We start from the raw sequence: 51,828 nt of genomic DNA on the forward strand, positions 1-51,828 counted from the left end.
TCCCGAATGCCCTGTGCGCCTTGCCGCGCAATGCGCTTGCGCCACGTGCTGACCGTCTGCACCGATACACCGAGCTCTCGCGCAATCACGGTATTCGAGTGTCCCTCATGTGCCCACAACGCAATCCGAGCCCGCATCACATCCCGCTGCGGGGCCGTCTTCTGTGCGATCAGCGACAGGAGTTTCTTTTTTTCTTTCTTCGTCAGCTTCACTGACGTTGCATGACGGCCTCGGCTCATCCCGACATGATAACCAAGGCGTTTAATTATTCAACGTATTTAAGGGATGTCATACTAGCACGCTTGCGCTGATGGCTCGGCGGGCTCGGCGGCGCGCTGCATGAGTTCGATAACAGGCTGCCAGTAAGCGGTTGAGTCGAATGACGCAAGCGGGACCGCCGTATCGAAGGTGAAGGTCAATGCTTTTTCATCGTCCGTCAGTGGATCGGCGCTTGCAAGTTGCAGCGTGAGCGTCGACACATCGGCGTCGGATGCATCACGTGGGCCCCGATTGCGCGCCTCGATGCGTTCGATGAGCACGGACGGCTCGGCGTGAAAGTCGAGAATTAGAACAGGAACGCGAAGGCGCTCCGCAAGCGCGACAAACGCGCTGCGGTGGATGCACATGATGAATGTCGCGTCGACGATCGCGCTGTTCCCGTGCCGAAGCACATCGGATGCGAGTCGAAGCAGATGGTCGTATATCGCATCGCGCGCCATGTGCGTGTAGTGCTCGACGCCAAGGCGGTCATTCGATGCACGCAGTGAGATCAACCGCTTGCGTTCGATGTCGCTCGACAGATGCACGGCGCTGCTCAGTTCAGCCAACGCGCGGCTCGCGACCGATTTGCCCGAGCCCGAATAGCCGTGACAGAGCAACAAGACAGGACCAGGCCGCCGTATTTCCGCGCAGGCGACCTCGATGTAGCGCTGCGTATCGAGCGCGGCATTGGCGGCTCTGCGGGCAGATGCATTCCTGCCCTTCAGGTGCGCGACCCATGCGCGCACCAGCGCGCGATATACGACGTACAACGGCATCGGCGCAAGCGCGGAATAGTCGCCGGATACTTCGAGCCAGCCATTCAGCAGCCGGTTTGCCAGACGCGCTCCGGCACGCGCGCGCAGATCCATGACGAGAAACGCGACGTCATTTGCGACGTCGATCCAGCGCAGCGCATCGTCGAAATCGATGCAATCGAACATCGCGATCCGACTGTGCCAGCGCACCACGTTATCGAGGTGCAGATCGCCATGACAACCGCGCACGAAGCCATCTACGCGGCGTCGATCGAGAGCGGACGCGTGCTTGTCGAGTTGTTGCGCGCACCATGCGGCGATCTCATGTAGCGCCGGATGACTGACGTTTGCCAGCAGCGATGCGTTGACGGCTTCCACCTGCGCGCGAAGCAGCGCAGCGCTGCCATATCGGGACACAGGCACGTTGCGCGGCGCATGCCGATGATAGTCGGCGAGCCGTTGAGCCGCGTCGTCGATATCGCGCGGCGTGAGCGCTGAGTGCTTTGCCAGAGTCGAAAAGAGTGTGGCCTCGTCGAAGCGGCGCATCTTCACCGCATGTTCGATTGCGGCACCGCTTGCGCCGAATTGCAAGCGTCCAGCGTGGCGCGCGATGGGCAGCACGCCCAGATACAGGGCGCGCGCGAGTGGCCTGTTCAGCCGCACCTGCGCTTCACAGCAGCGCCGTCGCGTCTCGGCCGCCGTGAAGTCCGCGAAGCCGGGAGCGACGGGCTTGATGATCTTGTACGCGAAGCGCCCTGCGAGATACACAACGGAGATATGCGTTTCGATCCTGACGATCCTGCCCGCCGGATGACGATACATGCGAGGCCTTTGCATCGCGGCATCGAGCCCGCGCACGCTGCGCTGCGCGGCCCGGATACGGTTTGCCGCGTGTTGCGCACCGCGATGCGCGGCATCAGCACGGCGGTGGCGGGATATAGGCTCCTTGCGCCCTCGTCGGCGCGTCATGCCTGTCTCCGGTTAGCGGGTCTTGTCTCGCGTCGCCTGTGCGGGATTGCGGACACGGCGTTTTCGATATCGCGCCAGAAGTCGCGCAGGCCGGGATGCACGACGTCGCGCCAGCGCTCGCCCGTAAAGAGGTCGTAGTGGTTGCAGTGCGCAACGGTGATCTTCCCGCCTGCCTGCGCTCGCGACGTGTTGCACAGTTCGTGCGCGCAATGGGTTTGGCCTTGGCCCGTGATGTCGTCGTCGTCGCCTTCTACCGTGCATAGGGGCGTATCGCGAAGTGCGTCCGTCATCACGTGCCGTCCCGCGACCGACCATGTCCGGCGCGGCATCAGATGTTCATGAAACACGACGCGAATAATGTCGAGGAAATAGCATTCCGCCATATCGAGCACGGCGGCGTACTCGTTCAGCGAACGCAGCGCTTGCAGCGCGCCGGGCATGTCGCCTGCGAGCCAGCTCGCCCAGTAGCGGCCTTCGAGGCGTAGATGCCGTTCCGGGTGCGCGGCGTTGATGGCCGCCTGCTGGACGAAGCCCGGATACACGTGCCGTCCGGCTCCGCGATATGGCGCGGGCACGGCGTCGATCGCGTTGGTGCGAAACCAGTCGAGCGTGTGCGAACGGGCGAAGCGGTCGATGAGCGTCGGATGCAGACGCGTATCGATCGGCCCTCCCAGCAGCGCGACGCTGGCGAATGGCGCGTCCTGCGAACTCGCGAGCAAGGCGGCCGCCGCGAGCGCCGGCACGGTCGCCTGGCAGACGGCCATCACGTGTACGGGCGTTCCGTGCGCGCGAGCGGTGCGCATGAAGCGTTCGAGCGCGAGCACGTAATCGTCGAGCGGCAGAGGGCCGGCTTCGGGGGGCACGTCGCGGGCGTCGGCCCAGTCGGTGATATAGACGTCGCGGTGTTCGAGCAACGTTTCGATCGTTTCCCGCATCATCACCGCGTGATGGCCGGCAAGCGGCGAGCACAGCATGACGGGCCATTTTCCGGCCGGCTCCGGCGCGATGCGGTTGCGCGTGAATTTGCGCAGCGTGCCGACGGGCAGCGTGTCGACGACGGATTCATCGATGGGAATCCGGCATCCGTTGCCCGTGACGGCATCGATCGCGAACGGCGGCGCCTGCTCGAACGCACACGTGGATCTGAGCAGCCAGTGTCGGAACGCACTCGCCGCTTCGCCGGGCACGACCCAGGGCGCTTGCGCAGCAGGCGGACACGCGGATTCTTCCGGCAGCCTTTCGGCCATCGCCCGGGTCAGGCGTCGTTGTGCGTCGATGAGGGCATACCACATGATCGGCTCTGTGCGTCCGTCGATAGCGCAGGTAGCGTTGCATACGGCGAAAGCCTGAGCATACATCGCGTGCGGCGTCCGGACGAGCGCGATGCCGCGACTGTTGCGCGCGCGCTTGCGTGCCCATAAGCGGCGCGCGCTGTCATGAGCGTGCGCGCGGCGCATGGACAGATGGCGTGTCGGGCTCGCCGAGCAGACGGCCGAGGATGCGCGGCGTCACATCGTCGACCATCGGGAACCGGGGCAAAGCCAGCAACGTCGAAGACTTTTCGACGCGACGAGCGTTCAGCGTGAACCCGGCGACATAGCCGAGCTCGCTCGCAATACGCATGACGTCGACGTCGCAAATGCCGAATGGCCAGGCGAGCATGTCGGTATGCGTGCCGAGTTCGGCTTCGATCTGTTCGCGCGAATCTTGCAGTCGTGCTGTCGCGAAACGCTCGAACGCAGCAGACGATTGGCGGCTGCGTTCGACGGCGAAGCCCGGATGCCAGCCGGTGTGCGACTGCACATCGAACAGAGCCGTCGCGCGCATCGCACGCAATTGCTCCCAGGTCAACGCACACGACGCCTTCGAGATCGCGGACGGATAGACGAACAGCGTGACGGGCAACTGCTCACGCTGTGCAATCGGCAACAGCTGTTCATAGACGGATTGCTCGGCATCGTCGACGGTCAGCGCAACGGCTTTCGGCGGTAACGGCGCGCGCGGCTCGCGCAGCCACGCGACGATCTGGCGTAGCGGCACGATCTCGTAGCCGCGCTCTCGCAGGAAGCGCAGATGCGCGCGGAACGTGGCGACGCGAACGGCCGTCGAATCGTCGTCCGTGTCGGAAAAGCGGTGGTAGACAAGAATCGCGACAAGCGAGACGGCGTCGTGCGAACCCGGCGCCGCGAAGGGCATCGGAGCGGCGAGCAGTGTCGCAATCGCCAGCAGGCATGCGAGCAGCAACAGCCAGGCGGCGTCGGAATGCGCTGCTGCGCCGCATGAAAGCGACCACCGAAGGGGACCGGCTGTGCTCGCGCAAACTGCCGCGTCGGGCCGTTGCGCCGCGATCGGCAACTGCCGTGCATCCGGCTGAAATGCGAACTTACTGCGTGACATGGCAGACCTCCGCGTGGTTCGACGGATGGCGCTCATTTCGCGCAACCGTAGTGGACTGTGTCTGGTCATTTAAGCGTGGGCGCTGGACGTCGGCTTGATCTGAGTCAACGGGGCCGGGACGGGTGCAGCGGGCAGGCGAAGCGCCAGTGCGGATCGCAAGTCGTTGATCGACATCAAGCGCCGAGCCGCGCCATCGACGATGCTGAGACTGTCATGCGTTTGCAGAAATGGAGACCGCAATGAAACAGGATGAAGCACTGCGGCGGGAGATCGAACAATCGTTGCATTCGGATGCGGCGATCGATGCGGGACAAATCCGCGTGCACGTTCACGGCGGCGTGGTGACGCTCACGGGAACGGTGCCCAATGCGTTGCAGAAACAGATTGTCGAACAGACGCTGCGCGGTATCGTGGACTGTCGCGCGCTCGTCATCGAACTGTCGCTGCCGCCCGCAAGCGGCCATGTCAGATCCGATGAGATGCTCGCCGCGCGCATCGTCGCGACGCTGTCGAAAGTGATGCATCTGTCCGCCGACCGCGTGCGCGTCGAGACCGAGCGCGGTTGCGTGACGCTCACGGGCTGGGTCGATACGGAAAAGCAGCGGCACGCGATCGACATGCTGGTCGGACGGATGGAAGGCGTCGTCGGCGTGAGCAACCGGCTCGCCGTTTGCGAGCCGCCCGCCGCCGATGTCGCCGTGCGGATCGCGCAGACGCTCAGCGAGCGTCTGCAGCGGGAAATCGAAAGCATATCCGTCGATACGCACGACGGCGTCGTGACGCTCTCCGGCACCGTCGGTTCGCTCGACGAGAAGCGCGCAGCGTGCCTCGCGGCGTCGCAGGTGCAGGGCGTGCGGCGGGTCGTCGACCAGCTGGGCGTGGCGTGAGTGAGTTGCCCGGCGCGGCGGTGTTGTGATCGCGGCCGCTCGCGGTTCACAGTTGGCAGTTGGCAGCGGTGGCGCCTCGCGGGTCGTGGCGAGGCGCATGCATCAGTCCAGCAAGCCGCCGATGAACGGCGTGCCGGTTCGCTGCTGACCAACGCAGGTCGAGGCGCACGTGGCATCGATCCGGCGCCGCAAGCCCGGCGCTGATGTCACAACGTCGGCGCCTGTAGTCGCGCAATTTGCCGACATGCCCTTCCCCTTGTTCCCGAGAGCTCACGATGCCCATCCAGCGTCCTTCGCGCGATGTCCGCAAACCTGCTCGCTGGTCCGATCTGGCGAGTGTCGCGCTCACGGTGTTCGTCGCGCTGCTCATTGCGGTGCAGGTCCTCACGATGCAACGCGTGACCACGGAAGTTGCCTACAGCGATTTCCAGCAACTCGTTGCCGCGAGGCAGGTGGACGACCTCGAAGTGACGCCGACGCGGATCAGCGGCACGCTCAAGATGCCGGGCGCGGCCTCGTTGTTGCCCGCATCGGACGCGGCCGCCGTGAAGGCAAGTGGCGAGCCCTGGCGGTTCACGACGGTTCGCGTCGCCGATGACGGGCCCGCGCAGAGACTTTCCGCCGCGGGTATACGCTACACGGGCGGCGCCGACAGCGCATGGCCGGGCGTGCTGCTTTCGTGGGCCGTTCCGCTGGTGGCGCTGTTCTTCGTGTGGAACCTGTTGTGGCGGCGCTCGGGCGGCGTGCAGGAATACACGAAGATCGGCCGCGGTCATTCGCGCATCCTCGTGCAGGACGAAACGGGCATCACCTTCGACGACATCGCCGGCATCGACGAAGCCAAAGCCGAACTCCGGCAGATCGTCGCCTTTCTGCGCGATGCCGAACGTTATCGCAGGCTCGGCGGCAAGATACCAAAGGGCGTGCTGATCGTCGGCGCGCCCGGCACCGGGAAGACGCTGCTCGCGAAAGCCGTTGCCGGCGAGGCGGGCGTGCCGTTCTATTCCGTCAGCGGCGCGGCGTTCGTCGAGATGTTCGTCGGCGTCGGCGCGGCCCGCGTGCGCGATCTGTTCGAACAGGCGCAGGCGGAAGCGCCGTGCATCGTCTTCATCGACGAACTCGATGCGCTCGGCAAGGTGCGCGGCGCGGGTCTGACGTCGGGCAACGACGAGCGCGAGCAGACGCTCAATCAGCTGCTCATCGAGATGGATGGTTTCAGATCGAACTCCGGCGTCATCATCATGGCTGCGACGAACCGGCCGGAGACGCTCGATCCGGCGCTGTTGCGTCCCGGCCGCTTCGACCGGCATATCTCGATCGACCGGCCCGATCTGAACGGCAGGCGTCAGATTCTCGCCGTGCACACACGTACCGTGAAGCTGGCAGCCGGCGTCGATCTGAATGAACTGGCGTCGCGCACGCCGGGATTCGTCGGCGCGGACCTCGCCAACGTCGTCAACGAGGCCGCGTTGCACGCTGCCGAAGCGGACAAGCAGGCTGTCGACATGGCGGACTTCGACGAGGCGATCGACCGCGCGATGGCGGGCATGGAACGCAAGAGCCGCGTGATGAACGCGCAGGAAAAGATCACGATCGCGTATCACGAGGCGGGGCATGCGCTTGTCGCGAACAGCCGCGAGCACTGCGACCCGGTGAAGAAAGTGTCGATCATTCCGCGCGGCGTGGCGGCGCTCGGCTACACGCAGCAGGTGCCCACCGAGGACCGCTACGTGCTGCGTCAGAGCGAACTGCTCGACAGGCTCGACGTGCTGCTCGGCGGGCGGGTCGCGGAGGAGCTCATGTTCGGCGACGTATCGACGGGCGCGGAGAACGATCTCGAACGCGCGACCGCGATGGCCCGCCACATGGTGACGCGATATGGGATGAGCGAGCGCACGGGGCTCGCGACGGTCGGCGAATCCGCCGATCGGATCGTCTTGCCGGGATTCGAACGCTGGCGCGGCGCTTCCTGCAGCGACGACACCGCGCGGCTCGTCGACGAGGAAATTCGCCGGATGCTCGACGATGCGCACGCGCGCGTCGGGGCGACGCTCTCCAGCCAGCGCGCCGCGCTGGAGCGGATCGCGAAGCTGCTGCTCGAGCGCGAAGTGCTCGATCATGCGCTGTTGCAGGCGGCGATCGACGGCGCTGCGTTGTCCGCTCAGGCCAGGCCTGCGGGACCGGCCGTCGAGACGGAGGCGCAGGCCGCGCAGGTTCCGCTTCCCGCTCTGCAAGAGAGCCACGACGAAGACAACGAAGCCGGACGCGACAAGGAATCCTGTTCGGGTTGAAGCCGCGCGAACGTCAGATGCGCAATACAGCGCGCGCTTGAGCTCGGGCCAGTCGAATCACTTCAGTCGACGGGACCGCGATCCAGCTTGCCCGACCAGTAGGCGATCAGTCCGACCGCGCCCGCCATGCCGCCCAGATGCGCAAAATGCGCGACACCCGAGGCTTCGCGCGAGACGCCGAGCACCAGTTCGAGCATGGCGTAGCCAGTGGCAAAGAGCCATGCGGGCATCGGAATGGGCGGGAACAACAGCACGACACGGCGCCTCGGGAACATCATCGCGTAGGCGATGAGCACGCCGAATACGCCGGCCGACGCGCCGATAGTCGGATAGACGTCGCCCGTCATCGACAGCGTGGTCAGCATTTGCACGATGCCTCCGCACGCGACGCTGGTCACATAAAGCGCGAGCATTTTCCGGCCGCCGAGCACGCGCTCCACCTCGTTGCCGAACATGAACAGGCCCAGCATGTTGAACGCGAGATGCGTCACGCTGGCGTGCAGCGCGCTATACGTCAGCAGTTGCCAGGCATGAAAAGCGGGCACGCCGCTGCCCGCCGCGCGCAGTGGCCATAGCGCGAAGACGTCGATCAGCGAGTTCGGATTGAGCGCCTCCACGGCGAACGCGAGCACGTTCAGTGCGATCAGCAGAAGAGTCATGAATGGCGGCGACCGTGGCGGGCAAGGAGAAGGCGCATTTTGGCTACACATTCAGGTTACTGCCCGCAAGTCGCTGCCCGTTGATCTGCATCAGCCCTGCAGGGTCGCTGCAGACGGAAGCTTGAATCAGATCGGATCGGCCGGCTCTGTATTCATGCAGCCGGAACCGCACATTCAGTCGCGTCTGTTTTCAGGAGAAAACCATGCGAGCCATCGACGTGATGACCCCATCTGTGATTTGCGCACAACCTGACATGACTGTTCAGGAAGCGGCGAAGCTTCTCGTGGAGAACAGGATAAGCGGCATGCCCGTCGTCGACGAAAGCGGCGCTCTCGTTGGCATCGTCAGCGAGGGGGACCTGTTGCGGCGTGTCGAAACATCGACGCAGACGAGAAACCCCCGGTGGCTGGAATTCCTTTCGTCCACGCGCGAGCTGGCGACGATCTTCGTGAAAGAGCATGGGCGCCTCGTGGGCGACGTCATGACGCCCGAGGTGATGACCGTCGATGAGCAGACATCGCTGATCGATATCGCCGACATGATCGAAAGGCGCAGCATCAAGCGCGTGCCGGTTATGCGCGACGGCAAGCTGGTCGGCATCGTGAGCCGCTCCAATCTGATCCGTGCGCTCGCAAGCGTGCCGCCGCCGGTCCACGACGATGCGCCCGTCAGCGATAGAGAAATCGCCGAGGCGATCGTCGCCGCTTTGCACGGCAAGCGGTGGGCGTTGCCGAAGGAGAATGTGATCGTCGTCGATGGCGTCGCGCATCTGTGGGGAATGATCCAGTCCGACGAAGAAGAGAAAGCGTTGTGCATTGCCGCCAGCGAAGTGAAGGGCGTGAAGCACGTGCAGGCGCATCTCGCGTTTCCCACTGTCATGCCGCTGATGTGAGCGTTGATGTAGGCGCTCATATAGATGCTCATGCGAGCGCTTGCCGGCGATGAGAAATCGAAACGACGCATGCATCGAGAGCGTGCTTCGCATCGAACGCATCGAGCCGGCTGAGATGTAAAGGAAATAGTGATGACCGACATGCTCACCGTTACGTTGAATCCCGCCGTCGATATTTCGACGTCCGTCAATCGCATCGTCGATACGCGCAAGCTCCGATGCGAAGCGGCGCAACGCGATCCGGGCGGCGGAGGGATCAATGTCGCGCGTGTCCTGCACCGTCTGGGCGCGCGATGTGCCGCGCTCTTTCTCGCGGGCGGCGATCACGGCCGGACGCTGTGCAGCCTGCTCGCGGCCGAAGGGCTGGATACGCGCTGGGTGGAGATCGCCGGCGAGACACGCGAGAATTTCTCGGTCGTCGAATCGTCGAGCGGATTGGAATACCGCTTCGTTCTCCCAGGACCGTACGTGATGGCGGACGAATGGGATGCCTGTCTGCGCAGCCTTGCCGCCAATCTGAGGGACGCCCGTTTTCTCGTGCTGAGCGGCAGCCTGCCGCGCGGCGTGCCCGTCGATGCGTACGCTCAGCTTGCGCGCGCGTCCGTCGCCGTGAGGCCGAACATCCGTGTGGCCGTCGATGCGTCGGGGCCTGCGCTTGCCGCTGTGCTGGACAGTGGACTCGTCGATATCGTCAAGCCGAGTCTCAACGAACTGCGCGAATTGACGGGCTCGCCGCTGCCGGATGCCGGCAGCCAGGCCGACGCGGCACGGGCGTTGATCGCGGACGGCAAGGCACGGATGGTCGCGCTGACGCTTGCGGAAAATGGCGCGCTGCTGGTGACGTCCGACGAGACCTACTGCATGCCCGCGCTGAAAACCGAGGTGCGAAGCGCGATCGGCGCAGGCGACAGCTTTCTCGCCGGGATGCTCTGGGCGCTGGACCAGGGCGCGGTCCCTCGCGAAGCGCTCGGTTACGGGACAGCCGCAGCGGCCGCAACGATGAAGCAACCGGGGACGCGGCTTTGCGATGCACGCGACGTGGCCCGCGCGTATGTCACGGGGGAATCGCCAGTCGCCGCGCAAGCCGCCCGATCCGGGCACACGGTTCCTGGCGACACGAAGCGCGCCGTGTTTTCACAACGACACGGCTAGGATTTGCGGACCCACATCTCGCCTTGCTTGTCGTAGGATCGTTTGACGGCCGCCCACGCGATCCGGTGAGCCGCCTCTTCGCGACGCGGATCGGCCGCATGCGCTTCGAACGCGTGATTGAACGCGGCGCGATAGATATCCTGGGCGTGAGAGGGCAGGTGATCCCGGACGGACGCCGGAAGATCCTCGTTTGTTTGATAGGGCATTGCATCTCCCGTTGGACAGGCCGTGAACATGGGGCACGCCTGGACAGAAACCCACGATGCCTTGACGCTTCGAGTCTCTGCAAAACGCGGCAAGTATTTCGCTTTCCGCTCCGATCCCGCTTCCGCTTCCGTCCGAACGGGTCACTCCGGAAGTGGCCCGCTTTTCAAATGCATTTGACAACAGACGGCTAGCTAATTATCTGTCGGTGCATTAGCGCGTGTAGTCTGGGTCGCAAACTTCATTCCGCGCGGGCGGCTCGCGCGCGCGTCAACGTCGGCGGTTGACTTTGCTGTTCGCGTCTTTCCGGAGTGCCATGCACAAGACTTCGATCTTTCGCATCAGACTGCTCCTGCTCTTGCTGGTGACGTTTGCCGTACTGTCGAACGTGGCCGTCGGACAGACACCACGGACACCACCACAGACCACGCCGGCCAACGTCACCGTCGGGGTGGTCGAAGAAGGCTGGCCCCCGATTGTGATCCTGAACAACGGTCAGTTGTCCGGCGCCGCATTCGATTTCCTGAAGGCCGTTCTGGACCCGTCGACGCAGGTGCGGGTTCAGATCTTTCCGGACTTCGAATCACTGAACGCGGCCGTATGCGCGGGCTCTGTGGATATCGTGCTCGGCCTCCAGGGGCCGGGCCGACCGAGGCCCTGCCTGGTGCTTTCCGATGCCTATTTCGATTCCGATGTGCTGGTGGTCGGGCGCGCGTCGGATGCCGCGGCGGGCAGCATGCTTCCGCGCCTCGCCGGCAAACGCATCGCCACGGAAGCCGGCTCTTACATCGAGCGGGTATCGCACGACCGCTACCCGGAGTCCGTCTTCGTGCACGTGCCCAATCCGCGCGCCGGCCTGAGCGCGGTGCTGCACAACGATGCCGATGTCTATATCACGCTGGCGCCCGTTGTCGAATACGCACTGTCGCAGCCCGAGTTCGCCGGGCTGGCGGAAATCAATCGCTACCGGGAAACTGAAAGCGGCGTCCATTTCGGCTTTCCCCGCGCACGGCAAATGCTGCGCGACACGCTCAACGAGCGGCTGAACGCGCTGCCTGCCGATGCCCGCCAACGCATCGTGAGCCGCTGGATGAGCACGGGGCCGATCCAGCGGCAGATCGCGGGACCGTTCTTTCTGACCGATGACGAGCGCGCCTATCTGCGCTCGCTGCCCCCGCTGCGCGTAGCGGTCGATACGGGACTGGCGCCCTACGCGTATGTGGACGAAGGTGGCGAACCGCACGGCATGGCGCTCGACTATCTTCGCTATCTGGCGGACAAGCTGGGGATCACCTTCGTGCGCCAGCGCCTGCCTAACTTCGCCGCCACGGTGAATGCGCTGCAATCCGGCAAGCTGGATCTCATCGCCGTTGCCGTGCCAGGCGATTCCGCGCTGCATGGCATCGCCGTGTCGCGTCCGTATGCGACGTATCCCGTCGTCGTCGTGGGCGCGCGGGATACACCAGCCATCGGCCAGATGCGCGAGCTCGACAACAAGCGCGTGGCCGTCACCGAGGGCGGCGGTTTGCGCTCGCTCGTGATATCGGCTGCCCCGCAGGCGCGCATCATTGCCGTTCCGGATATCGAAACCGGCATGGATGCCGTCGCCCAGGGAACGGCCGATGTCTACGTGGACGATCTGGCGGCCGCCGACTACATGCTGCAGCGGATGCATGGCGGCAATCTTCGCGTCATCGGCTCGGACGGCCCTCCGCTACGGACGGGCATTGCGATGACGCCGGCGCTGGCCGCCCGGCTCATGCCGCTCGTCAACCGCGCGCTGGCTTCGATGCCGGACACCGAGCGGCTGGCGATCCAGAACCGCTATTTCACCGCGAACTACGTGCTCGGTCCGTCCTGGCGAGACATCGCCACGAAGATCGCGCCCTTCGCGATCGCGATGCTCGCGGTCATCGCCGTGTTGTGGCGCTCGCGGCGGCTGCTGCGCAAAGAGGCGCAGGTGCGCCGCGAAGCGGAACTTCGGCTGATCGACGTGACGAGCCAGTTGCCGGCGACGGCCTTCCAGTTTCGACGCGCGAAGAATCGCGATCCCGGTTACACGTGGCTAAGTGGAAATTCCGTCGAGCTGTTCGGCAAGACCAGCGCCGAACTGCAAGTCGGCGCGAGCATGTTGTCGTCCATCCATCCCGACGACCGGGACGCGCTTTTAGAAGATCTTCGGAATGCCAGCCAGACCTTGACGGCCGTCAGCCGCGAGGTCCGCGTGCAGCGCCACGACGCGTTCAGGTGGACGCGGCTGCACGCGGTGCCGCAGAGAGCCGACAACGGAGATCTCGTCTGGAACGGTTATTGGAGCAATGCGGAGCAGGAGCACGAATACGCGGCCGCGCTTGCCGCAGCCCGCGATGCGGCCGAGCAGGCGTCTCGCGCGAAGAGCGACTTTCTCGCGACGATGAGCCACGAAATACGCACGCCGATGAGTGCCGTCCTGGGCCTGATCGAACTGCTGGCTCACAGCGACCTTCGCCCCGATCAGACCGACAAGGTAAAGCTGATCTCGCAGGCCGCCGAATCGTTGCTGCAGATACTGAACGATATTCTCGACTACTCGAAGATCGAAGCGGGCAAGATCGTTCTCGAGCGTGCGCCCGTCGATATCCGCGAACTCTGCACGAGCAGCCTCGGCCTGCTTTTCTGGCGCGCGCAGGAAAAAGGCCTGCGGCTCGGGTTGTGCATCGACGCGGCCGTGGCGCCCGTGGTATGGAGCGACGGCGTGCGGCTACGGCAGATTCTCTTCAACCTGCTCAGCAACGCGATCAAGTTCACCACGGAGGGCAGCGTCAAGCTCGACATCGAACTGGCGGACGAAGTGGATGGCGTGCAAACCGTCGTGTGGCGCGTCACCGATACGGGCATCGGCGTCAGCGCCGAGCAGCAGGCGCAGTTGTTCCAGCCATTCGTGCAAGCCGAAGCCTCGACCACGCGGCGCTTCGGCGGCACGGGCCTCGGGCTGTCGATCTGCCGGCGCGTCGTGGATATGCTCGGCGGCACGATCGGCATGGAAGGCGAGATCGGCCGTGGCACGCGGGTGGAGTTTCGTGTGCCGCTGGAAGTCTGTCGGCGGGAGTTTCAGTGCTGTCCGCTCGGGAGCGTGACGATTGGCCTGCGTATCCGTGACGCCTATGTGTTGCGCAGTCTGGCGCAAGCCGTGCGTACGCTCGGAGGCGTCGCGGTGACGCTGGACCCGAACGAGTCCCCCGGCACTGCCGGCACGTTGCCAGCGCAGTGTCAGCTGATCATCGACGACTATCTGACGGCGGCAGAACGGCGTTCGGATGAACTTCTTGCGCACGATCGACGCGAGCCTGCCGTTCACGAGCAGATGGCGGACGTGCCCGTCATTCCCACGACGGCCGCGCCCAAGTCCAGCGGGTATCTGCGGGTGGGAGACGTCTTTTATCTGGGCGTTTATCCCGTCACGTTGCAGGGTGTTTCCGCCGTATGCAACGCCGCACTGCACGGCGATGCGGAACTCGGCCTGGAGTCGCCCGCATTGGCGTTCACGCCGGTCGTGCCGCGCAGCCGCGACGACGCGTTGCGCCAGCACGTTCTGATTCTGGTTGCCGAAGACAACCCGATCAACCGTCATCTGATCCGGCAGCAGCTCGAACTGCTCGGCTGCACGTGCGATGCCGTCGAAGACGGCGCGCAAGCGCTGGGGGCTTTGGAGTCGGCGGACTACGCGTTGTTGATCACGGACTGCCACATGCCGCAGATGGACGGCTACACGCTCGCGACACGCATACGTGCCCGGGAAGACGGCGCGCGCCGGATGCCGATCGTCGGACTGACGGCGAGCGTCGGGCGTGAAGAGCGCGGCGAATGCGTTGCCGCCGGGATGGACGACTGCCTTTACAAGCCAGCAAAGCTCAGTGATCTGGTCGCATGCATCGCCCGGTTTGCGCCGCAGTGCCTGCCGGGTCCCGAAGCATCGGCGAGCCAGGAAGCGGATGCGCCGAATGCCGGTATGTGCGAAGCCGATGCAGGCCCAGATTCCCGAGCGGCCGCCGCCGGGATGGGCTCAGGTCCCGTAGCCGTCGCGACCGAGGCAAGGGCGCTGCCGGATCTCGACTGGTCCGCCATCAACCAGAGCTTCGGCAGCAGCGGGCGCGACGAGGCGCTGATCGCGGTCATCGCCCAGACGATGGTCTCGGACGCGGACGAACTGCAACGTCTGCTGGACGAACCCGACACCGGGCCGGCCACGCTGCGGCAGTGGATTCATCGCGTCGACGGCGGCGCGTCGGTGCTCCGGTACGAACCGCTGAAGCACGCGCTGCAGACGTTCCGCGCCAGCGTCCTGACCGGTGATCCGGCGCAGTACATCGCGGCAGGCGAACGGATGCTGCGCGAGTTGCGCGAGATTGCCCGTCATCTCGCGCGTCAGTGAAAAGGCACCGGGGCACCGGGGAATCCTACGTTGCGCGCGCGACGGCGTAAGTGGCGGCCTGCACGCGCGAGCTGAGCTTCAGCTTGCGCAGAATGTGCTGCACGTGAATCTTGACGGTCGTTTCCGCGATGTTCATCGCGCGCGCGATTTCCTTGTTCGTCCGGCCTTGCGCGACTTGCGCGAGAATTTGCTCTTCGCGCGGCGACAGATTGTGGATCGGGTCTTCTTCGGACGATGCTTTTTCGTCCTTGCCTTGCAACGATTGAAACGCGGTGACGAGCTTGCTGGTCATCTCCGGGCTGACGGTCGATTCGCCTGCCATCGTTCTCACGATCGCGGTGGCCATCACGTCGCTGTCGACGGTCTTCAGCAGATAGCCGCGCGCGCCGCCGCGCAGCGCCGCGGCCAGATCGCTTTCGTCTTCGCTCACGGTCAGCATCAGCACGCGCGCTTGCGGCGCCGCTTCGAGAAGCCCCGGCAGCGCATCCACGCCGTTGACGCCCGGCAGGTGATTGTCGAGCAGGATGATGTCCGGTTGGGTTTCGGCGGCGCGTCGATAGGCCTCGCCGGCATCGCCCGCCTCGGCGACCACTTCGAAGCGCGAGTCGGCGCGCAACAGCGCGGTGACGCCGCGCCGGAACAGCGTGTGATCGTCGACCACGAGCACGCGGATCAATGTCGGGTCTGTCATGCTGCCAGCCTCCTGCGTTCGGGCAAGGTGAGTACGATGCGCGTTCCCGATCCGGGCATCGAGTCGATTGATACGGCCGCGCCAATGCGCTCGGCCCGCTCGTGCATGATCCGCAAGCCGATATGCCGATCGTCTTGCACAGTGCCGCTGACGAAGCCGCATCCGTTGTCGCGGACCGTCACGCGCCATGGCGATTCCTGCTGCACGTTGAGCCACACCTCGGTTGCGTGAGCGTGCTTGCGGATGTTCGACAGCGCTTCCTGAACGACGTGCAGCACCTGCACCTGAACGTCGGCCGGCAGCGGCACGCCGTGTCCTTCGACGGACAGATGCGTCGCGAGCCCCGTCTGGTGCTCGAATTTTTGCAACGTCGTGCGCAGCGCGGGAATGATGTCTTCGCCGCTCGTGCGCGTGCGGAAATTCAGCAACAGCTCGCGCACGTCGGACAGGCTCTCGTGAATGCCTGCATCGAGTTCACATACCGTCCGCTCGACACGCGGCTCGTCCGCATGTTTGATCGCGCCGCGCAAGAGGCCGATCTGGATCTTCATGAAGGCGAGGCTTTGTGCGATTGAGTCGTGCATTTCGCGCGCTAGCAGATTGCGCTCCGCTGCGACGGCCGCTTCGCGTTCCAGCGCACCCGCGCGCAGGCCTTCGAGCGCGACGGCAAGATGACTTCCCATCGTTTCGATCAGCACGCGGTCCTCGTCCGTCAGCGTCGCGCGGGCGTTGAAGAACAGATCCAGTTCGGCGACCATCCGGTCCTGCAATTTGACGGGCACACCGATCACGGTGCTGAAACCGGCTTTCGAGCAGTGCCCAAGCGAACCCGGATGACCGGGGTGAATCGGGATCACGCGCGTGCTCGCTTGCGCGTGCAGTTGGCCGCAATGGCAGCCGCCCGTCGGAATGCACTTTTCGCTTTCGGAAATCTCGGTCGGCAGGCCGTCGGATGCCACGAGCAGGTAGCGCTGATTGGCTTCGTCGGTCCATCGCACGGCGGTCGCATCGGCTTTCACTGCCAGCCGCACCAGTCTCGCGAAGCCGCTTGCAAGTTCGTCGAACGTCGCCGCGTGCGCGGCAAACGCGCTTGCCTCGTAGAGCGTGCTGAGCCGGGCATTTTGCGCGGCGAGGCGTTCGGTCTTTTCCTCGACTTTCACCTCCAGGTTCTGATAAAGCTCCTGGAGCGTTTCGGCCATCCGGTTGAAGCCTTCGGACAGCGTGCCGAATTCGTCGTTCGAGTCGACTTTGACACGCGCCGTCAGATCGCCTTCCCGCACGCGCGCGAGTCCCGTCTTGAGCCGTTCGAGCGGATTGAACACGAAGATATAGGCCGAATAAAGCAGCGTGACCGCGCTCGCAATCGTCAAGCCGATCATGAAAACCTGCAGCATGTTCAGGATCGCGGTCAGATAGGACAGACGCCCCTCGATGGCCGACACGAGCCGATCGATATGCTTGACGAACTCCTCGGCCTCGGCGGCCGCCTGTGCCGAGTCGGGTGCGGGGGAAGCGGTCCAGTGGCCGCGCACCACGGTCCATGCGCGCTGCACGTCCGCGAACGCCGCCGTCGAGCGTGCGTCGTGCGGCACGAACAGTGGCCGCGCCGGATCGCCGTTGCGCAACAGCGCGACGCTTTGTTCGAACTGATCGGCCTGTGCCTTGATGCGCGCGGGATCGCTGCGCGCGAGCGTTTGCGCGAGCCGCCAGGTCTGCATGCGCATGCGGCCCGCTTCGTTGACGGCGGCCGCGCCGCCTTCGAGCTGCCAGCTTGCCCACAGGGTGTAGCCGATCGAAACGGATGCCGCAAGCAGCAGCAAACCGCCGATGATGCCTAGCTTCGCCGCGAGAGTCTGGAATTTTTTCATTGACGTCGGTGGGTTGCCCGGAACCGTCGGCCGGGAATTTGGCTGACGGTCGACACCCAGAGCCTTCTTCCGACAATGTGCCGTCGCCTGGTCGAGAGAAGTCTGATCCAGATCAAGCGTTTGCTGTTGTGTCGTCAGGCTGGTTGCGCTTTCGACATCCGGCGGCAAAGCGATTGCGTGTGACCTGGCGCGTCGAGCGCGCGTGAACTGGGACGGGAGATCACTACGCGTGGGCGAACAGTCCGAGCGGGCGATGCGTGACGGCAACCGACACGATCAGCAGATACAGCGCGAGCGCGCATCCGAAGCTCACGCATTGGACGAACCACGTGCGGCCGTGTTTCAGCGCAAACGATCCAGCCACGATATAGGCGACCAGCAGAAGCAGCTTGGTGCCAAGCCATGCGTCCCGTACGGGATTCAGATGCAGCATGAGCCACAACGTGATGCCAGCTGCCAGCAGTGACGTGTCGATCACGTAGCTGAGACGGCGCCAGCCGGGACGCGTGGGCCAGGCTCGCCCGGTCAGCACAGACGCGCCGCGCGTCGCGAACAGCAGACCGCTGCTGGCCACGAACGACACATGAGCGAGCTTCACATACGGATAGAGTTCGATCAGCGGCATGGCATGGGCAAGGGCTTCGATAGAGCAGGGTTACTGGACGAGCGGCGTTGCGGCCGCTTCGATATCGACGCCGATGATATCCGCGTGCGCGGCCTCGAGGCTGACATACTGACGCACCGCCGTCGAAAACGCCAACTGTCGCAGCGTCTGCGCGACGGCTGCGCGCACCGTCTCGAAGTCTTGCAGCGCGCCGGGCTTGCGCGCGAGGACTTCCACCACATGCAGGCCAAAGCGGCTATGCACGAGCCGTGGCAACACGCCTATTTCCGTCTGGCCGAAAAGTTGTGCGGCAAATTCGGGCGCGCATTCGTCGGCGGCAAGCCACCCCAGGTCGCCGCCCGCAGCGCCGCTCGGGCAATTCGACAACTCGGCAGCCGCGCGGGCGATACGGTCATCTTTGTCGGCGTCGCTGCATCGCACGTCGAGCAGACACGCTTCCGCCCGCTGACGAAGCGCGTTGACGTCCACGCCCTGCGTCACGGCGAACAGCACATGCCGGGCGTGCACGCGTTCGCCTACCGCGTAGCGGGCCGGGTGGGCGTCGTAGTAGCGGCGGCACGCGTCGTCGGCTGGTTCCGGCACGTGCAGCACGCGTTCGAGCAGCGCGTCGATCGCGGCCGTCGCTGCGGGACTCGTTGCGCCGTCCGCGGATGTGGGGTCGTCCGCGTCGAGCAGTCCTCGCGCGATGGCCGCCTGCCGCAATAGCTCGGTGCAGGCGCGTTGGCGCAGCGTTCCGGCGTCGAGCATTTCATCCGGACGATGAAGCGCCACGCCATTGACCGTTGCGACGTCCTTCAAATCGTTCTGCATGTTCGACTCCCTGAGTTCAGAGCTTGCGGGCCGACTGACCATGCGAGCGCAGGTTCAGCCGGCGCGAGCGTACGAGCTGGTAAGGCCGGAATACATAGGCCACCGATGCGAAGCCGCTCCACACGTGCACGAGCCGGCTGAACGGGAACAGCAGGAAGATCGTCATGCCGAGCACGATGTGCAGCTTGAACGGCCACTCCACGCTGAGCAGGCCGCTCGCATCCGGGCGGAACGTCACGATCCGCTGGGCCCAGTCAGCGAGTACGAGCATCGTGTGCGCGTCCGCGCGGTCGGCGAACGAGAAGGGCAGCGTGATCAGGCCGAGGCACAGTTGCAGCCACAGGATCACGAGAATCGCGATATCCGTGCGGCGGCTCGTGAGACGGATGCGCGGATCGAACAGGCGCCGGTGAAGGAGCAGCGTCAGCCCGACGAAGCAGATGAGTCCCGCCGTTCCGCCCGACATGATCGCGAGCAACTGTTTGTGCTGCGCGCTGATGAAAGGCTCGTAGAGCGCATGCGGCGTCAGCAGGCCGACCGTGTGTCCGAACAGCAGGAACAGGATGCCGATGTGAAACAGGTTGCTGCCCCAGCGAAGCTGCCCGGCCCGCAAGAGCTGGGACGAATCGCTCTTCCATGTGTACTGGTCGCGGTCGAAGCGGATAAGACTGCCCAACAGGAACACGGCGAGGCACAGGTACGGATAGACGCCGAAGAAGAAGTTGTGCACGGTGTTCATGCCGATGCTCCTTGCTCAGGTTGCGCGGGTTGCGTATGAAGTTGCGCATGAGGTTGCATGCGAGATTGCGTTTGGAGAGGCGAGCGCGCGTCTTTGACGATGCGCACGGGCTGTGGCTCGCCGGGGCGTCGCTGGCCTTGCGACGAGCAGCCGTCGAAGGCAGCGGGCTCGCTCCATGTTTCGTCGAGGCCCGGCTCTCGCGGTAGTTCGACGGCGTGCGCCGGTTCTCCCGCCAGGTCGAGCAGCGCGGCCAGCACGCTCGCATACGCGCTTTGCCGACGGGTCAATGCGCTGTAGATGTTGCGCAGGATATGCGCGACTTCGCCGAGCAGGCCTTTCGCGGATTCGGACGGCTGCGTCGATGCGTATTCGAGCAGCACGGTCAGATGATCGGGCAGTTCATCCGACGCGAGATAAAGCCCCGCTTGCTCGTAGGTCTGGATCAGATCGATCATCGCCGGGCCGCGCTCGCGCGAATCGCCATGCACGTGCTCGAACAGATGCAGCGCGGTGCCGCGGCCGCGATCGAAGAGATCGACATAAGCGGCCTCGGTGTCGAAGCCGTCGTCGCGCAGCAGCGTGTTGATAAGCTCGTCGATTTCGGCAAGCCGTTGCTCGCAGAGCGTGTCTTGCCCATGCAGCGCTTCGCGCATCTCGGGCAGGGCCGCTCGCAACGCCGCATCCGGATAGTCGAGCAGATGCGCGAGCACGCGCAGTGTCGTCTTGAGCGAAGGCTGATCGGTACAGATAGTGGACATTACTCAGACCTCCACGCGGATCGGAATCGTGCGCTTTTTCTCGCTGCCGAACAGGCTCGTTTCCGTGACGCCCTCCGAACAGCCGTTGCCGAAGCTGAACCCGCAGCCGCCGCGCACATTGAACGCGTTCTCCGCATATTCGCGGTGCGACGTCGGAATGACGAAGCGGTCTTCGTAGTTCGCGATGGCCATCACGCGATACATCTCGTCGACTTCCGCGACGCTCAGTCCGACCTGCTGAAGCACCGCATGGTTTTCGCGTCCATCGACGTGGCGGCCCCGCTGCCACGCGCGCATGGCCAGCATGCGTTCGAGCGCGCGCACGACGGGCGCCGTGTCGCCGGCTGTGAGGAGGTTCGCCAGGTATCGGACGGGAACGCGCAACTGGCTCACGTCCGGGATTTCGCCGTTCGCGCTCACGTGCCCGGCGTTCGCGGCGGCCGTGATGGGCGAGAGGGGCGGCACATACCAGACCATCGGCAGCGTGCGGTATTCCGGGTGCAACGGCAGCGCGACCTGCCACTCGACGGCCATCTTGTAGACAGGGCTCGCGCGAGCCGCGTCGAGCCAGTTCTGCGGCACGCCGTCCTTGAGCGCCTGCGCGATCACGGCGGGATCGTGCGGATCGAGAAAGACGTCGAGCTGGGCCTGGTACAGATCCTTGTCGTGCTCGACGCTTGCCGCCTGTTCGATGCGATCGGCGTCATACAGCAGCACGCCCAGATAGCGGATGCGCCCCACGCAGGTTTCCGAGCACACAGTCGGCTGGCCGGCCTCGATGCGCGGATAGCAGAAGATGCATTTCTCCGCCTTGCCGCTCTTCCAGTTGTAGTAGATCTTCTTGTACGGACAGCCGCTCACGCACATGCGCCAGCCCCGGCACTTGTCCTGATCGATCAGCACGATGCCGTCTTCTTCACGCTTGTAAATCGAGCCCGACGGGCACGACGCGACGCACGCCGGGTTCAGGCAGTGCTCGCACAGGCGCGGCAGATACATCATGAAGGTGTTTTCGAACTGGCCGTAGATATCCTTCTGGATATCGTCGAAATTGCGGTCCTTGCTGCGCTTGCTGAATTCGCCGCCCAGAATCTCTTCCCAGTTGGGCCCCCAGATGATCTTCTCCATGCGCTGCCCGGTGATCAGACTACGCGGCCGCGCAGTCGGCGCCGCCTTCATTTCGGGCGCGCGATGCAGATGGTCGTAGTCGAACGTGAAGGGCTCGTAGTAGTCGTCGATCTGCGGCAGATTCGGGTTCGCGAAGATCTTCATCAGCAGCTTCCACTTCGCGCCCTGACGCGGCGCGATCGAACCGTCCGCGCGGCGCTCCCAGCCGCCATTCCACTTGTCCTGGTTTTCCCATTCCTTCGGGTAGCCGATACCCGGTTTCGTTTCGACGTTGTTGAACCATGCATACTCGACGCCCGGCCGGCTGGTCCATACGTTCTTGCAGGTCACGCTGCAGGTATGGCATCCGATGCACTTGTCGAGATTCAGCACCATGCCGATCTGTGCGCGTACTTTCATCATTGACTCCTTTGTGCCACTTTGTGCCGGCTGCGGGTCAGGGGTTTTCGCCGTGGGTCTGGTATGCCCGCGCGAGCTCGTCATCGCGCGGGGTATCCAGCCAGTCGACGTTCTTCATCTTGCGCACCACGACGAACTCGTCGCGGTTCGTGCCGATCGTGCCGTAGTAGTTGAAGCCGTAGCTGAGTTGCGCGTAGCCGCCGATCATGTGCGTGGGCTTCAGGACGATGCGCGTGACGGAGTTGTGGATGCCGCCCCGTACGCCCGTGATCTCCGAGCCCGGCGTGTTGATGATCTTTTCCTGCGCGTGATACATCAGCACCATGCCGGGATTCACGCGCTGGCTGACCACGGCGCGCGCCGCTATCGCGCCGTTGATGTTGAACAGCTCGACCCAGTCGTTGTCCTCGATGCCTGCGCGCCGCGCGTCGTCCTCGCTCAGCCAGACGACGGGGCCGCCGCGATTCAGCGTGAGCATCAGCAGGTTGTCGCTGTACGTGCTGTGAATGCCCCATTTCTGGTGCGGCGTGATGAAGTTCAGCACGACCTCGGGATGACCATTCGGCTTGATCTCATGGATACCCGATGTGGCCTTCAGGTCCACGGGTGGGCGATAGCTCGAAAAGCTTTCGCCGAACGCGATCATCCACGGATGATCCTGATAGAACTGCTGCCGGCCCGTGAGCGTGCGCCACGGAATCAGTTCATGCACGTTCGTATAGCCCGCGTTGTAGCTGACCGTCTCGCTTTCGATGCCGCTCCACGTCGGCGAGCTGATGATCTTGCGCGGTTGCGCCTGCACGTCGCGATAGCGGATCTTTTCGTCTTCGCGATAGAGCGCGAGGTGACGGTGATCGCGGCCGGTGGCCTTCGAGAGCGCTTCCCACGCCTTCACGGCAACGTGTCCGTTCGTTTCGGGCGCGAGTTGCAGGATCACTTCGCACGCGTCGATGTCGGACACGATGCGCGGCATGCCCTTCGTCGAGCCTTCCGTTTCCGTGATGCCGTTGAGCTGGCCGAGCTGCGTGACTTCCGTTTCCGTCTTCCACGCGATGCCCTTGCCGCCGTTGCCCGCCTTGTTCATCAACGGGCCGAGCGCGGTGAAGCGCTTGTACAGGTTCGGATAGTCGCGCTCGACCACGGCGACCTGCGGCGCGGTCTTGCCCGGAACCAGCTCGCATTCACCCTTGTGCCACTCCTTCACGCCGAACGGTTGCGCGAGCTCGGCGGGCGAGTCGTGCATCAGCGGCGTGAGCACCACGTCCTGCTCGACGCCGAGATGGCCAACGCACACTTCGCTGAAAGCCTTCGCAAATCCCTTGTAGATCTCCCAGTCGGAGCGCGACTGCCAGACGGGGTCGACGGCGGCCGAAAGCGGGTGGATGAACGGATGCATGTCGCTGGTATTGAGGTCGTTCTTCTCGTACCAGCTTGCGGTAGGCAGCACGATGTCCGAGTACAGGCATGTCGTGCTCATGCGGAAGTCGAGCGTCACCAGCAAGTCGAGCTTGCCTTCAGGCGCTTGTCCGTGCCACTTCACTTCGGTGGGGCGCGCGTCGTCGTCGCCGAGATCCTTGCCCTGCACGCCGTTTTCCGTGCCGAGCAGATGCTTGCAGAAATATTCGTGACCCTTGCCCGACGAGCCCAGCAGATTTGAGCGCCACACGAACATGTTGCGCGGCCAGTTCTCGCGCGCATCCGGGTCTTCGCAGCTCATCTGCAGGCTGCCGTCGCGCAGTCCGTTCGCCACATAGTCCTTTGCTTCCATGCCGGCAGCGGCGGCGTCCCTGGCGAGATGCAGCGGGTTGGTCCGCAGTTGCGGCGCGCTCGGTAGCCATCCCATGCGTTCCGCGCGCACGTTGTAGTCGATCATGCTGCCGCCGTAGACCTGCCGGTCCGCGAGCGGCGAGACGATTTCCTCCATGTCGAGCTTCTCGTAGCGCCACTGGTCCGTGTGAGCATAGAAGAAGCTCGTGCCGTTCATCTGGCGCGGCGGGCGTGCCCAGTCGAGCGCGAAGGCGAGCGTCGTCCAGCCCGTCTGCGGACGCAGCTTTTCCTGGCCGACGTAATGCGCCCAGCCGCCGCCGCTCTTGCCGATGCAGCCGCACATCATCAGCAGGTTGATCACGCCGCGGTAGTTCATGTCGGCGTGATACCAGTGATTCATTGCCGCGCCGATGATCACCATCGAGCGGCCTTGCGTCTTGTCCGCATTGCTTGCGAACTCGCGCGCGACGGTGATGATCTGGTCGCGCGGCACGCCTGTAATCGACTCGGCCCATGCGGGCGTATAGGCGGCGTTGTCGTCGTAGCCGGCCGCGCCGCTGCCGAGGCCGCGGTCGATGCCGTACTGCGCGGCCTGGAGGTCGAACACGGTCGCCACCAGCGCGTCGCGGCGTTCGCCTTCCTTGCCGAGCGGCAGGCGCACGGCGGGCACGCGGACGTGATTGATCTGCCCGTTCAGCGGATTGGCCGTGAAGTGCGGCGACTCGACACCGCCGAAGTAGGGCAGCGCGACATCGACGATCTCATGCGCCTGCTCGCCGTCTTCGAGCACGGAGAGCTTGAGCTTGACCTGAGCGTCGTGGCGCGCTTCCTTGTCTTCGAGATTCCACTTGCCCTTGTCGTCGCCGTCCTGCGTCCTCCAGCGAAAGCCGATCGAGCCGTTCGGCAATACTGCGCGTCCGTTCGTGTCGAACGCGATCGTCTTCCATTCGGGGTTGTTGCTCTGCCCGAGCGCGCCGTTGAAATCGCTTGCGCGCAGGTAGCGGTCCGGCACGAGTGTCGTGCGCCCGTCGGGCAGCGTGTGCTCCTTGAGCATCACCAGCATCGGCAGGTCGGTGTAGCGCCGCGCGTAATCGTCGAAATAGGCGCTGCGTGTCTTGAAGTAGAACTCGTTCAGCACCACGTGGCCGAATGCCATCGCGAGCGCCGCGTCCGTGCCCTGCCGCGGATGCAGCCACAGGTCGGACAGCTTCGCGACTTCGCTGTAGTCCGGCGTCACGGCGACCGTCTTCGTGCCCTTGTAGCGGACCTCGGTGAAGAAGTGAGCGTCGGGCGTGCGCGTCTGCGGAACGTTGCTGCCCCACGCGATGATGTATGAGGAGTTGTACCAGTCCGCCGACTCGGGCACATCTGTCTGCTCGCCCCAGACTTGCGGGCTGGCGGGCGGCAGGTCGCAATACCAGTCGTAGAAGCTCATGCACACGCCGCCGATCAGGCTCAGGTAGCGGCTTCCCGCTGCGTAGCTGACCATCGACATCGCCGGAATCGGCGAGAAGCCGATCACGCGATCGGGACCATGCTGCTTGATCGTGTAGACGTTGGCCGCAGCGATCAGCTTATTGACTTCGTCCCACGTGCTGCGCACGAAGCCGCCCATGCCGCGCAGCTTCTGATAATCGCGTCGGGCGTCGGTGTTCTCGACGATCGACGCCCATGCGTCGACGGGATCGCGATGCACGCTGAGCGCCTCGCGCCAGCGCTTGAGGAGCCGGCCGCGCACCATCGGGTATTTGATGCGGTTCGCGCTGTACAGGTACCACGAATACGATGCGCCGCGCGCACAGCCGCGCGGTTCGTGGTTCGGCATGTCCCAACGCGTGCGCGGATAGTCGGTCTGCTGCGTTTCCCACGTGACGATGCCGCCCTTCACGTAGATCTTCCACGAGCAGGAGCCCGTGCAGTTCACGCCGTGCGTGCTGCGCACGATCTTGTCGTGCGACCAGCGGTTCCGGTACGCGTCTTCCCAGGTACGGTCTTCACCTGTGGTCAGACCGTGGCTGTCCGCGAAGCGCTCCTTGGGCAGCGCGAAGTGGCTCAGTCGGTCGAGAAAGTGGCTCATATGATTGCGCTCCGGGGTTCAACAGGGCATCGGCGCGTTGCGGCGGGCGTAGTGCCACCAGGTCAGCGCGATGCAGATCAGGTAAAAGGCGATGAAGGTGTACAGCGCGGCCTGCGGGCCGCCCGTGAGGGCGATCGAGCTGCCGTAGCTCTTCGGGATGAAGAAGCCGCCATAGGCCGCGATCGCTGCCGCGAAGCCGAGCGTGGCAGCCGCTTCCGTATTGCCTTCCTTCGTGGCGCGCTGCACCGCGTCGCGATCGTTGGCGTCGACTTCCTTCAGCTTCGAGGACAGGAAGATCACCGGGATCATGCGGAAGGTCGAGCCGTTGCCGATGCCCGTCGTCAGGAAGAGCACGAGAAAGCTCAAGAAGAAGCCCGAGAACGCGCCGCCCGACGGACCCGACGGCAGGAACCAGAGGACGCCGCCCACCGCGCACGCCATCACGACGAAGTTCCACAGCGTCACGCGCGCGCCGCCGAGCTTGTCCGCGAGCCAGCCGCCGAACGGCCGGACGACGGCGCCGACGAGCGGCCCGAGCCACGCATACGCGAGAGGATTCACGCCCGGGAACTGGCTCTTGATCAGCAGCGGAAATCCCGCCGCGTAGCCGATGAACGAGCCGAACGTGCCGAGATAGAGAACACACATCAGCCAGTTGTGCTTGCGCCGGAAAATGACGGCCTGCTCGGCGAACGACGCCTTGGCTTCCGCGAGATCGTTCATGCCGAACCACGCGGCCACTGACGCAAGCGCGATCCACGGGACCCAGATGAACGCGGCGTTCTGCGTCCAGACGTGCGAGATGTGACCGTCCTTGACGATGCTTTGCGGATCGCCGGCGAACACGCCGAAAATTCCTGCCGTCACGACGAGGGGACTGAGGAACTGCACCACCGACACGCCCAGGTTGCCGAGCCCGGCATTGACGCCGAGCGCCGAGCCCTTGCGCTCACGCGGGAAGAAGAAGCTGATGTTGGCCATGCTCGAGCTGAAGTTGCCGCCGCCGAAGCCGCACAGCAACGCGAGCGAGAGCATGGTCGGATAGCTCGTCGACGTGTCCTGCACCGCGATGCCGATGCCGATTGCAGGGATCAGCAGCGACGCCGTCGAAATCGCCGTCCAGCGTCGACCGCCGACGAGCGGCACCATGAACGAATAGAAAATGCGCAGCGTCGCGCCGCTGAGCGCGGGCGCGGCGGCGAGCCAGAAGAGCTGGTTGGTCGAATACCGGAATCCGAGCGTCGGCAGGCTCACGGCCACGACGCTCCACACCTGCCAGATCGCAAACGCGAGGAAAAGGGCAGGCACCGAAATCCACAGGTTCAGCTTGGCGACGGCTTCGCCCTCGCGTTCCCAGAACGCTTTGTCCTCGGGTGTCCAGATTTCGATCACGCGGCCGCGCCGCGTCGATAACGGTCTTGAACTCATCGTGCTTCTCCTTTGATACGTCCCGGCGCGCGTTGGCAGCACCACGGGACGGCATGCAAGTCCTTGAGCACGATTGTGTTCGTCCGGCATCGGGATGAATATCCGCCGGATGGTTAGTCGGAGCGATCCGTTGGAACTAGGAGAAACGGCCCGGACATAGTTCTTTCGAACTATGTCGATCGCGCAGTGGCCGAAGGTTGAGATGGATCAATGCGATGGACGGGACTTTCGTAGCCAGCGTCAGGGCGGTATCAACAGGCATTTGCTGGGCCGATTATCGACAGCACCGAATGGCGAATGCGCAAATACGGCGCGTCAATCGGTTGAATATCGCGGCCGGATTTAATCGAAGCCAAATACTGATACCCGCCATCGCAAAAATTCGAAATCCTTCTATAGGACTGAGCGTTCAAAAGCCTTGAAATAACGATCAGCCAGTCGTCACCGCAATACGGCTGGTGAATATGCTCCGATTTCGGCCTTGCCGCCCCGTGTGGGGCGGCATTTTTTTGTTTCGTGACTTTGATCATCACCAGCGGGCCGGAGCGTGGGGCGAGGCAGATGAGCGTTTGCAATGCAAAGCAGTAGAAATCGATCACCCGTATCGCGCGAAATCGACATTCTTCTATATCTCGATGAATACGGGTTTTTTACAGTCTGAATAACGCGCGGACACCAGCAAACGGACGCATTCGTCGCGCGGCGCAGCGAGCTAATGCATTCCTCGCGACCTTTATGCCCATCGGCACTCAGCTACTTTTCTTCGACCAGGTTCAATGTATGTTCGCTTCCAGGCAGTTCAGCCCAACATTGCGAAAGTGGTGTGAAGGAGTGGGTGACGCTTCGATATTTCTGCTACCGGCATTTTTCTTGCTGTCGCTTGCGCTGCTCGGCGCTCTCAGTCTGCACGGCAGGGCGACTCACGCGATGGTGTCGACTGCGCTCGCGTTTTCCGCGTCGATGGTCATCGTGACAGGGATGCTGCTGGCCGCGAGCGAGCAGCTTCGGCGATCGCAGCTCTCCAATCTGCTGCACATGCCGTTACGCGGGCTGGAGTCGTCCATCCAGCACGCCGCGCACGCGTCCGTCGGAGAAGCTCAGGGATGCCAGGGAGCGTCGCCGGATTGCGCGCTGTGCGCAATGGGCGGCGGCGGCTTGCGCCTTGCCTGCGAGCACCGCGCCTGCTGCGGTGGCGAGACGGCATGCAAGGCGTCGTTATCGTCAAGGCAGAAGGACTTTATTCACATTTCTGTTCACAATGAACAGCGCACGTTCGACTCGCGGATTTCTCAATAAAACCAGGCATGTCTTACAATGTAAAGGGCCGTATACCCAACCCGCGGAGATTGTGATGAACCATGCTGTTCGTCTGTTCGATCTGTCGAGGCAAATACCAACGGCTCTTCATTCGGTGCGCTCATGAGCGGCACGACGCGTAACGTCCGAGTCGTGCTGGCAGACGACCACCCGATCGTCCTTTTGGCCATTTCCGACACGTTCGCCGACATACCGGGCTACACAGTAGCGGCAAAGGCCCACTCGGGCGCGGAACTCGTTCGCCTGCTCGAAAAAGAACCCGCCGATCTCATCATCACCGATCTCGTGATGCAGGGTGACGAGCAGGTCGAACTCGACGGGCTGCGTCTCATCAGCATGCTGCGGCGTGCGCATCCGGAGATTCCACTCGTCGTCTTTACGATGGTCACGAGCGGCGGCATGTTTCACGAGCTCTGCAAGATGGGCGTTGCCGCGATCGTGAGCAAGGAAGAGCCGACCTCCGAACTTGCGCAGATCTGCATGCGGGCTTTGGTCAGCAAGGAAACGGTCATTTCGCCGAAGATCCAGCAGCGTCTCGCGCGCGAAGGCGCGCGGACGAAAGACCTCGGCCGCGAGCAGAAGCTCTCGCCGCGTGAACTCGAAGTGGTGCGCCTCTTCGCGCAAGGTCTCTCCGTGACGGAGATCGCGCGCACATTGAGCCGCTCGGTGCCGACCGTCGCGACGCAGAAGCGCTCGGCCATGCGCAAGCTGCACGTCGAGAACCACGCTGAGCTCGTCAAATACGCAACCGAGATGGGACTTGCCTGATGGAGCGTCTCTTTGCTTCAGGGCAGGATTCGCCCCTCGAGATGCTGCGGATGCTCGAGCGCAATCTCAAGCGCGAGCGTCGCATCTTTTCCATCGCCGTCGGACTGGCTGCCCTGATTGATGTTCATCGTGTTGCCGTTGGGCTGCGAGATCGTCGCCTGGCCGGCCGTGACCTGGCCGCCCGTCGGCAGGGCCTGCGCGTGGGCGACGTCGGGTTGCGTGACCAGCAGGGCGAGGGCGACTGCCGTCATCGTCGAGATGACACCGAGTTCTGCGCCGCCGGTTGCGGCTGTACTTTCGCCGGGCTGCTTGCCCTGGCTCATCACGTTTTCGGCAACTGCGACCAGCATGCCGAGACGCTTGCTGAAGACTCGGCGAAACCGATTCTTGTTCATGTGTGGAAGACTTCCTTGTAAATGAATGTACCGCCCCGACCTGGACGAGCGCGGACCGCATGAGGCGCTGGCAGATGTGTGACTGATGGGCGGCTCACACCTGTTACAAGCCCTTGATGATCAGGAATCCGATGCCTTGTGAGGCATGTGAGCAGCCCTGTACTTTTGGCAATCCACAGCGTCGCGACTTCGGAAAAGTTCTATTTCGAAGTGGCTGCGCAAGACAGAGCCGCTCTTACGAATCCCTGGCACGGATGGTAGAGAGAGGGCCAGGCGGGCTATATAGAAGAAGTTCGAATTTGCATGCGCGGCGAAAGATGGCGTGTCGCTGGCCGCGGAGAAGGGGGCAAGGCAGGCGCCGCAAAGGATGCCGCCGCCTCATGTTGCGTTCTGTCATCGTCGCGGCAGAGAGCGGCCCTGCGTGCGACGTGTCAGTTCAGAAAAGGCGAGTGCCCCAACCCGAATGGCTGAGGCGCCGTGGAAAGAAGATCGAAGAGAGGGACTATCGACCGCCGGATCACGCGAATTCGAGCATCTGATCCGTGCTCAATCTGTCCAGCCACAGGCCGTGTCCAGCGGCAAAGCGATACATTTCGGACTCGCCGGAAAAGCCTAGCCGCTTGCATGCCGCCGCGCGTTGCGTGCTAATGGTATTGGGGCGACGGCGGAGCAGGCGAGCCGTCTCGCAGACGGTCAACCCGCACAGCATCAGTCCCGCGACCTCCATCTGCCGCCGTGTGAGTCCGGCGAAGCGCCGCAGTTGAGGTAACGCGTCGAACTGTTCCAACGCGGCGTGCGTGATCGGAGAAAAATAACGCTGTCCCGACGCAATGCGCCGCACGGCGGCCACGACCTCGGACATCTCTTCACGCTTGCTGACGATGCCCGCAATTCCGCGCTTGACCAGACTTCCGACCAGGAATGGATCTTCAAACTCGCTATACACGAGCACAGGTAGCTCCGGGTGCTCGCTCGAAATGGACGCAAGAAAACGCCATCCACTGAGCGCGCGTTCGTCAGGCATCGAGTAGTCCGTTATCAACACGTCGCAAGCGGAATTATTCAACAACGCCATCAATTGCGAGGAATTGCTCACTTCGCCGATCACGTTAACGTCGGCATTTTCCAGCGCTTTGCGAAGTCCGTATAGTACGAGCGGATGATCGTCAGCGATCGCAACTCTGATGCATTTATCTTTCACATTCATCCTTCGAAAAGCCAATTGATGCTGCTTTTCCAATTCGGTGGCTTGTCAGCAATATCGGCCGCCGTCTCCGTCTGTTGATATCGCAATGGCTTGCGTGCGGCAACGGAGATGCCATCCCGATCATATCGAGGCCGACAATCCGGTTTAGATCGTCCATTGTTCCAACGTCGGATTTTCTACGCTGTCGGCAACAGAAGTTGATTGAGATACTGCCTTTCATGATCTGTTTCAAACAATAACCGACTTCGAATGAGCCGACATATAGAAAGGCGTCGAAAGTAAATGGCAAGTGTATGTTATTCGATATCCTGATGAGCTGGCATCGTTAGCTTCCGATCGGGCGCAACTATTGTCTGCGCGACAGAAAGTCCATCAACGCCTGTTGGGGGAGCGCTCGCGAAATGGCAAAGCCTTGCACGAAGTCGCAACCCGCCGTACTCACTCGTTCGATGTCGGCAGCCGTTTCAACACCCTCTGCCGTAATGTGCAACCCAAGGCGCTTGCCGAGCAGTACACAAGCGTCCAGCGCTGCGCGAGTTCTCGTGTCGTTTTCCGCATGTTGCACGAAAGCGCGGTCGATCTTCAGTTCGGTGAAATGGCACTGCATGAGGCGAAGCAATGAACTGTGCCCGATGCCGAAGTCATCGATCGCGATTCCAAAGCCGTAGGTTCTCAATTCTTCAGTCGCGTCAGGCAGCGCGGCATTGTCGTCGGCTGAGCCCGTTTCGACGATTTCAAGCACGATGTGCTCTGGCGCCGCGCCGCTTTCGCGCACCATCCGCAGCAGATGCTCGCGTGCAGTGCGCTCTCCCAACATGCTGGCCGGAACGTTGATCGAAACGATAAGCGGATAACCTGTTGCTGCCCAGTCGCGTTGCGCGGCAAGCGCTTGCGACAGAATCGAATACGTCAGCTTCTGGAGTGCAGTGGGCGTAGCGCCTTCCAGTAATCCCGCTGCGGACGAAGCGCCGTGAACCGGGTCCATCACGCGCGCAAGTGCCTCCACGCCGGTAATTTTGCCCGTCGCAAGCTCGAACTTCGGTTGATACCACGCCGATATGGACGGCAAGTCGTTCTCTGTCAGCGACTCATTGGCGTGTGCGTGCGGGTCGGTCCGATAGGGTTCGCGGAATACTTCGGCTTGCCCGTGCATTACATCCCTCGTACGGCTTCCAGCGACTGTCCGTGCTGTCGCGCGGAAGGTGCCTGCTCCCGCAAGCGCGACCGGGCTTTGATTGACTGAAGCATCGTTTCGGCAGATTCGCCGAACAGTTGCGGAAGCGCTTCAGCCAGCAAACCCTTCTGCGACCAGATCTTGAAGCGGCGATGACATGTGCGAAAGTCGGGCGTGCGTGTCGGCAGTGCTGACCAGGGCGCGCCATTCGAGATGACCCACAGCACGCATTCGAACACGTCCCGATTGCGATAGCCGGGGCGGCCACGCGTTTCCACCTTCGGCTCGCGCTCAAAGATCTGACTCACGCGGGTCCACTGCTCGTCTGTCAACACAGATTCGAATTTCACGTTCATATCGCTCTCCAGGAATACTTCCAACGATACGAACGTGAGCAGGATGCTTCCATCGAACAACTTCGAATTTCGACAAGTTGATCTGTGTTACAAGGCTCAACGCAAACCAGACGAACGAATATCTAATAGATAGAAATCCGTCTATTGTTTAGGCGCAAAAAAAGGCGCACCGGGTGAGGTGCGCCGAAATCGGAGAGAAAAAGACATACGCGGTCTCAAACCACGTTCATCCAGAATGCCGGTGGCGACCACTCAATGCAATCGAAGAAATTCGAAAATGTGGTTTTGGCGGCGCACTTGCCGGGAAAGTAGTGCTTGCTGTCCACGTTTCCCCGTATGGACGACGAAGCGGTCTTGAGCGGCATGGTCCGTTTCATTTCACGCAACGGCTCGGGTCTTTCAGCATTGGGAATTGTTTGATATACGCCATTGTCTGATCTTACATATCGTTCACGACCGGTGTGAGTCAGAGCGCCGTGACGTTGCGAGCGGCTGCGCTATGAACGGGTTAAGCGTCGTTTTGGCGTCGTACGAATCCGCGCCATGTTAAGCGTCCTTCGCAAGATCACTTCGATAGCTCTGAAAAATTATGGCGAATTTAGAGGACTGCGTGAACGTCGCTGTCGCAGACGATCACCCCATTGTCGTCCTGGCGATTTGCGACGCGTTGGCTGCCGTGCCGTCTCTCAACGTGGTGGCGACAGCGGGTACGGGCACCGAGTTGCTGCGCGTTACGGAGTCTGGCGCCGTCCAGCTGATCGTGACGGACCTTGTCATGCATTCGAAAGACCCGGATGACGACGGCCTCAAGCTCGTTCAGCGTTTGCGCCAGCAACGGCCGGAAGTGCGGATCGTCGTCTTCACGATGACGACGAACAGAGGCGTTCTCCATCAGTTGTGTCGCATCGGCGTGGCGGCCATTGTCGGCAAGGACGAGGACGTCAGCGTGCTGGGCAGGATCTGCATGCGCGCGCTCGCCGAGAAAGAAACAATACTTTCTTCGACCATCATGCGCAGTCTTTCTATGGCGGGGAAAACCCAAAGAGATTTGCGGCGTGCACAACCTTTGTCTCCGCGCGAAACAGAGGTCGTCCGGCTGATTGCGAACGGGATGTCGCTGACGGAGATCGCGCGGAAGCTGAATCGTTCGAAAGCGACCGTTGCAACGCAAAAGTACTCGGCCATGCGGAAACTCCACTTCGATAACGGGGCGGACCTGGTCCGCTTCGCATCCGAATTCGGCCTTTCATGACCCTTGCTCGCTGCCTCACGTCAGGCTATTTATCTTCTTGACGGATTGTATGACAGGAATATAATCCGTCAATAAGCGGACGGTTTACCTTCTGAGAATCTGAAAAGAAGGCGGGCCAGTCGAAGAACGCCAACATGACGGAGACAGCACCATGCAGATGGATGTCAACATCGGAGCGCGTCTGGACAGACTTCCTCTGTCCGGCTTCCATTGGCGTCTGCTGGGCCTGATCGCGGCCGGCATGTACTTCGATTCGTTCGACATCTACATCGCCGGCACGGTCCTTGCGGCGATGGTCCATAGCGGCGAATCCACGCTGAGCCTCAACGCGACATTCGTATCCGTCACGTTTATCGGCATGATGACGGGCGCGTGGCTCTCCGGGCTGCTCGGCGATCGTTTTGGCCGCCGCTTCTGCTATCAGTTCAATCTCGGCATCTACGGCTTCGCGTCGATTGCGGCGGCGCTCGCGCCGTCTATCCACTGGCTGATCTTCTTCCGTCTCGTGATGGGCGTCGGCATGGGCGCGGAAATCGTCGTCGGATACGGGACCCTCAGCGAGTTCATTCCCGCCGACTGGCGCGGCCGCTTCGGCACCATCCTCAATCTGATCATCAATACGTCGCTGTTTCTGTCGACGTTTCTCGGCTGGCTGATCGTGCCGCACTACGGCTGGCGATGGATGTTCGCGATCGCGGGATGCGGCGCGCTGGTCGTCTGGTTCCTGCGCAAGTCGATGCCGGAATCGCCGCGCTGGCTCGCATCGCGCGGACGCGCCGACGAAGCGCGGCAGATCGTCGAGCGCATCGAGACGGCGTGCGGCAACACCGTGAGCCGCACGGCGAGCGTCACTAAGTCAGTCACGGAGTCATCGACGCGCGAGTTCTATTCCAGCGAAACCAGCGAAGCCGGCCGTCTCGGCGATCTGTTCTCGCGCCGTCTGTTGACGCGCACCATCACGGCCATCACGGCCCTCGTCGCGCTGTTCACGGTCAATTACGCGTTCGTCAGCTGGATACCGACGTTCCTCGTCAAGCAGGGGCACAGCGTGTCGAACTCGCTCGGCATTACGGCGCTGATGTTCGCGGGCGGTCCTGTCGGCTCGCTGATCGCATTTGCACTCGCCGAGCACCTTGGGCGAAAGTGGGGCATCGTATTGTTTTCGCTCGTCTGCGTGGGCTTCGGCATTGCCTATCCGTTTGCGCAGTCGGCGGTGGCGATCACGGCGCTCGGCTTTGCAATCACGTGCTGCATCTATGTGCTGTCGTCGTTCAGCGTCGCAACGTATGTGCCCGAGCTGTTCCCGACGGAACTGCGGCTGCGCGGCTCGGGGCTTGCGAACACGGCGGGCCGCGCCGTCAGCATCGTCGTGCCGTATGCGGTGGCGAGCGCGTTCATGCGCTTCGGCATCGCGGGCGTGCTGACGCTGATCGTCGGCACGCTGCTGGTTCAGGCGTTGATCGTCGGCGTGCTCGGCGCGGAAACGAAGCAGCGCTCGCTCGAAGCGATCGCCGCCGATGCCGGTGTCATGAGCGCGGAAGCACAGGAGGGACGCGCGGCGGCTGCAATGGAGTGAATGGCCGCGCGCGCATTTGCACACGATCACCACATGAAAAAGGACACTTGAGACATGTCATCGCCCGCTGAGAACTACCGGATCTACGCAGTCAAGTACGCGCATTTCGAGCGCCGCTCTGGCGACAACTTCATCGGCGGCGATTCTCACGATGTGCCGATGCCGCTCGATTACTTCGTGTGGGCCGTGGTGGGCGAGTCGCGCACGTTCATCGTCGACACAGGCTTCGATCAGGCGATGGCTGACAAGCGCGGCCGCACGATCACCAACACGGTCGAGAGCGGGCTCAAGCAGATCGGCATTCGCGCGGATGCGGTCGAAGACGTGATCATCACGCACATGCACTACGACCACGCGGGCAACCACTCGCTGTTTCCGCGCGCGCGTTATCACGTTCAGGACCGCGAGATGGCGTATTGCACGGGCCGCTGCATGTGTCATCACGCGCTGAGCCATCCGTTCGAACCGGAGGACGTGAAGTCGATGGTCGGCCGTCTGTTCGAAGGACGCGTGCAGTTTCATGAAGGCGCATCGGAGATCGCGCCGGGATTGAGCGTGCATTGGGTCGGCGGTCATACGAACGGCCTGCAGATCGTGCGCGTGCATACGCAGCGCGGTTGGGTCGTGCTCGCATCCGATGCGTCGCATTTCTACGCGAACATGCAGGAGCATCGGCCGTTTCCTGTCGTCTACAACGTCGGCGACATGCTGCAAGGCTATGAAACCGCGCATCGGCTGGCGAGTTCGCCGAATCACGTGATTCCCGGTCACGATCCCGCCGTGCTGACGCGCTATCCGTCGCACGATCGCGAGACGGAAGGCTGGATCGTGCGGCTCGACGCTGAATCGCGCTAGCAAGAGAGAGGCGCACATGACGTTGAAAGGCAAGGGCGCGCTCGTCACGGGTTCGTCGAACGGATTGGGGCTTGCGATGGCGCGCGCGCTCGCGGGCGCGGGCTGTGACATCGTGCTGCACGGCCTCGAAGCGCCGCAGCAGATGACGCGCACGACGGACGAACTGGCGAACGCTTTCGATGTAAAGGTCGCTTATGTCCAAGCCGATCTCGCCACGACGGCGGGCGTCGATGCGCTGATCGGCGGGGCGCGCGAGCGCGTGAGTTCGCTCGGCGTGCTGATCAACAACGCGGTTGTCCGGCATTTCGCGGGCATCGAAGCGTTTCCGCTCGATCAATGGAACAACGCGCTCGCGGTGAATCTGACGGCTGCGTTCCGCGCGATTCAACAGGTGTTGCCCGGCATGCGCGAGCGCAGCTGGGGACGCATCTTCAACATGACGTCGGTGTACGGCACGCGCGCTGTCGCCAATCGCGTCGACTATGTGACGACCAAGACCGCGCTGCTCGGCCTCACGCGCTCGGTCGCAATCGAAACGCTGAATCAGGGCATCACGTGCAATGCAATCTGTCCGGGCTCGGTGCTCACGCCGAACATCGACGGTCGCATCCATGCGTTGATGGACGAGCGCGGCTTGAATCGCAGCGAAGCGGTGCGCGAATTCCTCAAGGGCAAGCAGCCGACAGGCGAACTCGTCGATGCCGCGCATGTCGGCGATATGGTCGTGTTTCTGTGCGGGCCGTCGGCCAGCCAGATCACGGGCGCGATGATGCCGATAGAAGGAGGCTGGCTTGCAGGCTGATTCCATCGACACCGGCACCATGCGTAACGGCGGCAACGGCGAACTGACCCGCGCGCTCGCGCGCTTCGTCGCCGATACGCAGTGGCAAGACCTGCCCGCTGCTGTGCGCAGCGAAGCGAAACGCGCGCTCGTCAATTACTTCGCTGTTGCTCTCGCGGGCTCGCACGATCCGACGCTCGACAGGGCCGTGTGCGGCTATGGCCGCTTTCGCGCCGATGACAATTCGACCATCGTTGGCCGCAGCGAGCGCACCGACATGCTGAACGCAGCCGCGCTCAACGCGATGAGCGCAAACGTGTATGACTTCGACGACACGCACATCCCGACGATCATCCATCCGACGGCGCCCGTCGCGGCCGCGCTCTTCGCGCTCGCCGAGTCGCATGCGATGAGAGGGGACGCGCTGCTGCTCGCGTTCGTGCTCGGCGTCGAAGTGGAGTGCCGCATCGGCAATGCGGTGTCGCCGGAACACTATCAGCGCGGCTGGCACATCACGTCGACATGCGGCGTGTTCGGCGCGGCGGCCGCCGTTTCGAAAGCACGCGGACTCGGCGAGGAAGAAATCGTATGGGCACTCGGCAATGCGTCCGCGCAAACGGGCGGACTGGTCGAAACGCTCGGCACGATGTCGAAGAGCATCAGCGTCGGCAATGCGGCGCGCAACGGGCTGTTGTCGGCGCTGCTCGCCGAAGACGGCTTCTCCGGACCCGATGCGCCGCTCGAAGGCGAACGCGGCTTTTTGCGCGTGACGGCGTCGAAGCCGGATTGGCATGCGCTCACGCAAGCGCTCGGGCGCGAGTGGGCGTTGCTGAACAACACCTACAAGCCGTATCCGTGCGGCGTCGTGCTTAACCCGGTGATCGACGCGTGCCTCGATTTGCGGCGCGACGCGCGCTGGTCCATCGACGATATCGAACAGGTCGAGCTGACGGGGCATCCGCTGCTGCGCGAGCGCACCGATCGGCCGGGCGTGCGCACAGGCCGCGAATCGCAGGTCAGCGCGCAGCATGCGGTGGCCGTCGTGTTGTCGCGCGGCAAGGCGGGGCTCGAAGAGTTCAGCGATGCCGCCGTCGCCGATCCGTCGCTGCGCGCGCTGGCAGGCCGGCTGCGCTTCGTCGATGACGCATCGTGGCCCGTCGAAGCGGCGCAAGTGTCGATCGTGCTGCGCTCGGGCGAGCGCCACTCGCATCGCGTGCACGCGGCGCGCGGCAGTCTTGCCGCGCCGCTCGCCAACGTCGAGCTTGCGGACAAGCTGCAGCGCCTCACGACATTTGGCCGCTCGGGCATCGACGCGCAACCGCTCGTCGACCGCTTATGGAAATTCGAGCACGAGCCCGACGCGGCCGCCGTGGTGCGTCTCACGCGCGCTCGCGGTCCGGATTGACGCAGGGATTTTTTCATTTACGAGGATTGTCATGTCGAGTAGTCAGGCATCAAGTGAGCAACGCGGACCGTTGCTCGGTTTCGTCGGCGTCGGCACGATGGGCCGGCCGATGGCGCGTCGGCTGATCGAAGCGGGTCATGCCGTCGTCGTGTACGACCGCGATGACGCGGCCGTTGCGGAACTCAAGGCGATCGGCGCACAGGCGGCCGCGTCGGTGCGCGAAGTCGCTGATAGCGCGCGCATCGTCTTCACGAGCCTGCCGACCCCCGCGATCTTCAGGAACGTCGCGCTCGGCGACGGCGGTCTTGTCGAAGGCAGCGCGATAAAGATCCTGGTCGATCTGTCGACGGTCGGCTCGCGCATCGAAAAGGAAGTCGCGGATGGTTTGCTCGCAAAGGGAATCGAAACCGTCGATGCGCCCGTGAGCGGCGGCGCGGCGGGCGCAAAGAAAGGCGCGCTCGCGATCATGGCGGCGGGCAATCCCGTCGCGCTCGAAGAAGTGCGCGGCCTGTTCGATGTGCTCGGCAAGGTGTTCGTCGTCGGCGACAAGGCGGGGCAAGGGCAGTTGCTCAAGCTGCTGAACAACATGCTGTCGTCGACGGCGTTTGCGATCACGTCCGAGGCATTCGTCGCGGGCATGCGCGGCGGGCTGGACCCGGAGGTCATGATGTCGGTGATCAACGCGGGCAGCGGCAAGAACGGCGCGACGCTCGACAAGTTTCCGAAGCACGTGCTGCCGCGCACATTCGATTTCGGCTTTCCTGTCGGCAGCGTCTGCAAGGACATTGGCCTCGCCGTCGACGAATGCCAGGCGCTCGGCGTGCCGATGTGGGTGGGCAGCGTCGCGCGCCAGGTGTGGAACTACGCCGCGATGCAGGACGGCGCCGCGCGCGACATGACGGAACTCGTCAAGTACGTCGAACGCTGGTCGTCCGTCGACGGGCTCGCGGACTGAGCCGGGCACACGAATCTGAACAGCACAACCACGGAGAATCACATGATCGTTGAAATGCGCATCTATCACTGCGCGCCGACGCGCCTGCCGGCGTTGCTCGACCGCTTCACGAACACGACGCTGGGCTTCTTCGAAAAGTACGGCATCCAGCAGATCGGTTTCTGGACGACGCTGATCGGCCCGAGCAATCACGCGCTCACGTACATGCTGAAGTGGGAAAGCCTCGCCGAGCGCGAGCAGAAGTGGAACGCGTTTCAGGCCGACGCCGAATGGATCGCGAAGCGCGCCGCGACGGAAGCGGAGAAGCCGATTGTCGAGCGCATCGAGAATCACTTCCTCACGCCGACCGCGTTCTCCGCGCTGCGCTAGGAGACGGCTCTCATGACACAGCAACAACCCAGGCGCATCGGCTTCATCGGGCTCGGCATGATGGGCGCGCCGATGGTGCAATGCCTCGCCAGCGCGGGCTTCGGGCTGTACATCGACGATGCCGATGCCACGCGCGCCGACATGCTCGCCACGCAGACGGGCGCGCAGCGTCTGCGCAAGGACAACGCCGCGTCGCTCGACGCATTGATCACGATGCTGCCGAACTCGGCGATCGTCGAAAGCGTGCTGCTCGGCGGCGGCGCGGACGGCTGGGCGAGCCTGCTGGCGAAGGGCGCCGTCGTCATCGACATGAGTTCGTCGGAACCGGAGCGCTCGCGAAAGCTCGGCTCGGCACTCGAAGAGCGTGGCCTCGCGTATCTGGATGCGCTCGTATCGGGCGGCGTGAAGAAAGCGAAGGACGGCACGCTGGCGATTCTCGTCGGCGGCCGCGAAGACGTGCTCGCGCGATGCAAGCCCGTGCTCGAAGCGATGGGCAAGAGCGTTCTGCACATCGGCGGCGCAGGCGCGGGGCATGCGGCGAAGGCGCTGAACAACTACGTGTCGGCGGCGGGCCTGGCTGCGACGGTCGAGGCGCTGCACATCGCGCAACGCTTCGGCATCAAGCCGGACGCGATGACGGATGTGCTGAACGCATCGACGGGCCGCAGCAATACTTCGGAAAACAAGGTGAAGCAGTTCATGCTGAGCGGCACGTTCGCCTCCGGCTTCGCACTGCAATTGATGAACAAGGATCTGAAGATCGCGCGTGCGCTTGCGCAGTCGGTCGGCTATCCGATGATGCTCGGCGCGACCTGCACGGCGATGTGGGACGAAGCCGCACAAGGTTCGACGCCCACGACCGACCACACCGAAATGTACCGCCTGCTCGATGTGTACCGCCTGCTCGATGGCGATGCGCGCTGATCTTTCTGCTCCGGAGCCAGCCATGTCACATGCAGCGCAGTTTTATATCGACGGACGTTGGGCCGAGCCCGCGTCTCCACGATGGTTCGATATCGTCGATCCGTCGACTGAAGTGCCTTTCGAACGGCTCGCGCTCGGCAATGCGCAAGACGTCGATCGCGCGGTTGCCGCCGCGCGCCGCGCGTTTCCGGCGTGGTCCGCGACGAGCGTCGCGGAGCGTGTCCAGTTGCTGCGGCGCGTGCTGAGCATCTATGAGCGCCGCTACGACGAATTCGCGCAGGCGATGCGCCGCGAGATGGGCGTGCCCATCACGTTCGCGCGCAACGGCCAGGCGGCACGCGGCCCGGCGCATCTGAACGCGCTGATCGACGTGCTCGAGCGCTTCGCATTCGAAGAGCAGCGCGGCAGCACGCGTGTCGTGCTCGAAGCGATCGGCGTGTGCGGGCTGATTACGCCGTGGAACTGGCCCGTCAATCAGATCGTCGTGAAGATCGCGCCCGCGCTCGCGGCCGGTTGCACGATGGTGCTCAAGCCGAGCGAGTATTCGCCGTTGAGCGCGTTGCTGTTCGCCGAAGTGCTCGACGAAGCGCGAGTGCCTGCAGGCGTGTTCAATCTCGTGAATGGCGATGGTCCGGGCGTGGGCGAGGCGATCGCGAGCCATCCGGATATCGACATGGTGTCGTTCACGGGCTCGACGCGCGCGGGCGTGCTCGTCGCGCAGGCGGCCGCGCCGACCGTCAAGCGCGTCGCGCAGGAGCTGGGCGGCAAGTCGGCGAACATCCTGCTCGACGACGTCGATCTCGACGAAGCCGTGAAGCGCGGCGTCGCCGCGTGCTTCACGAACTCGGGCCAGTCGTGCTCGATCCCGACGCGCATGCTGGTGCCGCGTCATCTGATGAACGACGCGGCGCAGATCGCGAAACGCGTAGCGGAAGCCTATCGCGTCGGGCCGACCGACGAGCCGTCGACACAACTCGGACCGCTCGTGAACCGCAACCAGTTCGAGCGCGTGCAGGCATTGATACAAAAAGGCATCGACGAAGGCGCGCGGCTCGTGACGGGCGGCACGGGATTGCCCGCCGGCATCGAGAAGGGCTATTACGCGAAGCCGACCGTCTTCGCCGACGTCACGCCCGACATGACGATCGCGTGCGAGGAAATCTTTGGACCGGTGCTGTCGATGATCGCGTACGACAGCGAAGACGAAGCCATCGCGATTGCCAACGGCACCGACTACGGTCTCGCAGCCTACGTGCAATCGGGCGACGTCGCGCGCGCCCGCAAAGTCGGCCGTGCGCTGCGCGCGGGCGGCGTGCATCTGAACTATCCGCCTGCGGATTTTCATGCGCCGTTCGGCGGCTACAAGCGATCGGGCAACGGCCGCGAGTGGGGCGAAGCGGGCTTGCGCGAGTATCTGGAAACGAAGGCGCTGGTCGGTTACGGCGTGGATTGATGGGTGCCGGTCCGCGACAGGAAGCTGGAAGCGGGCCAAACGCGGGCCAAAAAATTTTGCGCGTCTGGATTGTCGGACAATCATCGTGTCAGGTAGTTCGGGTGCGTCGAGCGGTTGAACGGGTAGAGCAACAGAGAGGACCTTGAAGATGGATAGCAGCGAACGTTTCGAAAAAGGCTTTGAAAACCGCAAGGAAGTGCTCGGTGCGGGGCACGTAGAGAAGTCGTGGGCGAACGCCGATGACTTCAACCGGCCGATGCAGAAGTACGTCACGGAGTGCTGCTGGGGCGACATCTGGGGCGACACGACGCTGTCGTTCAAGACGCGCAGCATGCTGAACCTCGGGATGCTCACGGCGATGAGCCAGCATCACGAGCTGTCCGTGCACGTGAAGGGCGCGCTGCGCAACGGCGTGACGAAGGAAGAGATCCGCTCGGTGCTGATGCAGGCGGCCATCTATTGCGGCGTGCCGCTCGCGCTGGCCGCGTTCCGTGTCGCGACGGAAGCGATCAAGGCGTACGAAGCGGAGACTTCGGCAGTCTGAATGCGGATTCGCGGATTCGCTCAAACGAAAGCACCACGCGGTGCCGGCAAAGAATGGAGACATCATCGATGAAGACCCTCACTGCGACTGACGTCATACAGTCCGAACGCGAGCAGTCGATAGAAACGAAAAGACGCAATGCCATCAAAGGCGCGTTCTTCTCCGAGTACATCGACATGTTCGATATTTACTTGCCCGTCGTCGTACTGTCGCCGGTGCTGGCGTTCTTTCAGCCGCCGCATCTGTCGAGCGGCATGGAGACGATACTCGCGTCGCTCGTGTTCATCACGACGCTGCTCGGGCGGCCCATCGGAGCGCTGCTGTTCGGGATGATCGCGGACCGCATCGGGCGCCGCAAGGCGTCGATCTGGTCGGTGTCGGGCTTCGGCGTCGTCACGCTGCTGATCGCGCTGCTGCCGGGCTACGAGAGCATCGGCATCTTGTCGTACTGGCTGCTCGTGCTATTGCGCTTCGTCGACGGCATCTTTCTCGGCGGCGGCTATACGGGCGCGATGCCGCTTGCCATCGAGTATTCGAAGAAGGCGCAGCGCGGCTTTGTCGGCGGCTTCATCATCGCGGGCTTTCCGGCTGCGTACGTGTCGATCAATCTCGTCGCGATGCTGATGTTCGCGCTCTTTCCGCTCAACGGCATGCACTCGCCGTACGCGCAATGGGGCTGGCGCATTCCGTTCGTGCTGGGTTCGGTGCTCGCGGGCATTCTCGCGATGTACTACGTGCACAAGGTCGCCGAATCGGAGATCTGGGAAAGCGAAACGGCCGAGAAAGGCCCTCAGCCGGAGAAGCTGCCGCTAACGGACCTGCTGCGCGGCAAGAGCGGGCGCAATCTGCTTCAGGTGCTGGTCATGATGACGGGCTTCTGGCTCACGCAAAATATCATCACGATCTTCCTGCCGACGGGGCTGCTGGTGAAGACGCTGCATCTGACGGGCTTCCAGATGACGTCCACATTAATGATCACGTACTTCGTGCTGTTCTTCAGCTACATCGGCTCGGGGATGATCGCGCAGGCCATCGGGCGGCGGCGCTTCTTCGCGATCGTCGGCCCGCTGATCGCGACGGTCGGCGCGGCGTTGCTGTACGTGATCGCGAACGTCGACGGGCTCTCGCTGGCGACGATCATCGTGCTGGTCTGCGTGCTCGCTGTGCTCGTCACGTCGCCGTGGGGCGTGATCGTCACGTACATCAACGAGCGCTTCGTCACCGATGTGCGCGCAACGGGCTTCGGCGTCGGCTTCAGCCTGTCGGTGATCATCCCGTCGTTCTACGCGTTCTATATGGACTGGCTCAGCGCGTTCATGCCGTTGCGGCTGACGTCGGTTGTGCTGCTGTGCGTCGGCGGACTGATCGGCGCAATCGGCGCGCTGATGGGACCGGAAACGAAGGACGTCGACTTCTGACGAATCACTACCAGTAAGGGAATAGCGGAAATGAACAAGGAACGGATCGGATTCATCGGTCTCGGCAACATGGGCGGCCGCATGACGCGGCGTCTCGTCGATGCGGGCATCGCCGTGCTCGGCTACGACACCGTGCCGGAGCGCGTGAAGGCAGCGGGCGCGCAGGTCGCGGCGACCGTGGCGGACGTGATGAAGTTCGCCGATGTCGTCATGCTGTCGCTGCCGGACAGCAAGGTCGTCGAGGCGGTGGTCGAAGGCGAGGGCAGCGTGCTCGCGAACTGCCGCGCCGGACAGATCGTCGTCGATCTGAGCACGGCGGCCGCAAGCTCGACGATACGGCTCGCACAGCGCTTCACGCAATGCGGCGCACAGTACGTCGACGCGGGCATCTCGGGCGGCGCGGCGGCCGCCGAGAAGGGCGCGCTGACGCTGATGGTCGGCGGCGACGCGAGCGCCGTCGAGGCGCTCAAATGGGCGTTCACGCCGATCGCCGCGAAGGTCGCGCACATGGGCGACAGCGGCGCGGGACACACGACCAAGCTGCTGAACAACTTCCTCAATGCCGTGAGCCTCGCTGCGAGCGCGGAAGTCATGGTGGCGGGCAAGAAGGCGGGACTCGATCTGCATCTGCTGCTCGACGTGCTCAACAGCAGCAGCGGCGTGAACTTTGCGACGCTGAACCGCTTTCCGAAGATCGTCGACGGCGACTATCTGGAAGGCGGGCTGACGGGCAAGCTGATGACGAAGGATGTCGTGCTGTATGTCGATCGTGCGCGCGAGCTGGGCGTGGTGTCGCTGAACGCTGCGGGACCGCTCGCGAGCTTCGGCCTGGGCACGGCGCTCGGCTATGGCGACGTGATCAGCAACCGGGTCGTCGATGCGATCGGCGACGTATCGGGCGGCGTGCGGCTGTTCGACGGAGAGCGGAAGGGTTCGTAACCAGGAAAAGCAGAGGAGAAGCAGGCATGAAGGTATTTCACGGCAGGGCGGACGGCAAGATGTCGGAGCAGCGCGGCGAGACGTTTTCGGGTACGGTGTGGGCCGACCCCGTGATGCCGCCGACGGACGGCGTCACGATCAACACGGTATTCTTCGCGCCGCGCGGACGCACCTACTGGCATACGCACGAGCATGGCCAGGTGTTGCAGGTGTCGGCGGGCAAAGGCTGGATCTGCAAGGAAGGCGAGGCGCCGCAGGAAATCCGTCAGGGCGACATCGTGTTCATCGGACCGAACGAGCGTCATTGGCACGGCGCGAGCGACGGCAGCTACATGGTGCACATCGCCACGTCGATCGGCAAGGCGACGTGGCAGGAAGAAGTGGCCGAGGCCGATTATCCGAAGGGGCTCGACGCGCGCTGACGCAGAACGCGGAATGCGGCACGGGCCGCGCTCCGCAAGGGCGGGCATTTGATCATCGCCACCATGAGGAACGAGTGAATGGATCAGGGAGTGCAGCCGGCGCGTGCGCAACGCGAGCCGCAGCAGATCAAGGACGACTTCGTGCGCGTGCACGGCGTCTGGAACGCCGCATGGGACAGCATGCTTCGTCTCGATGCGGGCTTTGTCGATGCGTATGTGCAGTTCTCCGCGGTGCCGCAGCGTAGAAATCATCTCGACGACAAGGTGCGCGCGTTCATCGCGCTAGCCGCCGATGCATGCGCAACGCAGTTGTATGGGCCTGGCGTCGCGCATCATCTGGAGCGCGCGCTCGCGTTTGGCGCGACGGGCGAGGAACTGATGGAAGTGCTCGAACTGATTAGCACGATCGGCATACACACGAGCAATGTCGGCGTGCCTGTGCTGCTCGAAGTGCTCGAAGAAGAGGGATTGCGCGCAGGGCCTGCGCCGCTCGACGAACGGCGCCGCGCACTGAAGGAAGCTTTCGAAAAGCATCGCGGCTATTGGCATCCGACATGGGAAGGCCTGCTCGAACTCGATCCCGATCTGTTCGAGGCTTATGTGGCGTTTTCGTCGGTTCCGTGGCGCACGGGCGTGCTGAGCCCGAAGGTCAAGGAGTTCATGTATTGCGCGTTCGACGCTTCATCGACACATCTGTATGTGCCGGGGCTCAAGCTGCACATGCGCAACGCGCTGCGCTACGGCGCGACGGCGGAAGAACTGATGGAACTGCTGGAGATTGTCAGCACGACGGGCATTCACGGCGCGGAGCTCGGCGCGCCGCTGCTCGAAGCGGCGCTGGCGAAGCAGCGCATCGCTGCGGAGGCCTGATACGCCGATGAAACGTCACAGCATGAATCCGCCGCGCGAGATGATGCGCGACCCGATGCGCGGCCCGGTGCGCGAGCCCGCGCGATCGCCAAAGACGCTGCGCGCACGCGAGCCGGACTCGACGTTCCGCGCGTTCCAGGCGGCGCCGCTGTCGCGGCTGGCGTCGAACGGCAACGAGCACGCGCACGTCCGCACAGCCGCGATTCTGGGCTACAACTAGACGAGGTCAGCATGGCGGATTGCGCAACGCTCGTGGTCTTGCGTCACGCCCAGTCGGAATGGAACCGTACGAACCGCTTCACCGGCTGGATGGATGTCCCGCTGTCGGCGCACGGCGTCGAGCAGGCGATGCACATCGGCGAGCAGATGCGCGCGCTGTCGCTGCGCTTCGATCTGGCCGTCACGTCGGTGCTGAGCCGTGCGGGGCACACGCTCGATCTGATCGTCGGCCGGTGCGGCGCGCCCAGGCGGCCCGTCGTGCGTTCGTGGCGCCTGAACGACCGCCACTACGGCGCACTGACGGGTATGGACAAGGAAGCCGCGGCTGACTCCTACGGCGCGGCGCAGGTGCGCGCGTGGCGGCGCGGTTTCGCCGAGGCGCCGCCGCCGCTCGATGCCGCGCGGCAGCAGGCCCTCGTCGCGCAATTCGCGGGCGCGGCGCTGCCGCATTCCGATGCGTTGCCGCGCACCGAAAGCCTGCGCGATACGCTTGCGCGCGTGCTGCCGCTCTGGGAAGGGACAGTGACGCCTGCGTTGCGCAACGGCGAATCGGTGCTGATGGTCGCGCACGGCAACGCGTTGCGCGCACTGTTCAAGCATCTCGACGGAATCGACGACGCGCGGATCGCCTCGCTCGAAGTCGCGCACGCGGAACCGCTCGTGCTTCGCTTCGACGCTGCGCTGCGCATCGTGTCGCGCACCGGACTCGGTTCGCTGACGCAAGCTCAGTGCGCATCCGCCGGTCCGAATTTATGCTCGCCGGACGCCTGAAAATGGCAGCGGTGAAGTATCATAGCGATTGGGGTTTTTGTCGGACGGGAAGACAATAATGTCGACTGATATCGGGTTGGTCCGGCCGGAGACGCTGCGTCACCAGGTCGAAAACGTGTTGCGCCAGGCCATCATGAGCGGGCGCTTTGCGCCGGGCGCGCGTCTGATCGAGCGTGAGCTCTGCGAGACGCTGGGCGTGAGCCGGACCTCCGTGCGCGAGGCGTTGCGCAAGCTGGAGGCCGAGAAGCTCGTGCGCAACGTGCCGCACAAGGGGCCCGTGGTCGCGGTGATGTCGCGCGAGGAGGCCGCCGAACTCTACGCGTTGCGCGCGTTGCTCGAAGGCTTCGCGGCGCACGAATTCGCGCGGCTCGCCAGTGACGAGGCCATCGCCCAGTTCGGCGAGGCCGCGAAGATGCTGCGTGCCCAGGCGACGGCACAGGACCAGAACGGCGTGCTCAAGGCCAAGGCGGCTCTCTACGACGTGCTGCTCGACAACTGCGGCAACGGTCTCGTGAAGGAAATCCTGAACAGCCTTTACTCGCGTGTGAATCTGCTGCGCGCGACGTCGCTGATGCATCCCGACCGGCTGCCGAGCAGCCTGCGCGAAATCGACAAGCTGCACAAGGCGCTGAAGGCGCGCGACGCGGATGAGGCGCAGGAGCTTGCCCGACAGCACGTGCTGAACGCGGAGAAGGCGGCGTTTCGGATGCTGGGCGAGCAGGACAAAGACGACGCTTAGGCATGACGTATCGAAGGATCAAGCAGGGCTGAGCGCCTGGTGCGCTCGGCCTATGCAGCGCGACAGCGCTCAGATTGCGCCCGCGTCGCGCAGACGCTCCATGGCCTGAGCATCGAAGCCGAGTTCGCGCAAGATCGCGTCGGTGTGCTCGCCCAGTGCGGGAACGGCGTCCATGCGCGGCTCGTCGGCGGCTGTCATACCGGGCGGAAACAGCGCGGGAATCTCGCCCGACGGCGTGCGGACCTGCGTCCACCGCTGCCGTGCTTCGAGCTGCTCGTGCTGCCACACGTCGTGCATGTCGTTCATTCGCGCGTTGGCGATGCCCGCTTCGTCCAGCCGCTCGATCACTTGCGCCGCGCTCATGCGCGAGAACGCTTCGACGATGATGCGCGTCAGTTCCTCGCGATGCTGTGCGCGGCGGCTGTTGGTGCTGTATCTGTCGTCGGCCGGTAGCTCCGGGCGGCGAACGACGATCTCGCAGAACTGCTTCCATTCGCGCTCGTTTTGCAGGCCGAGCATGACGGTCTTGCCGTCCCCCGCCTTGAATGGACCGTACGGGAAGATGGTCGCGTGCGATGCGCCGGCCTGGCGCGGTGGCGTCTGTCCGTCGATTGCGTAATAGAGCGGGTAGCTCATCCATTCGACCATGCTCTCCAGCATCGAGACGTCGATGCGCTTGCCGCGCCCCGTTTGTCCGCGTTCGATGAGCGCGGCAAGAATGTTCGTGTAGCCGTACATGCCAGCGGCGATATCCGCGATCGAGCAGCCGGCTTTCGCGGGCGCGCCTTCCGATCCCGTGATGCTCAGGAAGCCCGCTTCGCTCTGGATCAGCAGATCGTAGGCCTTCTTGTCGCGCAGCGGGCCATCCGCACCATAACCGGAGACGTCGCACACGATCAGCCGCGGATACCGCTTGCTGAGCGTGTCGTAGTCGAGCCCGAGGCGTTGCGTCGCGCCGGGCGCGAGGTTCTGCACGAACACGTCGGCATCGGCGAGCAGCTTGCGCATGACGTCGAGCGCTTGCGGCTGCTTCACGTCGAGCGTGATGCTTTACTTCGAGCGGTTGGTCCAGACGAAATGCGACGCGAGCCCTGACACGCGCTCGTCGTAGCCGCGCGCGAAGTCCCCGGTGTCCGGGCGTTCGATCTTGATCACGCGCGCGCCCATGTCGGCGAGCTGACGCGTGCAGAACGGCGCGGCGATCGCCTGTTCGAGCGTGACGACCTTGATGCCTTGCAGCGGGCGCATGATCGTGCTCCTTCAAAACGAACGCGGCAGACCGAGGATATGCTCGGCCACGTACGACAGAATCAGGTTCGTCGAGATCGGCGCGACCTGATAAAGACGCGTCTCGCGGAACTTGCGCTCGACATCGTATTCGGCCGCGAAGCCGAAGCCGCCGTGAAATTGCAGGCATGCGTTGGCCGCTTCCCACGATGCATCGGCGGCGAGCAGCTTCGCCATGTTGGCTTGCGCGCCGCAAGGCTTGTGCGCATCGAATAGCGCACATGCCTTGAAGCGCATCAGGTTCGCTGCTTCGACGTTGACGTACGCGCGCGCGATCGGAAACTGCACGCCCTGGTTCTGCCCGATGGGCCGGCCGAACACGACGCGCTCCTTCACATACGCGCTGACCTTGTCGATGAACCAGTAGCCGTCGCCGATGCATTCGGCCGCGATCAGCGTGCGTTCGGCGTTCAGGCCGTCGAGGATGTATTTGAAGCCCATGCCTTCTTCGCCGATCAGATTTTCAGCGGGGATTTCCAGGTTGTCGAAGAAGAGCTCGTTGGTCTCGTGATTCACCATGTTGGGAATCGGTTGAACGGTGAGGCCGCGCCCGATTGCGTCGCGCAAGTCGACGATGAAGATCGACATGCCTTCGCTCTTCTTCTTGACGTCGGCGAGCGGCGTCGTGCGCGCGAGCAGGATCATCAGATCGGAGTGCTGCACGCGCGAGATCCACACCTTCTGCCCGTTGATCACATAGCGGTCGCCTTTCTTGTCGGCCGTCGTCTTAATCTTCGTGGTGTCGGTGCCCGTGGTCGGCTCGGTGACGCCCATCGACTGCAGGCGCAATTCGCCCGACGCGATCTTCGGCAGATAGCGCTGCTTCTGCTCAGCGGAGCCGTGGCGCAACAGCGTGCCCATGTTGTACATCTGGCCGTGGCACGCGCCCGAGTTGCCGCCCGAGCGGTTGATCTCCTCCATGATGATGGAGGCTTCCGTCAAGCCGAGACCGGAGCCGCCGTATTCCTGGGGGATCAGCGCGGCGAGCCAGCCCGCCTTGGTGAGCGCATCGACGAACGCTTCCGGATAGCCGCGCGCTTCGTCGATCTTGCGAAAGTACTCGTTGGAGAACTGGCCGCACAGAGCGCGCACGGCTTCCCGGATGTCCTGATACGCGTCGTCGTGGGTGTCGATCATGGTTTGCCTGTGTGTTCGTCGTCACGAGAGGGTGGCGCGAGCGGTCATGCCGAGCCAGCCTTCGTGATCCTTCGACCAGAGCTCGACCGTCTTGCCGTCTGCCGAAGGCTGGCCGCACAGATGCAGCGCGTTGCCCGCAAAGCAGGGGCGCATTGCCCTGTATGAGAAGTCGAGCACGGCGGCATCGGGCCGCTCGCGACGCAGCAGATCCATCAGCAGCGTGGCGATCAGCGGCCCGTGCACGACGAGGCCCGGGTAGCCCTCCGTTTGCGTCACGTAAGGCGTGTCGTAGTGGATGCGATGCGCGTTGAAGGTCAGCGCCGAGTAGCGAAAGAGGAGCGTCTCGTCGGGCGTGAGCGTGCGTTGCCATGCGGCGTCGGCGGGCGCGGCGGTCGGCGCGGGCGCACCGGACGTGGACAGTTCGCGATAGACGATGTCGTGCTCTTCTTCGATCGCCAGCGTGCCGCGGCACTCGATCCGATGTCCGACCGTGACGAAGCCGAGCCTGCCCGTGCGCCCCTGTTTTTCACGCACGTCGAGAATGCTCGATGTGCGCGCAATGCGCTCGCCGACGATGACGGACGCGGCAAAGCGCAGCCGGCCGCCCGCCCACATGCGGCGCGGAAGGCCGAGATCGGGGAGAAAGCTGCCTTTTCGCGGGTGGCCGTCTTCGGCGATCAGCGATTGCCTGACGATGGGCCTGAAGAAGATCCAGTGCCAGAGGGGCGGAAGCGCGTCGCGCTCGGCGGGGGCGGTGTCGTAGTCGAGCGTGGCCGCGAGCGCCGCTACAGAGGTGGGCGCGACGATGTCGACGGCGCTTTCCGTGCGCTTTTCGTTCGATGCGGACGGGTCGTCCATGTGAAGTCTCCGTCGCTGGCGCGTGCCAGCGTATCTGTTATCGACGGGTAAGTTTAGGGAATGTTCCCTTCCGTGGGTGCATCATGCATCACGAAAGGGCGGCTGTCGCTATCGGCTGGGCGAGGGGAGGCTCATCCGGGCTGAGGCCCGACGAAGGGAAAAATCGGGACGATCGAGTGAAGCCACGCGATGCGCAGATGACGGACTATTTGTGCCGAAGTACCAATGCGCGATCGCGTAGACCGTATTAAAAGTGTCACCGCTGCGAGAGCAAAAGTGTCACCCATTGGATTATCAACTCGCCCACATGCAGCTCATTCAGTCTGGCAGAGCCTTGCTTGACACCGGTTTTGACTACGCGAAATAAATGTGTCATCCATTGAAAGGCTTAGATCAAGAGATAAATACTCCTCTCTCAGGCTTGCCCTGCTTAGCTGAAACGGCTTCAGCCCTCCACCGCATCGACGCATATGAGCATGCATCCGGTTTTTCGCTCGCCTGGTTGCAGAGCTGATCTGCACCAGTCATCCATCGGGATCAAGGCGAGGGCCGGTGTGCTGGCTTTCGCCCGTGGCTCTGGTAGAGCCCCAGAAAACCATCGGTACCAGACCGGTGTCCATGGGAGTATTCACCAATGATCGGCTTGCTGCGTCAGCAGTGCCAGGCTC

46 protein-coding genes and 1 pseudogene are annotated in these 51,828 nt (G+C 63.6%); 24 read left to right on the forward strand and 23 right to left on the reverse strand.

Annotated elements, in window-relative coordinates; translation table 11 throughout:
• The 4 genes from GCT13_RS35365 to GCT13_RS35380 all read right to left on the reverse strand — a co-directional run.
• Positions 1 to 212: helix-turn-helix domain-containing protein (locus tag GCT13_RS35365; RefSeq protein ID WP_321574835.1), on the reverse strand; the 212-nt coding region annotated here is incomplete at its 3' end.
• 81 nt (positions 213 to 293) lie between these two features.
• Positions 294 to 1,985: a bifunctional aminoglycoside phosphotransferase/ATP-binding protein gene (locus GCT13_RS35370; RefSeq protein ID WP_152766319.1), complete on the reverse strand. Its 1,692-nt coding sequence runs from the start codon at positions 1,983 to 1,985 to the stop codon at positions 294 to 296.
• Positions 1,982 to 3,277, reverse strand: a complete 1,296-nt coding sequence (phaZ, locus tag GCT13_RS35375; protein ID WP_152766321.1) for a polyhydroxyalkanoate depolymerase — start codon at positions 3,275 to 3,277, stop codon at positions 1,982 to 1,984. The genes GCT13_RS35370 and phaZ overlap by 4 nt, the downstream gene beginning before the upstream one ends.
• Positions 3,278 to 3,419: 142 nt before the next feature.
• Entirely contained in the window at positions 3,420 to 4,382 is a 963-nt protein-coding gene (locus tag GCT13_RS35380; RefSeq protein ID WP_227747182.1) for a polysaccharide deacetylase family protein, read from the reverse strand.
• Positions 4,383 to 4,621: 239 nt separating this feature from the next.
• Between GCT13_RS35380 and GCT13_RS35385 the strand changes: the two genes are divergently transcribed.
• Both GCT13_RS35385 and ftsH read left to right on the forward strand, forming a co-directional pair.
• Complete coding sequence (locus GCT13_RS35385) at positions 4,622 to 5,269, forward strand: BON domain-containing protein (RefSeq protein WP_193727839.1); 648 nt, start codon at positions 4,622 to 4,624, stop codon at positions 5,267 to 5,269.
• A gap of 389 nt (positions 5,270 to 5,658) precedes the next feature.
• Positions 5,659 to 7,560, forward strand: coding sequence for an ATP-dependent zinc metalloprotease FtsH (ftsH, locus tag GCT13_RS35390; protein ID WP_407670910.1), 1,902 nt, complete (start codon positions 5,659 to 5,661; stop codon positions 7,558 to 7,560).
• A 62-nt stretch (positions 7,561 to 7,622) separates the two neighbouring features.
• On the opposite strand, the gene GCT13_RS35395 is transcribed toward ftsH, so the two are convergent.
• A complete protein-coding gene (locus tag GCT13_RS35395) occupies positions 7,623 to 8,219 on the reverse strand; it encodes a rhomboid family intramembrane serine protease (protein ID WP_152766327.1) in 597 nt (198 codons plus the stop codon).
• A 203-nt stretch (positions 8,220 to 8,422) separates the two neighbouring features.
• Here GCT13_RS35395 and GCT13_RS35400 point away from each other — a divergent pair, with 203 nt between their 5' ends.
• Together GCT13_RS35400 and GCT13_RS35405 are read left to right on the forward strand one after the other, a co-directional pair.
• A complete protein-coding gene (locus GCT13_RS35400; protein WP_152766329.1) occupies positions 8,423 to 9,112 on the forward strand; it encodes a CBS domain-containing protein in 690 nt (229 codons plus the stop codon).
• 132 nt (positions 9,113 to 9,244) lie between these two features.
• A complete protein-coding gene (locus tag GCT13_RS35405; protein WP_152766331.1) occupies positions 9,245 to 10,264 on the forward strand; it encodes a 1-phosphofructokinase family hexose kinase in 1,020 nt (339 codons plus the stop codon).
• Here GCT13_RS35405 and GCT13_RS35410 read toward each other — a convergent pair.
• Positions 10,261 to 10,470, reverse strand: a complete 210-nt coding sequence (locus GCT13_RS35410) for a ChaB family protein (protein WP_152766334.1) — start codon at positions 10,468 to 10,470, stop codon at positions 10,261 to 10,263. The genes GCT13_RS35405 and GCT13_RS35410 overlap by 4 nt on opposite strands.
• 314 nt (positions 10,471 to 10,784) lie before the next feature.
• Between GCT13_RS35410 and GCT13_RS35415 the strand changes: the two genes are divergently transcribed.
• On the forward strand, positions 10,785 to 14,879 hold the full coding sequence (locus GCT13_RS35415) for an ATP-binding protein (protein ID WP_152766336.1): 4,095 nt from the start codon (positions 10,785 to 10,787) through the stop codon (positions 14,877 to 14,879).
• Between the two features lie 25 nt (positions 14,880 to 14,904).
• Here the strand turns inward: GCT13_RS35415 and GCT13_RS35420 are convergent, their stop codons facing one another.
• From GCT13_RS35420 to GCT13_RS35465, 10 genes are all read right to left on the reverse strand, one after another.
• Positions 14,905 to 15,570: a response regulator gene (locus GCT13_RS35420; RefSeq protein WP_152766338.1), complete on the reverse strand. Its 666-nt coding sequence runs from the start codon at positions 15,568 to 15,570 to the stop codon at positions 14,905 to 14,907.
• Positions 15,567 to 17,438, reverse strand: a complete 1,872-nt coding sequence (locus GCT13_RS35425; RefSeq protein WP_152766340.1) for a type IV pili methyl-accepting chemotaxis transducer N-terminal domain-containing protein — start codon at positions 17,436 to 17,438, stop codon at positions 15,567 to 15,569. The genes GCT13_RS35420 and GCT13_RS35425 overlap by 4 nt, the downstream gene beginning before the upstream one ends.
• A 223-nt stretch (positions 17,439 to 17,661) precedes the next feature.
• Positions 17,662 to 18,063 carry a SirB2 family protein gene (locus tag GCT13_RS35430; RefSeq protein WP_152766342.1) on the reverse strand — a complete coding sequence of 134 codons (402 nt, stop codon included), beginning with the start codon at positions 18,061 to 18,063 and terminating at the stop codon, positions 17,662 to 17,664.
• 30 nt (positions 18,064 to 18,093) lie between these two features.
• Positions 18,094 to 18,873 carry a peptidylprolyl isomerase gene (locus GCT13_RS35435; RefSeq protein WP_152766344.1) on the reverse strand — a complete coding sequence of 260 codons (780 nt, stop codon included), beginning with the start codon at positions 18,871 to 18,873 and terminating at the stop codon, positions 18,094 to 18,096.
• Between the two features lie 16 nt (positions 18,874 to 18,889).
• A complete protein-coding gene (gene narI / locus GCT13_RS35440) occupies positions 18,890 to 19,612 on the reverse strand; it encodes a respiratory nitrate reductase subunit gamma (RefSeq protein WP_152766346.1) in 723 nt (240 codons plus the stop codon).
• Entirely contained in the window at positions 19,609 to 20,370 is a 762-nt protein-coding gene (gene narJ, locus GCT13_RS35445) for a nitrate reductase molybdenum cofactor assembly chaperone (protein WP_152766348.1), read from the reverse strand. Before narJ ends, narI begins: the two co-directional genes overlap by 4 nt.
• A gap of 3 nt (positions 20,371 to 20,373) precedes the next feature.
• Positions 20,374 to 21,897, reverse strand: coding sequence for a nitrate reductase subunit beta (narH, locus tag GCT13_RS35450; protein WP_152766350.1), 1,524 nt, complete (start codon positions 21,895 to 21,897; stop codon positions 20,374 to 20,376).
• Positions 21,898 to 21,934: 37 nt separating this feature from the next.
• Positions 21,935 to 25,741 (reverse strand): nitrate reductase subunit alpha, encoded by a 3,807-nt coding sequence (locus tag GCT13_RS35455; protein WP_152766352.1) that lies wholly within the window; start codon positions 25,739 to 25,741, stop codon positions 21,935 to 21,937.
• A gap of 18 nt (positions 25,742 to 25,759) precedes the next feature.
• Positions 25,760 to 27,169, reverse strand: a complete 1,410-nt coding sequence (locus GCT13_RS35460) for a NarK family nitrate/nitrite MFS transporter (protein ID WP_152766354.1) — start codon at positions 27,167 to 27,169, stop codon at positions 25,760 to 25,762.
• 251 nt (positions 27,170 to 27,420) lie between these two features.
• On the reverse strand, positions 27,421 to 27,768 hold the full coding sequence (locus GCT13_RS35465; protein ID WP_152766356.1) for a hypothetical protein: 348 nt from the start codon (positions 27,766 to 27,768) through the stop codon (positions 27,421 to 27,423).
• 361 nt (positions 27,769 to 28,129) lie between these two features.
• Here GCT13_RS35465 and GCT13_RS35470 point away from each other — a divergent pair, with 361 nt between their 5' ends.
• Together GCT13_RS35470 and GCT13_RS35475 are read left to right on the forward strand one after the other, a co-directional pair.
• The gene (locus GCT13_RS35470; RefSeq protein WP_227747183.1) at positions 28,130 to 28,465 is read left to right on the forward strand and encodes a hypothetical protein; all 336 of its coding nucleotides are present in this window, start codon (positions 28,130 to 28,132) and stop codon (positions 28,463 to 28,465) included.
• A 123-nt stretch (positions 28,466 to 28,588) separates the two neighbouring features.
• Positions 28,589 to 29,254 (forward strand): response regulator transcription factor, encoded by a 666-nt coding sequence (locus tag GCT13_RS35475; RefSeq protein WP_152766360.1) that lies wholly within the window; start codon positions 28,589 to 28,591, stop codon positions 29,252 to 29,254.
• A 17-nt stretch (positions 29,255 to 29,271) separates the two neighbouring features.
• Here the strand turns inward: GCT13_RS35475 and GCT13_RS35480 are convergent, their stop codons facing one another.
• The 4 genes from GCT13_RS35480 to GCT13_RS35495 form a co-directional block, all read right to left on the reverse strand.
• Positions 29,272 to 29,649 (reverse strand): ESPR-type extended signal peptide-containing protein, encoded by a 378-nt coding sequence (locus GCT13_RS35480; protein ID WP_152766362.1) that lies wholly within the window; start codon positions 29,647 to 29,649, stop codon positions 29,272 to 29,274.
• A gap of 517 nt (positions 29,650 to 30,166) precedes the next feature.
• Positions 30,167 to 30,889 carry a response regulator transcription factor gene (locus GCT13_RS35485; RefSeq protein ID WP_227747184.1) on the reverse strand — a complete coding sequence of 241 codons (723 nt, stop codon included), beginning with the start codon at positions 30,887 to 30,889 and terminating at the stop codon, positions 30,167 to 30,169.
• A gap of 313 nt (positions 30,890 to 31,202) precedes the next feature.
• Positions 31,203 to 32,009: an EAL domain-containing protein gene (locus GCT13_RS35490; protein ID WP_152766364.1), complete on the reverse strand. Its 807-nt coding sequence runs from the start codon at positions 32,007 to 32,009 to the stop codon at positions 31,203 to 31,205.
• Positions 32,009 to 32,386 carry a transposase gene (locus tag GCT13_RS35495; protein ID WP_152766365.1) on the reverse strand — a complete coding sequence of 126 codons (378 nt, stop codon included), beginning with the start codon at positions 32,384 to 32,386 and terminating at the stop codon, positions 32,009 to 32,011. The genes GCT13_RS35490 and GCT13_RS35495 overlap by 1 nt, the downstream gene beginning before the upstream one ends.
• Before the next feature lie 610 nt (positions 32,387 to 32,996).
• On the opposite strand from GCT13_RS35495, the gene GCT13_RS35500 reads away from it, so the two are divergent.
• The 17 genes from GCT13_RS35500 (at position 32,997) to GCT13_RS35580 (ending at position 47,878) form a co-directional block, all read left to right on the forward strand.
• A complete protein-coding gene (locus GCT13_RS35500) occupies positions 32,997 to 33,638 on the forward strand; it encodes a response regulator transcription factor (RefSeq protein WP_321574836.1) in 642 nt (213 codons plus the stop codon).
• A 151-nt stretch (positions 33,639 to 33,789) separates the two neighbouring features.
• A complete protein-coding gene (locus GCT13_RS35505) occupies positions 33,790 to 35,214 on the forward strand; it encodes an MFS transporter (RefSeq protein WP_152766369.1) in 1,425 nt (474 codons plus the stop codon).
• Positions 35,215 to 35,268: 54 nt separating this feature from the next.
• A complete protein-coding gene (locus tag GCT13_RS35510) occupies positions 35,269 to 36,069 on the forward strand; it encodes an N-acyl homoserine lactonase family protein (protein ID WP_152766371.1) in 801 nt (266 codons plus the stop codon).
• Between the two features lie 16 nt (positions 36,070 to 36,085).
• Entirely contained in the window at positions 36,086 to 36,871 is a 786-nt protein-coding gene (locus tag GCT13_RS35515) for an SDR family oxidoreductase (RefSeq protein ID WP_152766373.1), read from the forward strand.
• Positions 36,861 to 38,255 (forward strand): MmgE/PrpD family protein, encoded by a 1,395-nt coding sequence (locus GCT13_RS35520; RefSeq protein WP_152766375.1) that lies wholly within the window; start codon positions 36,861 to 36,863, stop codon positions 38,253 to 38,255. The genes GCT13_RS35515 and GCT13_RS35520 overlap by 11 nt, the downstream gene beginning before the upstream one ends.
• 31 nt (positions 38,256 to 38,286) lie before the next feature.
• Positions 38,287 to 39,210, forward strand: coding sequence for an NAD(P)-dependent oxidoreductase (locus GCT13_RS35525; RefSeq protein ID WP_152766377.1), 924 nt, complete (start codon positions 38,287 to 38,289; stop codon positions 39,208 to 39,210).
• Between the two features lie 42 nt (positions 39,211 to 39,252).
• Entirely contained in the window at positions 39,253 to 39,579 is a 327-nt protein-coding gene (locus GCT13_RS35530) for an NIPSNAP family protein (RefSeq protein ID WP_090866626.1), read from the forward strand.
• Positions 39,580 to 39,591: 12 nt separating this feature from the next.
• Positions 39,592 to 40,503, forward strand: a complete 912-nt coding sequence (locus GCT13_RS35535) for an NAD(P)-dependent oxidoreductase (RefSeq protein WP_152766379.1) — start codon at positions 39,592 to 39,594, stop codon at positions 40,501 to 40,503.
• A 22-nt stretch (positions 40,504 to 40,525) separates the two neighbouring features.
• Positions 40,526 to 41,956 carry an aldehyde dehydrogenase family protein gene (locus GCT13_RS35540; RefSeq protein ID WP_152766380.1) on the forward strand — a complete coding sequence of 477 codons (1,431 nt, stop codon included), beginning with the start codon at positions 40,526 to 40,528 and terminating at the stop codon, positions 41,954 to 41,956.
• 148 nt (positions 41,957 to 42,104) lie between these two features.
• Entirely contained in the window at positions 42,105 to 42,500 is a 396-nt protein-coding gene (locus GCT13_RS35545) for a carboxymuconolactone decarboxylase family protein (RefSeq protein ID WP_152766382.1), read from the forward strand.
• Positions 42,501 to 42,568: 68 nt separating this feature from the next.
• Positions 42,569 to 43,918, forward strand: coding sequence for an MFS transporter (locus GCT13_RS35550; protein ID WP_152766384.1), 1,350 nt, complete (start codon positions 42,569 to 42,571; stop codon positions 43,916 to 43,918).
• A 30-nt stretch (positions 43,919 to 43,948) separates the two neighbouring features.
• The gene (locus GCT13_RS35555) at positions 43,949 to 44,857 is read left to right on the forward strand and encodes an NAD(P)-dependent oxidoreductase (protein WP_152766386.1); all 909 of its coding nucleotides are present in this window, start codon (positions 43,949 to 43,951) and stop codon (positions 44,855 to 44,857) included.
• 26 nt (positions 44,858 to 44,883) lie between these two features.
• Entirely contained in the window at positions 44,884 to 45,279 is a 396-nt protein-coding gene (locus tag GCT13_RS35560; protein ID WP_152766389.1) for a cupin domain-containing protein, read from the forward strand.
• Between the two features lie 78 nt (positions 45,280 to 45,357).
• Complete coding sequence (locus tag GCT13_RS35565) at positions 45,358 to 46,149, forward strand: carboxymuconolactone decarboxylase family protein (RefSeq protein WP_152766391.1); 792 nt, start codon at positions 45,358 to 45,360, stop codon at positions 46,147 to 46,149.
• Positions 46,150 to 46,156: 7 nt separating this feature from the next.
• A complete protein-coding gene (locus GCT13_RS35570) occupies positions 46,157 to 46,369 on the forward strand; it encodes a hypothetical protein (protein WP_227747185.1) in 213 nt (70 codons plus the stop codon).
• 11 nt (positions 46,370 to 46,380) lie between these two features.
• Positions 46,381 to 47,139, forward strand: a complete 759-nt coding sequence (locus GCT13_RS35575; protein WP_152766393.1) for a 2,3-bisphosphoglycerate-dependent phosphoglycerate mutase — start codon at positions 46,381 to 46,383, stop codon at positions 47,137 to 47,139.
• A gap of 58 nt (positions 47,140 to 47,197) precedes the next feature.
• Positions 47,198 to 47,878 (forward strand): GntR family transcriptional regulator, encoded by a 681-nt coding sequence (locus tag GCT13_RS35580; protein WP_152766395.1) that lies wholly within the window; start codon positions 47,198 to 47,200, stop codon positions 47,876 to 47,878.
• A 69-nt stretch (positions 47,879 to 47,947) separates the two neighbouring features.
• Here GCT13_RS35580 and GCT13_RS35585 read toward each other — a convergent pair.
• The 3 genes and pseudogenes from GCT13_RS35585 to GCT13_RS35595 form a co-directional block, all read right to left on the reverse strand.
• Positions 47,948 to 49,126 (reverse strand): annotated as a pseudogene (locus GCT13_RS35585) (CaiB/BaiF CoA transferase family protein).
• Positions 49,127 to 49,138: 12 nt separating this feature from the next.
• Positions 49,139 to 50,302, reverse strand: a complete 1,164-nt coding sequence (locus GCT13_RS35590; protein WP_152766397.1) for an acyl-CoA dehydrogenase family protein — start codon at positions 50,300 to 50,302, stop codon at positions 49,139 to 49,141.
• Between the two features lie 21 nt (positions 50,303 to 50,323).
• Positions 50,324 to 51,160 (reverse strand): FAS1-like dehydratase domain-containing protein, encoded by an 837-nt coding sequence (locus GCT13_RS35595; protein WP_152766399.1) that lies wholly within the window; start codon positions 51,158 to 51,160, stop codon positions 50,324 to 50,326.
• Positions 51,161 to 51,828 lie beyond the last annotated feature (668 nt).

The sequence above is a fragment of the Paraburkholderia franconis genome (assembly GCF_009362735.1).
GTDB lineage: Bacteria > Pseudomonadota > Gammaproteobacteria > Burkholderiales > Burkholderiaceae > Paraburkholderia > Paraburkholderia franconis.

Coding starts and splice junctions, on each gene's coding strand:
- GCT13_RS35470 (WP_227747183.1), top strand. CDS start 28,130: ATGGTCATCGTGACAGGGATGCTGCTGGCCGCGAGCGAGCAGCTTCGG.
- GCT13_RS35580 (WP_152766395.1), top strand. CDS start 47,198: ATGTCGACTGATATCGGGTTGGTCCGGCCGGAGACGCTGCGTCACCAG.
- GCT13_RS35505 (WP_152766369.1), top strand. CDS start 33,790: ATGCAGATGGATGTCAACATCGGAGCGCGTCTGGACAGACTTCCTCTG.
- GCT13_RS35545 (WP_152766382.1), top strand. CDS start 42,105: ATGGATAGCAGCGAACGTTTCGAAAAAGGCTTTGAAAACCGCAAGGAA.
- GCT13_RS35380 (WP_227747182.1), bottom strand. CDS start 4,382: ATGTCACGCAGTAAGTTCGCATTTCAGCCGGATGCACGGCAGTTGCCG.
- phaZ (WP_152766321.1), bottom strand. CDS start 3,277: ATGTGGTATGCCCTCATCGACGCACAACGACGCCTGACCCGGGCGATG.
- GCT13_RS35430 (WP_152766342.1), bottom strand. CDS start 18,063: ATGCCGCTGATCGAACTCTATCCGTATGTGAAGCTCGCTCATGTGTCG.
- GCT13_RS35550 (WP_152766384.1), top strand. CDS start 42,569: ATGAAGACCCTCACTGCGACTGACGTCATACAGTCCGAACGCGAGCAG.
- GCT13_RS35575 (WP_152766393.1), top strand. CDS start 46,381: ATGGCGGATTGCGCAACGCTCGTGGTCTTGCGTCACGCCCAGTCGGAA.
- GCT13_RS35525 (WP_152766377.1), top strand. CDS start 38,287: ATGTCGAGTAGTCAGGCATCAAGTGAGCAACGCGGACCGTTGCTCGGT.
- GCT13_RS35490 (WP_152766364.1), bottom strand. CDS start 32,009: ATGCACGGGCAAGCCGAAGTATTCCGCGAACCCTATCGGACCGACCCG.
- GCT13_RS35400 (WP_152766329.1), top strand. CDS start 8,423: ATGCGAGCCATCGACGTGATGACCCCATCTGTGATTTGCGCACAACCT.
- GCT13_RS35475 (WP_152766360.1), top strand. CDS start 28,589: ATGAGCGGCACGACGCGTAACGTCCGAGTCGTGCTGGCAGACGACCAC.
- GCT13_RS35460 (WP_152766354.1), bottom strand. CDS start 27,169: ATGAGTTCAAGACCGTTATCGACGCGGCGCGGCCGCGTGATCGAAATC.
- GCT13_RS35560 (WP_152766389.1), top strand. CDS start 44,884: ATGAAGGTATTTCACGGCAGGGCGGACGGCAAGATGTCGGAGCAGCGC.
- GCT13_RS35435 (WP_152766344.1), bottom strand. CDS start 18,873: ATGCAGAACGATTTGAAGGACGTCGCAACGGTCAATGGCGTGGCGCTT.
- GCT13_RS35385 (WP_193727839.1), top strand. CDS start 4,622: ATGAAACAGGATGAAGCACTGCGGCGGGAGATCGAACAATCGTTGCAT.
- narJ (WP_152766348.1), bottom strand. CDS start 20,370: ATGTCCACTATCTGTACCGATCAGCCTTCGCTCAAGACGACACTGCGC.
- GCT13_RS35415 (WP_152766336.1), top strand. CDS start 10,785: ATGCACAAGACTTCGATCTTTCGCATCAGACTGCTCCTGCTCTTGCTG.
- GCT13_RS35555 (WP_152766386.1), top strand. CDS start 43,949: ATGAACAAGGAACGGATCGGATTCATCGGTCTCGGCAACATGGGCGGC.
- GCT13_RS35480 (WP_152766362.1), bottom strand. CDS start 29,649: ATGAACAAGAATCGGTTTCGCCGAGTCTTCAGCAAGCGTCTCGGCATG.
- GCT13_RS35570 (WP_227747185.1), top strand. CDS start 46,157: ATGAAACGTCACAGCATGAATCCGCCGCGCGAGATGATGCGCGACCCG.
- GCT13_RS35395 (WP_152766327.1), bottom strand. CDS start 8,219: ATGACTCTTCTGCTGATCGCACTGAACGTGCTCGCGTTCGCCGTGGAG.
- GCT13_RS35595 (WP_152766399.1), bottom strand. CDS start 51,160: ATGGACGACCCGTCCGCATCGAACGAAAAGCGCACGGAAAGCGCCGTC.
- GCT13_RS35540 (WP_152766380.1), top strand. CDS start 40,526: ATGTCACATGCAGCGCAGTTTTATATCGACGGACGTTGGGCCGAGCCC.
- GCT13_RS35420 (WP_152766338.1), bottom strand. CDS start 15,570: ATGACAGACCCGACATTGATCCGCGTGCTCGTGGTCGACGATCACACG.
- GCT13_RS35410 (WP_152766334.1), bottom strand. CDS start 10,470: ATGCCCTATCAAACAAACGAGGATCTTCCGGCGTCCGTCCGGGATCAC.
- GCT13_RS35405 (WP_152766331.1), top strand. CDS start 9,245: ATGACCGACATGCTCACCGTTACGTTGAATCCCGCCGTCGATATTTCG.
- GCT13_RS35455 (WP_152766352.1), bottom strand. CDS start 25,741: ATGAGCCACTTTCTCGACCGACTGAGCCACTTCGCGCTGCCCAAGGAG.
- GCT13_RS35425 (WP_152766340.1), bottom strand. CDS start 17,438: ATGAAAAAATTCCAGACTCTCGCGGCGAAGCTAGGCATCATCGGCGGT.
- narH (WP_152766350.1), bottom strand. CDS start 21,897: ATGAAAGTACGCGCACAGATCGGCATGGTGCTGAATCTCGACAAGTGC.
- GCT13_RS35370 (WP_152766319.1), bottom strand. CDS start 1,985: ATGACGCGCCGACGAGGGCGCAAGGAGCCTATATCCCGCCACCGCCGT.
- narI (WP_152766346.1), bottom strand. CDS start 19,612: ATGAACACCGTGCACAACTTCTTCTTCGGCGTCTATCCGTACCTGTGC.
- GCT13_RS35515 (WP_152766373.1), top strand. CDS start 36,086: ATGACGTTGAAAGGCAAGGGCGCGCTCGTCACGGGTTCGTCGAACGGA.
- GCT13_RS35530 (WP_090866626.1), top strand. CDS start 39,253: ATGATCGTTGAAATGCGCATCTATCACTGCGCGCCGACGCGCCTGCCG.
- GCT13_RS35590 (WP_152766397.1), bottom strand. CDS start 50,302: ATGATCGACACCCACGACGACGCGTATCAGGACATCCGGGAAGCCGTG.
- ftsH (WP_407670910.1), top strand. CDS start 5,659: ATGCAACGCGTGACCACGGAAGTTGCCTACAGCGATTTCCAGCAACTC.
- GCT13_RS35535 (WP_152766379.1), top strand. CDS start 39,592: ATGACACAGCAACAACCCAGGCGCATCGGCTTCATCGGGCTCGGCATG.
- GCT13_RS35565 (WP_152766391.1), top strand. CDS start 45,358: ATGGATCAGGGAGTGCAGCCGGCGCGTGCGCAACGCGAGCCGCAGCAG.
- GCT13_RS35510 (WP_152766371.1), top strand. CDS start 35,269: ATGTCATCGCCCGCTGAGAACTACCGGATCTACGCAGTCAAGTACGCG.
- GCT13_RS35495 (WP_152766365.1), bottom strand. CDS start 32,386: ATGAACGTGAAATTCGAATCTGTGTTGACAGACGAGCAGTGGACCCGC.